This window comes from Neobittarella massiliensis (ex Bilen et al. 2018) (assembly GCF_900289145.1).
In the GTDB taxonomy this organism is placed as follows: domain Bacteria; phylum Bacillota; class Clostridia; order Oscillospirales; family Ruminococcaceae; genus Neobittarella; species Neobittarella massiliensis.
Genome location: NZ_OKQO01000006.1, coordinates 57,672 through 114,800, shown reverse-complemented (window position 1 = coordinate 114,800; position 57,129 = coordinate 57,672). Strand labels below are relative to the sequence as shown.

The following is a 57,129-nucleotide window of genomic DNA, read 5'->3' as shown; positions in this document are numbered from 1 at the left end:
GATCTCCGTTGAGAATCAGGTCGGCATAGGCAACGGGATCATTGTAAATCAGGTAGTCCAGTTCAGACTGCTGGAAACGGCTATTCGCAACTTCGTCCTCTACAGCGGTGCAATTAATGGAAATCATGCTGTCGTCAGAATATCTTAGTTCAACGCAGCCTGTGTCCATGTTAAATTCACAGGAAAGTAATGTTTTCATAATGCTATCCTCCAATATAGGCTCTGTTAACAAGAAAAACTCCCGCCTAATTCCTGTTAGGAATCAGACGGGAGTTTCGTATGCACCCGAAAACCGTCAGCTAACAGTTGATAAGTGATTTCGTTCCTTATCACTGTTAAGCCAAGGTCTGCCTGCTTTTTTATTTGTCTGCCGGTAAGACTTGCCGCCAGAGACGACAAGTGCCATAATAGGGCTGTACGGAAAGGATGCGGCAGCTCCCAAATGGGGAGATACCGCCAGTTTGCGCTAAAGGGGGAGCTGTACTGTGGAAAAAAGGCCGTTTATTTTAGACATAGACACCGGGACCGACGACGCTATGGCCATTATTGCGGCAGTCAAGGCTGCCGAGTTGGACCTGCGAGCCATTACCGTGACCCACGGCAACCAACCACTGCCCAACACACTGGAAAATACACTGCGGGTGGTGCAGTTTTTGGGGGCTGATGTGCCGGTCTTTGCCGGTTGCCCCGACCCGATGGTGCGCACCCTGACTGCCGGGCGGGAGATGAATGTGCGGCGACAGCCCTATGAGCAGGTGATCGACGGGCAGGTAGTCAACATGCACGAGGACTATCTGCCGCTGCCGCCGGCAAAAATCGCGCCCCAGCCGGAGCATGCGGTGGCGTTTTTGCTGCGCACCCTGCGGGTGGCCAGCACACCCATTACAGTGGTGGCGGTGGGGCCGCTGACGAACATCGCCATGGCTTTGCGTCTGGACCCGGGCATCGCTCGAAATATCCGTGAGCTCATCGTCATGGGAGGCGGTATACGGGCGGTAAACAGCACCAGCGACTCGGAATTCAACTTTTTTGCCGACCCGGAGGCGGCACAGATCGTGCTAAAAGCGGGGGCCAGGGTCACTATTTTGCCGCTGGACGCCACCACCTCGGCGCTGTTTGACCGGCGGGACGCCCAGTGCCTGCGGGATATCGGCACGCCGGAGGCCGAATTTTTTGGCCGCCTGATCGCCGACTTTATCGACCGCATGGCGCTGCTGGGCATCAGCAACACCAGCGACCCCGGTGACCACAGCGCCGCCATCCACGACGCGCTGTGCGTGCTGTATATGCTGGACCCCCGCATCGTCACCGACCTGCGGCGGGAGGCCTGTGATGTGGACTTTAGCGGCGGGTTCGCCGACGGGCAGCTGATCGTGGATACCCGCAGCTACATGCCCCGCGACGACGAGACCTACGTGGCCTACGGCATTGACAAGGGGCGGGTCATGCGACTGCTGTGCGATCTGTTGGGGCGCTGAGCGCCGGGACAGGCAAGGGGCGGGCATAATCGATATATTTAATATTTGTATTATTTTAAATTAAAAATACTTTTAGTTGTAATCACAAATGTGAACAAATTGTAAAAAGAGAGCCAAAAGAGGCGATAGTCGCCCGATCTGGCTCTCTTTTATGCTTTGGGGGAAAATTTACTCGATGATGCTCTTGCCGGTCATTTCGGCGGGCTGGGGCAGACCCAGGATCTTTAACATAGTGGGGGCGATGTCGGCCAGGCAGCCGCCCTGACGCAGTTTGACATCGCCGCAGCCGACCACCACGAACGGTACCGGGTTGGTGGTGTGGGCGGTGAAGGGCGAGCCGTCGGGCTCGTACATCTTGTCGGCGTTGCCGTGGTCGGCGGTGATGAGTACCGCGCCGCCTTTGGCCAGGATGGCATCGACCATTTTGCCCACGCCGTCATCGACGGCCTCGACAGCTTTGACGGCGGCGTCGAACACGCCGGTGTGGCCGACCATGTCGCAGTTGGCGTAGTTTAAGATGATGACGTCGTACTTGTCGGAGGCGATGCGGGCCAGCACCTCCTCGGTGACCTGGGGCTCGCTCATCTCGGGCTGCAGATCGTAGGTGGCGACTTTGGGGGAGGCGATGAGCGCGCGGTCCTCTCCCTCATAGGTCTTTTCGACGCCGCCGTTAAAGAAGAAGGTGACGTGGGCGTACTTCTCGGTCTCGGCAATGCGCAGCTGTTTGAGGCCATTTTTAGAGATGTACTCGCCAAAGGTGTTCTGCAGCGACTGGGGTTTAAAGGCCACCTGTACGCCGGGCATGGTGGCGTCGTACTGGGTCATGCAGACATAGTACAGCGGGAGCAGACCCTTTTGGCGGGCAAAGCCGTCGAAGTCGGGATCGACAAAGGTGCGGGTGATCTCGCGGGCGCGGTCGGGGCGGAAGTTAAAGAAGATGACCGAATCATTTGCCTGCATGCCGGCATAGCCGTCACAGACGGCGGGGACGACGAACTCGTCGGTTACATCATCCTGATAGGAGTCGGGCATGACCGACAGGGCGGTCTTCTGTACGCCTTCGCCGTCGGCGATGGCGCGGTAGGCCTTCTCGACCCGCTCCCAGCGGTTGTCGCGGTCCATGGCGTAGTAGCGGCCCATGATGGTGCCGATGCGGCCCACGCCGATCTCTTTTAATTTTTCATCCAGCTGCTTGACGAAGTCGGCGCCGGAGGAGGGGGGCACGTCGCGGCCGTCCATAAAGCAGTGGACGAACACATCTTTGACCCCTTTTTTCTTGGCCAGCTCGATGATGGCGTAGAGGTGCTGGTTGTGGCTGTGGACGCCGCCGTTAGACAGCAGGCCCATGACATGCAGGGCAGTGCCGTTTTGCAGGCAGTTGTCCATAGCGCCCAGCAGCGCTTCGTTTTTAAAGAAGTCGCCGTCGGCGATAGATTTGGTGATGCGGGTGAGCTCCTGATACACGATGCGGCCGGCGCCGATGTTGGTGTGGCCGACCTCGCTGTTGCCCATCTGGCCGTCGGGCAGGCCCACGTCCATACCCGAGGCACCGATATGTACCATGGGGTAATTATTCAAAATGCGGTCGAGATTGGGGGTGTTGGCGGCCTCGATGGCGTTGCCGTAATCGCTCTGGTTATAGCCAAAACCATCCATGATGATGAGGGCGAGAGGCTTTTTCATGGCGTTTCTCCTATCTGTGTGGTGACGGGCCCCCGCGCGGGGGCGGTGTGGTGAAAAAAGGGCCGTACCGACGAGAGATACAGCCCTTTTTTGCTATTTTACGGGTGCTGAGGGCGGCTGTAGGCGCCTATTGTTGCACCGCTTATTTTGAGGCGGCAGCGACGATCTGGGCGAAGGCGTCGGCCTTTAAGGATGCGCCGCCGATAAGGCCGCCGTCGACATCGGGCTGGGCCAGCAGCTCGTCGGCGTTGCCGGCGTTCATGGAACCGCCGTACTGGACCACCAGTTTGTCGGCGGCCTCTTTGCCGTAAAGGCTGGCCACGGTGGCGCGGATCACGCCGCAGACCTCGCCCGCCTGCTCGGCGGTGGCGGTCTTACCGGTGCCGATGGCCCACACCGGCTCGTAGGCGATGATGACGTTTTGCAGCTGCTCGGCGGTGACATCGAGCAGGGCGATCTTGGTCTGCAGGGCCACCAGTTCGGCGGTGACGCCCTGCTCGCGGTCCTCCAAGTGCTCGCCCACGCAGACGATGGGTTTTAAGCCGGCGGCCAGAGCTGCTTTGGTGCGCAGGTTGACGGTGACATCGGTCTCGCCGAAGTACTGGCGGCGCTCGGAGTGGCCCAGCACCACGTACTCGACGCCCATCTCGGCGAGCATGTCGGCCGAGACTTCGCCGGTGTAGGCGCCGGACTTCTCGAAGTGGCAGTTCTGGGCGCCGACTTTGATATCTGTGCCGGCGGTAGCGGCCAGAGCGGTCTCGAGGTCGGTAAATGGCACGCAGGTGATGACGGTGCAGGCGGCATCTTTGACTAGCGGGGCCAGATCGCTGAGCAGCGCCTTGGCGGCGGTGCGGTCGTTATTCATCTTCCAGTTGCCGGCGATGACCGGGGTGCGCAGATCTCTATTCATGGGGAAAATCCTTTCTGCCGGGACTGAGCGTGCCCGGCGGCAAAAAAGAGGGCTGCTCGCAGCTTGGCGGGAACGGCCCGGCCCACAGGCGGCAGCGCCCCTGGGGCCGGGGCCGCACCCACCCGCACACGCAGGCAGCCCTCTAACTTATTTTTTATAGCGCCGACAGCAGCACTGCCGTTGCCTGTATTTTAGGCGGTACGGGGCCAGAGGCCCGCCGCCGGGAAAGCAGTTTTTCTCTTAGCTGTTGGCGATGCAGGCGATACCCGGCAGCTCTTTGCCCTCCAGGTACTCCAGCGAGGCGCCGCCGCCGGTGGAGATGTGGGTCATCTTGTCGGCAAAGCCCAGCTGCATGACAGCAGCGGCAGAATCGCCGCCGCCGATGACGGTGGTGGCGTCGGTCTCGGCCAGCGCTTTGGCTACGGCCTTGGTGCCCGCGGCCAGTACCGGGTTCTCGAACACGCCCATGGGGCCGTTCCAGACAACGGTCTTGGCGGACTTGACCGCATCGGCAAACAGCTGCATGGTCTTGGGACCGATATCCAGGCCCATCTTGTCGGCCGGGATCTTGTCGGCATCGGACTCGACCAGCTCGACCGGGGCGTCGATGGGATCGGGGAAGGCGGGCAGCACGGCGGTGTCGACCGGCAGCAGCAGATCGACGCCTTTCTCCTCGGCCAGTTTCATCATGTTTTTGCAGTAGTCGATCTTCTCGCTGTCGACCAGAGAAGTGCCGGTCTCGTAGCCCTTGGCGGCCAGGAAGGTGTAGGCCATGCCGCCGCCGATGATGAGGGTGTCGACTTTGCTGAGCAGGTTCTCGATAACGGTGAGCTTATCGGCCACTTTGGCGCCGCCCAGGATAGCCACGAAGGGGCGTACCGGATCGTTGACGGCGTTGCCCAGGTACTCGATCTCTTTGCCCATGAGGTAGCCCACGGCGGTATCTTTGATGTAGTCGGTGACGCCGGCGGTGGAGCAGTGGGCGCGGTGAGCCGAGCCGAAAGCGTCGTTTACGTACACCTCGGCCAGGCTGGCCAGCTCCTCGCTGAAGGCGGGGATGTTTTTGGTCTCTTCTTTGCGGAAACGGGTGTTTTGCAGTAGCACCACGTCACCGTCTTTCATGGCGGCGACAGCGGCTTTGGCCTTTTCGCCCACCACATTGTCGTCGTCGGCAAAGACGACCGGCTGGCCCAGCAGCTCAGACAGGCGCACAGCGACAGGAGCCAGGCTGAATTTGGCCTCCGGCCCGTTTTTGGGTTTGCCCAGGTGGCTGCAGAGAATGACTTTGCCGCCGTCGGCGATGAGTTTTTTGATGGTGGGCAGTGCCGCCACGATGCGGTTGTCGTTGGTGATGACACCGTCTTTCAGCGGTACGTTAAAGTCTACCCGGACCAGTACGTGTTTGCCTTTTACCTGGATATCATCCACGGTCTTTTTGCCTAGAGTGCTCATGTCTGTACTCCTTTTCCTCGCTTTAAAAAATGTGTTTTATAAAACTAGGTATGTGCGCGCCGATGGCCGGTGCGCCGGGGCCTGTCCCCAAAGGAGAGGCAGGCTTTGGCCGCCAGTTGTTAAAAGTCTGGCAATCCTCAATCATTTTACACGATTTCCCTCTAGTTTTCAAGGCCAAACCGGCCTTGTGGCGGGCAAAATATGCGCGGGACGCCGTTTAAAACGGCGGTGGCGGCCCCGCTAACGGCGGCGGTGGCCCTTGACCATGACGCCGATGATCTGCGGGCCGGCATTGATGGCGATGCAGGCGCCGGCGCGGTACTCGCCCACCGGGGGATAGCCCAGCGCCTTTTGCATGGCCCCGGTGAGCTGGGCGCGGCGGTCGAAATAGCGGGCGCAGAGGGTGGCGTAGGGGCTGCGCTCACACATCTGTTTTTGGGCCCAGCCGGCCAGGGCGGGCACCACCTTGGCGTCGCCCCGGACCTTGTCGACCACCTCGACCCGGCCGTCCATGATGCGGATGATGGGCCGCAACCCCAAAATATCGCCCACAAAGGCGGCGGTACAGCTGACGCGGCCGGACTTTTTGACAAAGTCGAGCGAGTAGACCGAAAAGTAGATCTCGAGAGAGCCAAACCAATCGAGCAGGTAGTCGCGCACGGCGGCGTAGCCCACCCCTTTTTGCAGCATGCGGGCGGCCTCGGTCAGCGGGAAGCCGTAGCCCACCGAGTAGGTGCCCGAATCGATGATGTCGATATGCATTTGGCTCTGGGGGCGCTGCTGGGCAAACAGCTCTTTGGCGTGGTTGGCGGCCTGGATCATGTTGGAGCCCTGGGCGTTGATGGTGACGTGCAGCAGGTGGGTGTAGCCCTGCTCGTCGGCCTGCAGGTACTGCTGCAAAAACTGGTGGTAGTTGATGTGGCTGGTGGTGGGGATCTTTTTGCAGCGCTCTAAGATATCGTAGAACTCGTCGAGGGTGAAGTCGCCGTCGTGGTGGGGGGCCCCATCCACCTCGATGGGGATGGGCATCACCCGGATGCCCAGGTCGCGGGCCACATCCAGCGGGATGTCACAGGCCGAGTCGGTCAAAAGCAGTATCTTCTCCATGTGATGGCTCCTTTTTTTATCAGGTCGTGGGCTGATCCCAGTCGTACTGTGTGAGCCGGCCGGCCGACTGCAGGCGGGGGTAGCCCCACTGGCGCAGCACCTCGTACACGCCCACGGCGACGGTATTTGACAGGTTGAGGCTGCGGGCGGGGGCGAACATGGGCAGCCGCACACAGCTGGCCGGGTTTTTTACCAGCAGATCCTCGGGCAGGCCGGCATCTTCGCGGCCGAACACCAGGTGGCTGCCGTCGGGGTACTGCACGTCGGAGTGGACCCGGCGGCCCTTGGTGGTAAAGTAAAAATACGGGCCGCTGTTTTTTGCAAAAAAGTCACTGAGGCCGGTATAGGTGGTGATATCCAGCAGGTGCCAGTAGTCGAGCCCGGCGCGCTTGAGCTTTTTGTCGTCGATGGAAAAACCCAGCGGGCCCACCAGATGCAGCCGGGTGTTGGTGGCCGCACAGGTGCGGGCGATGTTGCCGGTATTTTGGGGGATCTGCGGCTCGACCAGCACGATGTTGAGTGTGGACATGGCACTTCCTTTCTGCCGGAGCTTGTCCCCCTATTTTACCAGGGTAAGCCGCCGGGCACGCGAATACAGTCTTATTTTCGGGGGTGGTCAGCGCTCTTTGCGGGCCTGCAGCCGGTCGAACACGCCGGCCTTTTTTAGGATGGGCCGCATGACGCCGAACAGCAGCAGCGACACCACCACCGCGATGAGGCCGTTGGTGAGCGATACCGAGAGCTTGGTGGCGGCCACGGTGAGCACCGTTTTAAACGGCTGCCGGTAAAACCACAGCCCCTCGGCGACGTTTTTGCCCACGTAGAGCACCACGTAGCTCAGCGAGCCCAGCACCGCCCCGGCGATGCGGCGGGGGCGGCTGTCGAGTTTTTTGTGGGCGATGGCCCCGCAGACGAAAGCCATGCAGAACTTAAAGGCAAAGGTGAACGGCGCGCCGGCGATGTAGGCGGGGTCGAACAGGTCAAAAAAGCCGGAGCCGAGGCCGGCAGCCAGACCGCCCTTGACCGGGCCCAGCACCAGGCCCGAGAGCAGGCACATCACGTTGCCCAGATGCAGCATGGTCTTACCCATGGGGGTGGGGATATCGATGCGCAAAAAGGTGGCCACAAAGCACATGGCGGCCATGAGTCCCACCAGCGTGATGCTGTAGACGGTATTGTTTTTCTCGCGGTTCACGAGACATCACTCCTCTTTTTTAGCGTGTATTTTTAGGCGGCGCAAAGCGCCGGAACGGGCGGGAGCTCTGCCGCTACAGCGGCGACACCCGCTGCTGCAGCTCTGGGGCAAACAGCCAGGGCAGCGCCTTTTCGAGCTGGACTCCCCAGCGGCGGTCGGTGCCCGCCTTTTGGGTGAGCGCGATGGCCCGCTCGACGAACTGGGCGGCAAAGCTGGCCGCCTGGGGCAGCGCGTCGCCGCCCAGCAGCCGCCCGGTGAGGGCGGAGGTGAAGATGTCGCCGGTGCCGGGGTAGCCCACCGGCAGGTACTCGGCCCGCACCCGGCTATACGCGCCGCCGCTGTACACCAGATTATAGCGCCCGTCGGGCATGTGACAGCCGGTGATGACGACCGACTTGCAGCCCAGGCCGGCCAGGCCCACCAGCCACCGGCGGGCGCCGGCGGCATCGAATACCCGGCGGCGGGTGTGGTCCTCGCCCAGTAAAATGGCGGCCTCGGTCTCGTTGGGGGTGATGACGTCGGCCTCGGCGATGAGCGGCCGCATTTGAGCCATGAGTTGGCCGGTACAGGTGCGGTAGGCCTTTTGATCGTCGCCCATGACCGGGTCGATGACCTTGAGCGCCTGCGGAAAGGCCTGACAGTATGCCCGGCAGGCCGAGACCTGACCGGCGCTGGAAAAAAAGCCGGAGTACACGGCGGTAAAGTCGAGGCCCAGCTGCCGGTAGTGCTGCAGCGTGGGCAGCAGCATGTCCGACAGGTCGCGCAGCACCGGATCGCCCAGGCCGCCGGTGTGGCTGGAGAGCACCGCGGTGGGCACCTGCACCACCTGCGCACCCATACAGGAGAGCACCGGCAGGATGACCGCCAGCGAGCAGCGCCCAAAGCCGGACAGGTCGTGCAGCGCCAGCACCCGCGGCGCGGCGGCGAGATCTTGTTGCTGTTGCAAGTGAAATGGCCCCCCTCCCAATAAATATGTGTGTGCGGGCGACTGCATCGGCAACCGCCCGCACGGCCGCCGCCAGCGACAGCCAGAAAGGGCCGACCGCACCCGGGCGGCAGCCCTGTTTTTCTGTTATTATAGCACAAAACGCCGTGTCAAAAAATCGATGTGCGTAAAAAACTGAAAAAAATCCCTGTTTGGCGCGGCGGTGTATTCGCGGCGCTGGCGGCCATACTAATACCGTAAACTGGAGTTTAAAGGAGGTGCACCCGATGAAGAGAACCGGCAGTGCAAAAAATGTGGCCATGGGTATGGCCATCGGCGCGGCGGCAGCCGCCGTGGGCGTGGGGCTGATGAACACCAACAAGCGCCAGCTGAAAAAGACCGCCAACAAGGCCATGAAGACCATGGGAAGCCTGGTAAACGACGTATCTTCGATGATGCGCTAGAATGCCAAAGGCCGGCCGCAGCGGCGGCAAAAAAAGGGGCGCAGTACAGCGCCCCTTTTTTTGTTATACATTTATTACCGGGGGCCGGGGCAGTGTTTGAGCATTACAGACATGCCGCATCCCTACATGACGATGCCGCCGTCGACGTGGAGGATGGTGCCGGTGGTAAAAGAGGCGTCGTCGGACGCCAAATACACATAGGCGCCGGCCAGCTCGTCGGGGGTGGCCATGCGGCCCAGCGGCGTGAGAGACTGAAGGGCGGCCAGCATGCGGTCGTCTACCGACTGGGCGACCATGTCGGTGCCCACCACCCCGGGGGCGACGGCGTTGACACGGATACCGTAGGGGCCGAGCTCTTTGGCGCAGGACTTGGTGAGACCGTTGACGCCGAATTTGGAAGAGGAGTAGGCCGTTTGCATTTTGCCGCCGTAGGTGCCGACCATAGAGCTGGTGTTGATGATGCTGCCGCCGCCCTGCCGTCTCATGATGCCGGCCACCGCCCGTATGCAGCGGAAGGGGCCGGAGAGGTTGATGCGCAGCACGGCGTCGAAGTCCTCGTCGGTCATATCGAAGATCTGCTTGGTGGAGGTGACGCCGGCGTTGTTGACCAGGATATCGACCCGGCCCCAGCGCTCCATTACGGCGGCGGCCATCGCTTCTACCTGGCTGCTGCTGGACACGTCGACCCCCAGCGGCAGCAGCTCCGCTTGCGGGTACTGGGCACACAGCTTTTGCGCCGCTTTTTTGGCCGACGCGGCCCGACTGCCGCAGAGGGCGACTTTGGCCCCTTCGCTTACAAAGGCGGCGGCGACGGCGTAGCCGATGCCCCGCGAGCCACCGGTGACGATGGCGACTTTATCCTGTAGTTTCATCAAAATCCCCCTGTTTATGGCGGCCACGGTGCGGCCGCCACATCGTTTTTTGCGCTCGTTATAGCCTACACCGGCAGGGGCGGCAATATGCACCGGCGCCGATACAGACCGCAGATGTACCACCGGCCGCCCGGAGAGGGCCGGGGAAAAAATAAGCTGTTTTTATTATATACCATTTTTGTGTAGTTTTGGCAACCACTTTTCCCTCGGCGGCAGGGGCGTGGGGAAAAGCCAAAAGAGAGCGCCCGGCCCGCATGAGCGGGCCGGGCGCTTATCGGGAAACAGATCGCAGTGGTCAGATCGCGCGGACGCGCACCACCCCGTCGATCGCAGCTATCTGCTGCAGGACCGGCTGGGGCACGGCGGCGTTGACGTCGATCATGGTGTAGGCGTACTCACCGCGGGATTTGTTGAGCAGGTTCTCGACGTTGAGGCCGGCGTCGCTGACGGCGGCGGCGATACTGCTGATCATGGCGGGGATATTTTGGTGGATGACACAGAGCCGGGCCGTACCGGAGCGCACCATCGTGGCGGCGGGCAGGTTGACCGAGTTTTTGATGTTGCCGTTTTCGAGGTAGTCGCGCAGCTCCTCGACGGCCATGACCGCACAGTTATCCTCGCTCTCGGGGGTGGAGGCCCCCAGGTGGGGGATGGCCACTACACCGGGGTGGCCCAGCAGGCAATCCTGCGGGAAATCGGTCACGTAGCAGCCCAGGTGGCCGCTGTCCAGCGCCGAGAGCACCGCCTGGCTGTCGACCAGCTCACCGCGGGCAAAGTTTAAGATGCGGGCCCCCGGCTTCATGCTGGCGATGACCTGCGCGTCGATCATGGCGGCGGTGTCTTTGGTGTAGGGCACGTGCAGGGTGATGTAGTCGCAGGTGGTGTAGATCTCGGCCAGGTCTTTGGCGTGGATGATGGCCCGCGACATCTTCCAGGCGGCGTCGACCGACATGTAGGGGTCGTAGCCCATGACCTCCATGCCCAGGTGGCGGGCGGTGTTGGCCACCCGGATGCCGATGGCACCCAGGCCGATGACCCCCAGCCGCTTGCCGGCGAGCTCGGGCCCGACAAACTGTTTTTTCCCCTTTTCGACCAGTTTGCCCACCTCGTCGCCGCGGCCCTTAAGGGTCTGCACCCACTGCAGGGCGGCCGGGACCTTGCGGGAGGAGAGCAGCAGGCCGCAGAGGACCATCTCTTTGACGCCGCCGGCGTTGGCGCCGGGGGTGTTGAACACCACGATGCCGTGCTGGCTGCAGGTGTCGACGGGGATGTTGTTGACCCCGGCGCCGGCCCGGCCGATGGCCAGCAGGCTGTCTTCGAGGTCATAGGTGTGCATATCGGCCGAGCGCACCAGGACGGCATCGGGCGCCGGCACGTCGGCGGCGACGGTGTAGCGGTCGGCCGGCAGGCGGCCGGTTCCCACCTCGCTGATGGGGTTGAGCGTTTTTATGTGAAACAAAGCAGTTCCTCCTTTAAGCGGCGGCCCAGCGGCCGCCGGGATGGACCCACCCTAGCGGTGGGCGGCCTCGAACCTGGCCATGAAGTCGACCAGCGCCTGCACGCCTTTTACCGGCATGGCATTGTAGATGGAGGCGCGCATGCCACCCACAGTGCGGTGGCCCTTTAAGTTGACCAGCCCCTGGGCGGTGGCCTCTTTGACGAACTGGGCGTCGAGATCTTTGTCGCCGGTGACGAACGGCACGTTCATCAGCGAGCGGCACTCACCCTGCACGGTGGCCGAGAACAGCTTGCTTTCGTCGAGATAATCGTAGAGCAGGGCCGCCTTTTGGGCGTTTATCTTTTGGATCTGCTCGATGCCGCCCATCTCGTTATTGAGCCAGTCCAGCACCAGCTTGCAGATGTAGATGGCATAGGTGGGCGGGGTGTTATACATGGAGCCGGCATCGGCGTGGGTCTTGTAATCGAGCATGATGGGGGTGATGTCGCGGGCGTGGCCGATGAGGTCTTTGCGGATGATGACCACGGTGAGGCCGGCGGGGCCCATGTTCTTTTGGGCGCCGGCGTAGATGAGGCCAAATTTAGAGACATCGATCGGCTCGGACAGGATGCTGGAGGACATATCGGCCACCAGCGGCACGCTGCCGCAGCTGGGCAGGGTGGGGAAGCGGGTGCCGTAAATGGTGTTGTTGTAGCAGATGTGCAGGTAGTCGGCCTGTGGATCGAGCTTTTGCGCGTCGATCTGGGGTATATAAGAAAAGACCCCGTCTTCAGACGAGGCTACGACGTTGCACCGGCCGTATTTGGCCGCCTGCTGATAGGCCTTTTTGGCCCACTGGCCGGTGAGCACAAAATCCGCCCGGCCAGAACCGTTCATGAGATTGAGCGGTATCATGGCAAACTGGGTGGACGCGCCCCCCTGCAAAAACAGCACTTCGTAGTCCTCGGGTATATGGAGCGTATCGACCAGTGACTGACGACAACTGTCGATGATCGCCTGATAATCTGATGAGCGGTGGGACATCTCCATTACAGACTGGCCTGATGAGCCGTACTCCATCATTTCCGAAGCGGCTTTTTGCAGGACCCATTCGGGCAGTACCGACGGGCCGGCGCTAAAATTGTATACTCTTGCCATTTTTGTCCCTCCCGATAAAAATTTTCTTCCCTGGCGGGTGCGCTGACGGCCTGGACGGGCCGCGCCGGCTGGGGCCGGGCACTGGCAATGTGCCGGCACCGGCGGAAGTTGTAACCTATTCTAGGCCAAGCGGGGCCGTTCGTCAAGCGCAGCGGGTAAGACGGTGTCGACAGCTATGTGCACCAGTGACGAAAAACTGTTTTTGTGTCAAACACAGTTTTCTTTTTTGTGCGCAGGGCAAAAAAAGTGGCGGCCCGGCGTTGTTGAAGATACCAAAATCCTCGCCAAATAGTCGTGTAGTTTTGGCGGCCCGGCAGGGGGCGCAGGTGGGGCAGGTGGGGCAGAGGAGCAGGAGGCCAGCCGGGAGCTGCCGGCTGAGCGGTGGGCTGCCACTTGGGACGCCGGAGAGACCGCGCGGGTGGAGCCGGGAGCCGGGGGATAAAAAGAGCGGGCGGCGCACCCGCTTTAAAACAGGTGTGCCGCCCGCGGATAGGACCGCTCTGACCGGTGGGGCGCTACTGGTAGACGACCTTGAAATCCTCGAACACGACCGGCATATCCCAGGAGAAAGTATAGCCCTCGGCCCGGCCGTCCTCGGTAAAAAAGCGGATGTGGCCCTGCCGCCAGGACTCCAGATCGTCGTCCTCCCCTTCGCGGCGGCAGATATCGAAGGTGATGTCGCGAAACGGCAGAATGGTGACGGCGGTGGTCTCGACGATGCAGCGGGGCGTGCCGGCCCAATCGGTGATGACCGAGCAGTCGCCGACCTCTGGCAGCGGCAGCTGATGGGCAGTAAAGAAGTGCGCGCTGGAGGAGGTGGCCCTTTTTTGGCCTGCCAGCACCAGCTGCAGCAGCTTGCTGGCCCACTTTTCGCTGTTGTCGAAGTGATAGCAGTCGCAGTAGCGCAGGTCGGCCGGGCGGCCGGTCTGCTGTAAAAAGCCGCGCCAGTAGGCGTCGATGATCTCTTTCTGTTGCTGTTGCATATGCTTACCCCCGCTATGAGCGGATAGGGGCGGTGTTCTGCCCGGTGAATAGGGGCGGGGCATGAGAGCCAGCGTTAGCGCTAGAGCTCGCGCTCGCCGGAAAATGCCCAGCGGCCGGCACCGCCGCCGAACAGGTAACCGCAAAAAGCGCACTTGGCGGCGGTCTCGCTCTCCATAGGGGCGCCGCATTGGGGGCAGTTGCCCTGAGAGGAGACCGGGCCGGTGTGGTCGGTATAATCGCAGCTGTATTTGACCTGCCGGATGCTGGGGCCCTGCGGGCCGGCGGTGCGGTACTGGGCCGACAGCTGGAAGGTGATGGTTTTTTTAAGGCGCTCGCGCCGGTAGGCACTGATGGCGCACTGATGTACCTGCACCCCATCTTTGCCGGACAAGAAACGACCCGTTAGATGGGCGGCCGCGGCGGCGAGCGCAGCATCGACATCGAAGCCGGGGAAGTCTTTTTGGATCTGGGGCAGGTAGAGGGCGGTGCAGTTGGACACCGAGCGGGGGCCGACCTCCTCGGGCTGAACGGCGGTGGCGGCACTGCCGGCCAGGTGCACCACCGCCCGGTAGACCCCGCCGGCAAACGAGCGCTGCAGACGGCGCACCGCCCAGTATATACCCGCCGATACGGCGGCGATGACCGCTATCACCAGCAGCGGCCCCATCAGCTGTTTCATGGTCGCATCCTCCTCTTGGCCCCTGCGCGCGGGGGCGGGCTGTATGGCCCGATTGTACCACGGATGGCGGCGGCAGGGCAAGCAGATCGGGCCCGGGCGGCAAAAAATGGGCAGAGCGGCGAAAAAACGGGCTCTTTTCGCTGCAATATGGAGAAAAGAAGGAACGGCGGCCAGCTGTCCTTTTCCCCCGCGGAGTTTTGTGCTACAGTACCGGTAAGGCATTGTTTTAGGAGGAGAGGGGCGAGGTAGTGGACTTTTGGCTGCTGTTGCTGGCCGGGTGTTTTTTGTCGCTGATGCAGAGCCTAAACGGCGAACTGAGCGGGTACCTGGGCATATTTGAAGTGACGTTTATCGTACACAGCATCGGGGCGGTGCTGCTGATCTTGTACTTAAAGCTGGTGAAGCGGCAGAAGATACGGCTGCGGGGCATCCCCCCCTACCTGTACGCCGCCGGCTTTTTGGGGGTGGCGCTGGTGAGCACCAACGCCTACTGTACGCCGCGCATCGGCGTGGCCACGGCGGTGGCGCTGTCGGTGACCGGACAGATGGTACTGTCGGCTATCATCGACCATTTTGGCCTGCTGGGCATGAAAAAGACCGCCTTTAAGCCGCGGCGGCTGCCGGCCTTTTGCCTGATGGCGGCCGGGCTGGTGCTGCTGGTGTGCTTTTGAGCGGGAGAGGGGCGTGAGCGAAGATGATACTGGCTTACTTTTTGGCACTGGCGGGCGGCTGCATCGGCATTTTGTCGAAGCTGGTAAATGTGCAGGTGGCCCAGCGGCTGGGGACCGAGAACGGCACCCTGATCAACTACCTGATCGCCAGCGCTTTGGCGCTGGTGCTGGCGCTGTGTACCGGGGCCACGGCGCTGTTTTCGCCCGCGGTGCTGGGCAGTGTGCCGCCGGTGTACTACCTGGGCGGGGTATTTGGGTTGCTGTCGCTTTTGCTGACGGTGGTATCGATGCCCAAGGTGCCGGTGATCTCGTCTACGGTGCTGATGCTGGCCGGCCAGCTGGGCACCGGGCTGCTCATCGACTGGCTGCTGCTGGGTAAATTTTCGCTGCCGCGCACGGCGGGTATTTTACTGGTGGCGGCCGGGCTGGTGCTGGACAAATTTTTGGCGCGGCCCGACGGCACCGAGACAGAGGGCCAGCCGGACACAGAACAAGCTGAGGTGACGGCTGTAGAGCGGTGACGACCGGTATGCGCAGAGGCAAAGATAGCGCCAAACCGGGCCTGACCGTCTGGGCGGATACGTCGCACGGGGCATGCGCACACTGCATACTGTACACTGCAAATATAAAAATAAGAGAAGGCAGGTCGTCGATGGCGACCTGCCTTCTTTTGGATCTCTGATATAAGGGCCGTGCTGACGGTGGGGCTGGGCTCCGAGAGCCGTTCTTGCACTTTTCGCACTGCCCGTCTAGGCGCAGTACGCTACCGTCTAAAGTCGGCTAAAATGGGCGGTTGTGCGAAAAGCCTACACCGTAAAGCGATCAGGCCGCGAGGGGCTGGGCCCCGAGAGCCGTTCTTGCGCTTTTCGCACTGCCCGTCTAGGCGCAGTACCTAACCGTCTAAAGTCGGCTAAAATGGGCGGTTGTGCGAAAAGCCTACACCGTAAAACGATCAGGCCGCAAGAACGGCGCCGCCGCCAAGCGGCGCGAGGGGCTGCGCCCCGAGATCCGTCCTTGTACTTTTCGCACTACTGATCTAGGCGCAGTATCTACCCGTTTAAAGCTAACTAAGATGGGTTGTTGTGCGAAAAGCCTACATCTTGACCGCGGTATCGAGTGCCAGCGTGATCATGGTGTTGAGACTGGTCTCGCGCTCCTGGGCGGTGAGCTCCTCGCCGGGGACACCATCGGTGACCGACAGCATCATCAGCGCGCGGCAGCCCTCGCGGGCGGCGCAGGTGTAGAGGGCGGCGCCCTCCATCTCGACGGCCATGATGCCGTACTCTTTCCAGTTGGCGGCTTTGGGGTCGGGGTAGGAATAGAAGGCGTCGGAGGACAGGACGTTGCCCACGCGGATGCTGATGCCGTCTTCTTTGGCGGCGTTATAGGCGGTGCGCAGCAGCTCGAAATCGGCCACCGGGCAGTAGGAGCCGGGGAAGATGAGGTTGTTCATCTGGCTGTCGGTGGAGGTGCCCATGGCCAGCACCACGTCACGCAGGTGCATGCCGTCTGCCAAGCCGCCGCAGGTGCCGATGCGGATGAGATTTTTGACCCCGAACTCGCGCATGAGCTCGGTGGCGTAGATGGAGATAGAGGGCATACCCATGCCGGTGCCCATGACCGAGACTTTTTTGCCTTTGTAGGTGCCGGTGAAACCGAGCATGCCCCGGACCTCGTTAAAGCAGACGGGGTCCTCTAAGAAATTCTCGGCGATATATTTTGCCCGCAGCGGATCGCCGGGCAACAGGATGCTCTCGGCGATATCGCCGGGCTTTGCACCAATATGTACACTCATAACCGGTATCCTCCTTTACTAAAACTCGATGGCGGTATCCAGCGCGATCTGGATCATGTTGTTGAGGCCCTGCTCCTTCTCTTCGTACGAGAGGATGGTATCGATGTAGGGGCCGTCGCTGACCGACAGCATGGTCAGCGCGCGGGCGCCGTAACGGGCGGCGATGGTGTACAGGGCAGCGCCTTCCATCTCGCCGGCGATAACGCCGTACTGGGTCCAGACTTTGTCTTTTTCGGATTTGTCGCGGTAGAACGAGTCGATGGAGTTGATGAGGCCGGTCTTGACCGGGATGTTTCTCTCGCCGGCGATCTCGTAGGCGCGATTGAGCAGCTCGAAATCGGCGATGGGGGCGTACTCACCCGGGAAGATGCGGCGGTTCATGCCGCTGGTGGTGCAGGCGCCGGTGCCCAGCACGACGTCGAGCAGCTTCATGTCGGGCTGCAGGCCGCCGCAGGTGCCGATGCGGATCATGGTCTTGGTGCCGTAGTCGCGGGCCAGCTCGGTGAAGTAGATGGAGACCTGGGGCATGCCCATGCCGGTACCCATGACAGTGACGTCTTTTCCCTTATATTTGCCGGTGTAGGCGTAGGCGCCGCGTACTTTGTTGACGCACTCAGCGCCCTCTAAAAATTTCTCGGCGATGTATTTTGCACGCATGGGGTCGCCGGGCAGCAGGATGCGGCTGGCGATCTGACCTTCTTTGGCTCCGATATGAAAGCTCATGTGTAGTTCCTCCTTAAAATCACGTAGGTGGGGGCAGGCCCCTCTTTATACGACCGGCGGAGCGCTCCGCACGGACCTTTACAATAAATATGATCGGCGGCAGATCAGCCCTGGAAGTTGACCGCGGTATCGAGTGCCAGCGTGATCATGGTGTTGAGGCTGGTCTGGCGCTCCTCGGAGGTGAGTTTCTCCTCGCCGGGGACGCCGTCGGTGACCGAGACCATCATCAGCGCGCGGCAGCCCTCGCGGGCGGCGCAGGTGTAGAGGGCAGCACCTTCCATCTCGCCGACCAGCACGCCGTACTCCTTCCAGTTTTTACCCTTGGGATCGTCGTAGCCGTAGAAGGCGTCGCCGGACATGGCGTTGCCCACCCGCACGTTGATACCGGTCTCTTTGGCGGTTTTATAGGCGGTGCGCAGCAGCTGGAAATCGGCGACCGGGCAGTAGGAGCCGGGGAAGATGAGGTTGTTCATCTGGCTGTCGGTGCAGCAGCCCATGGCCAGCACCACATCGCGCAGGTGCAGATCGTCGGCGATGGTGCCGCAGGTGCCGATGCGGATGAGGTTTTTGACCCCGAACTCGCGCATGAGCTCGGTGGCGTAGATGGAGATGGACGGCATGCCCATGCCGGTGCCCATAGCCGAAACTTTTTTGCCTTTGTAGGTGCCGGTGAAGCCGAGCATGCCCCGGACCTCGTTAAAGCAGACGGCGTCCTCTAAGAAATTCTCGGCGATGTATTTGGCCCGCAGCGGGTCGCCGGGCAGCAGGATGCTCTCGGCGATATCGCCGGGTTTTGCGCCAATATGTACGCTCATTGTGTGTCCTCCTTTTATGTGTGACTGTGTTTACGGGACGTTGTTGGGGCCGCCGCTAAAAGGCGACAGCGGTGTCCAGAGCGATCTGGACCATGGTATCGAGGCTCTGCTCTTTTTGCTCGGCGGTGAGCTCGTCGCTGGAATAGTGGCTGTCGCAGACGCTGAGCATGGTCAGCGCGCGGGCGCCGTAGCGGGCGGCCACCGTGTAGAGGGCGGCGCCCTCCATCTCGCCGGCGACTACGCCGTAGCGCTGCCACACGTCGCTCTTATCGCCGTAGAAGGCGTCGAGCGAATTGATGAGGCCGGGCCGCACGGGAATATTTTTTTGGCCGGCGATCTCGTAGGCGGTGTTTAACAGCTCGAAATCGGCGATGGGGGCGAACTCGCCCGGGAAGATGCGGCGGTTCATGCCGCTCATGGTGCAGGCGCCGGTAGCCAGCACGATGTCCATCAATTTCATGTCGGGCTGCCAGGCGCCGCAGGTGCCGATACGCACCATCGTTTTGGTGCCGTAGTCGCGGGCCAGCTCGGTAAAATAGATGGTGGCCTGGGGCATGCCCATGCCGGTGCCCATGACGGTGATGTCTTTGCCCTGATAGGTGCCGGTATAGGCGTAGGCACCCCGGACTTTATTGACGCAGACGGCGCCGGTGAGGTACTGCTGGGCAATGTATTTGGCCCGCAGCGGGTCGCCGGGCAGCAAGATGCGGCTGGCTATCTGGCCCTGCTGCGCCCCAATGTGAAAGCTCATGGATCGTCCTCCTTTTTTCGGTGCGTGAGACTGCCTGCGGGCCACCGGGCACACAGCGCCCCAGGACCGGGCATATCTTGTCCACAATTGTACAGCATTCGGGGTCTTTTGTTAAGGGTGGCTTTGTAAATTTTCTCGAAACAGGCCGGTTTTGTGTATTCCGCTCAACAAATCGAGAAAAACTAGGCAATTTCACAGTATGTCCCGCAGAAAACCGTAAACATTTACAACTGTTTTTGCGCGGCCGCGCTGTGTTACAATAGAGATGGAAACTTTTAGTGGCCTGTGCCACGCAGAAAGGTGTGTACTGTGATGCAATATGATTTTAACAGCTGCCCCAGCCGCTATGGCACCAACTCTACCAAGTGGGACGGGATGGCCGGCGGCTTTGGCGCCGAGTGCAAGTACCCGCTGTGGATCGCCGATATGGATTTCGTGTCGCCGCCGGAAGTGGTGAAGGCGCTGCAGGAGCGGGTGGCCCACGGTGTGTTTGGCTACTCGATCACCCCGGACAGCTACTTAGAGGCCATTGTGGAGTGGGAGAAGACGCGGCACAACTTTGCCATTGAAAAGGACTGGATCCTGTTTTCGCCCGGGGTGGTGCCGGGGGTGTATTGGTCGGTGAACCTGTTCACCCAGCCCGGCGACAAGGTGATGGTGCTGACCCCGGTGTACAACCCGTTTTTTGCGGCCATTAAAAACCAGGGGCGCACGCTGGTAGAGTGCCCGCTGCAGCGGGATGAGCGCGGCCACTACGGGGTGGACCTGGACCTGTTTGCCAGGACCATCAGGGAAAACGACGTGAAGGTGTTTATCCTCTGCTCGCCCCACAACCCGGTGGGCCGGGTGTGGACCAAGGCGGAGATAGACAGCATGGTGGACATCTGTGTGGAAAACGGGGTGCTGATCGTATCTGACGAGATCCACCAGGATATCGTGTTCGAGGGGTACGAGCACCTGCCCACCGCCTCGACCAGCCAGAAGGCGCTGGAGAACACCATCACCATAACCGCCGCCACCAAGACCTTTAACCTGGCGGGGCTGCAGAACTCCATCCTCATCGTACCTGACAAGGTACGGCGGGGGAAGATACAGAAAAACGCCAGCGAGCAGCTGGACATCATGGGCGGCAACCTGTTGGGCTACGTGGCGGTGGAGGCCGCGTACCGCCACGGCGGCCAGTGGCTGGACGAGCTGATCGCCGTGATCGAGCAGAACTACCGGCTGCTGTGCGACTACATCGCCAAGATGCCCAAACTCAACGTGACCCCCATGGAGGCCACCTACTTGGCCTGGGTGGACATGAACGGGCTGGGCCTTGACGACGACGAGCTGGACGCATTCCTGAAAAAAGAGTGCCTGATAGCGGCCAACATGGGCCGGGTGTACGGGCCCAACGGCAAAGGCTTTGTGCGCTTTAACATCGGCTGCCAGCGCGATATGCTGACCGAGGCGCTGGAGAGCCTGCTGGCGGCGTACAACAAAAGATTTGCCTGAAGAGCGCTTTGAAAAGAGTTTATCTGTTTTAAATCAGTATAGTGCCCGAGCGGGCAAAAAGTGGGCGATGTTTGGCGACGGCTCGTCCCTTTTTGGGCGCGGTGGGCGACCGACATATGTGAAGTAATTGTAAATTTGTGAGATCTGGAGGTAATTATAATGGAAATCAAACCTGTATTCACTGAAAATGCACCCGCCCCTATCGGCCCCTACGTGCAGGCCAAGATGGCCGGGGACACCCTGTACATCTCGGGGCAGCTGGGCATCGATATGAAAAGCGGTGAGCTGGCCGACGGTGTAGAGGCCCAGGCGGAGTGTGCGATGGAGAACCTGGCGGCTATTTTGAAGTGCCAGGACCTCGGTTTTGACAACGTGGTAAAGACCACCATCTTTTTGGCCGACATGGGCGACTTTGCCGCGGTCAACGCGGTGTACGCCAAATATTTTGGCGAGGGGAAATACCCCGCCCGCTCCTGCATTCAGGTGGCGGCGCTGCCGAAGGGCGGCCTGGTAGAGGTCGAGGCGGTGGCGGTGCGCTAGCATCTGCACAAAATTTGGGGGGCGGCACCTTTGCCGCTGCCCCGTGCGCGAGAGCGGGCTTTTGCCGGTGGCGGCGAAGCCTGCTCTTTTTTGCATAGACGGCGGTAGCCGCCACCGGCAACGACCTGTTTTGAGGGGTAGAGCGGTAGAGGAGAGCGCGGTGCCGGCAGCTGCGGGCAGAGCATTCTGGAGGGCTCACGACCGCACCCGCATACGAACATGCGCATACAAGAATACGTGCATACGCGAACACACGAGTGCATGATCACGTGAGCACACGAGCACATGAGCACATGAGCACATGGACGGGCTTTGGCCATACATACCGCAGCGGCAGAAAAAGGAGCGGCCAGACCTTTTTGAGGGCGACGGAGATAGGCCGTTTACCAGAGAGGGGACAGTTATGAAAAAGTGGGCTGTGGCGATCACTTTGATGTTGGCGGCGGCGCTCGCTGGTTGCGGTGAAGAGCGGCCCCGACCCGCAGTGCACAGTGATGTGGACCGCATTGTAGTGGTGGCCGGTGAGACGGCGGAGGTGCCGGGGCTGATAGAGGCCCCAGATGCCCCGGACGGTTGGGAACTGGTGTGGGAGGTGGGGTGTACAGATATCGCCACTGCCGACCAAGACCGCAAAACGGTGACCGGCGTCACAGCCGGAGAGACCAACCTGCTGGTGCTGCTGAAAGACCAGCGGGGAGAGACGCAGGCCCGCAGCGACATCAGCGTGGTGGTGGCGGCGGATACGGCTGCGGCTGCGGTTGCAGGGCCCGATGCGCCCCGCCCCCATGACGGTGTGTTTTCTGAGGGGGAGATCGCCTCGATCACCGCTGGGGCGCTGCATTACGGGCAGGCGCTGGGCATGGCGCCGGACCGGTGGATGACGGTAAAAGACGACCGCCACACCGAGCCGCTGCGGCTGGCGGACTATCCGACTGCGGGCGCCGAGGCAGTGGTGGAGCTGCTGCGCGGGGATATTCGCCAGCTGTACGACCAGGGCTACAAAAAATTTTTTGTGATCGCCCAGCGCGACGAGGCCTTATCTGCCGATTGGCTGCTCTACGTGACCTACAGCAAATAAGCGACGGGGCCGGGCAGGCCAGCTGTGCCTGCCGTATCCGCTGCGCCTGCAGTGGATACGGCAGGGGGCGGCGGACAGATGATCGGCCCATACCGGGCGGCGATGCCAACGCCACTCAAGAGGAGGGAAGTACAGTGCGTAAACTGACAGCTATTTTATTGGGGGCCGCGATCTTGTTCACGGGCGCGGCACCGGTGCGCGCCGGTGGGACGGCGGTGCAGCGCACACCACCGGCTGCAGCGACCGCCTACCTGACCGATAGAGACGGCAACACACAGCGGATAGCCGGCCAGCTGGTGGAGGGGCCGACCGGCGGCGGGCAGGCTGGCGAACAGACCTACGCCTTTTTGTTAGAGCTGCGCGGCCCCGGTGAAGCGAGCTCGACCCAGAGCTTTGAGGACGACTACGGCGCCTCCCGGGTCTACCTGCACCTGACTTATAAAAACACCGGTTCCTCTTACCTGCTGACGTCGGTATCGGGCTATTATGAGCTGCAGGACAGCGGTGTGGAGGTGACCAGCACCGCCCTGCGCTACGCCTGCGCCGGCACCGATACAGTGCAGACCGGCGTACAGCGGCCCAGCGGCGCCTTTTGCTACGCCACTGCCTTTACCGAGGCGGTGGCCGGCCAGGGGTATGTGGGGGCGACCTGGACGCTCAACTACTATACAGACCCCGAGCACCACTGGTCGTACACCTGTGAGATGCGCCTTTTAGACACGATGTCGCCCCCGTGGTGACTGTATGAGCGCAGACCATAAAAACAAGCGGGCAGCTCACAGAGAGCTGCCCGCTTGTTTTTATGGTGCGCGCCGCGCACCGGTAAAGGGCTGTTTTTTATGCCGGCAGAGCGCGCCCCAGCCGGTATGCAGGACGCCGAGACCGGACTATTTTAACCGCTGCAGCTGGGTGTAGAACTTGAGCAGGGCGGCTTGGGTCTTGCCGTCGGGGATGGCGCCGTCGAGCACCTCCTGCACCGCCTGATCGAGCTCAATCTGCTCGATCTCTAAAAACTCGTCGGGATCGAGATCCTGGTCGCCAAACTGCAGCTGCTGGGCCAGGTATAGGTGGATGACCTCGTCGCAGTAGCCGGGGGTGGGGTAGAAAAGCCCCAGGTCGGTGAGGCTGCCGGCAGTGACGCCCAGCTCCTCGCGCAGCTCGCGGCGGGCGGCGGGGAGCGGGTCCTCCCCCTTTTCGAGTTTGCCGGCGGGCAGCTCGCGCACCACTTCGCGATAGGGATAGCGGAACTGATTGACCAGATAGACGTACCTGCCGTCGTAGGGGAGGATGCACACGCCGCCGAGATGGTGCACGACTTCGCGCCCGGCGGTGCGGCCGCCGGGCAGCTCGACCCGGTCGTCGCAGACGGTGATGATGCGGCCCTCGAACACGGTATTTTGCTGGATACATTTTTCAAACAGATCCAAAGGGGATGCCTCCTGTCGATATGGCTGACGCCCCGCCGCGGGCCGGGCCGGTATTCTACCGCCGGGACCGGCGCATATACTGTGGCGAGGTGAGAGTATGACCGATGTGTTTTATACAGACTATCCACAGTATACCACAATACTGGCCCGCTGCGCCAGGCTGGGACTGCACGCCGGCCGCCCCAGGGTGTTCTCGTTTGGGCAGAGCGTGCTGGGGCGGGAGCTGTTATGCGTGGGGATCGGCAACCTGGAGGACGCCACGTTGGTGGTGGGCGGAGTACACGCGCTGGAGATGCTGGGAGTGCTGAGCTGTTTTCGCTTTTGCGAGCAAGTGCTGGACGCCGCCGCGGCGGGGGAGGAGCTGTACGACACCGACATGGCCCAGGCGCTTGACCACCGCGGGCTGCTGGTGGTGCCCTGCCTGAACCCCGACGGGCTGGAGCTGGTGGTAAACGGCATTGGCACCGCCGGGCCGTTTGCCCCCTTTGTGTACAGCCACTGCGGCGGCGCGCCGGCGGACATGGGCGACCTGTCGCGCTGGCAGGCCAACGCCCACGGAGTGGACCTGAACCACAACTTTGACGCCGGATTTTTTATTGCCCAGCGGCAGTCGCGCTTTGCCGGAGTACACCGGCCCGGGCCCACCAAATTTGGCGGACCTTACCCCCACAGCGAGCCGGAGACGGCGGCCATTGTGGCGCTGTGTGAGCAGTACCGGCCGCGGCAGGTGGTGGCGCTGCACAGCCAGGGGGAGGAGATCTACTACCAGTACGGGCCCCACACCCCCCAGTACAGCCACCTGGTGGCGCGGATGCTGGCGGCGGTGAGCGGCTACGAGCTGGCGGTACAGGGCGGCACGGCCAGCCACGCGGGGCTGAAGGACTGGTTTATTCTGCACTACGGCAAGCCCGGTTACACGCTGGAGATCGGGCGGGGACAAAACCCGCTGCCCATCAGCGATTTTTACCCGGTATATGAAAAAGTGGGGCCGATGCTGGCGGTGCTGACCATCGCCTGAGCAGAGCGCGGCGTAAATTTGCAGTTTGTTCGCAATTGTGTGGTTTCGCCCCCTGTAAAATATGCTATAATACTATAAGGAACGCGCGGGCCGGCCGGTCTGCGCCTCATGAGCAGGAAAAAAGGTATTTTTACATATACGGGGGGAATTTTAAAATGGCTATGAACCGGGTACGCCTGACTATTTGCCAAAACGAGTACGTCATCGCCAGCAGCGAGGACGAGGGATATGTGCGCTCGCTGGGTGCCAAGCTGGACGAGGCGCTGCGGGGGATGATCGACCAGGACAGCCGCATGACGGTGACCACCGCCGCCATTTTGCAGGCGCTGGACTACATGGACGCCTGCAACAAGGCCCAGGAGAGCGCCGACAACATGCGCGCCCAGATAAAAGATTACCTGGAGGACGCGGCCAAGGCGCGCATCGAGTGCGAGTCGGCCAAGAGAGAGGTGGAGCGGCTGCAGCGGGAGATCGTGGCGCTGAAGACGCGGCTTGAGATCCAGTAGCGTGGCGCTGGAGATACTGGCCCCCGCCGGGGGACCCCAGCAACTGCGGGCGGCGGTGCGCAGCGGCGCCGACGCCGTGTATTTGGGCGCCACCAGCTTTTCGGCCCGCAGCGGCGCACAGAACTTTGCCCCCGACGCGCTGCCGGAGGTGGTGCGCTACTGCCACCAAAATGGGGTGCGGGTGCACCTGGCGCTGAACACGCTGCTGCGCCAGGACGAGTTGACGGCGGCCATGGCGGTGGTGGATACCGCCGTGGCGGCGGGGATAGATGCCCTGATCGCACAGGACCTGGGGCTGGCGCAGGCTGTACACCAGCGCCACCCGCAGTTGCCGCTGCACGGCTCGACACAGATGAGCATACACTCCCTGCAGGGGGTACGGATGTTACAGAGCCTGGGATTTACCCGGGCTATTTTGGCGCGCGAACTGACGCTTGCTGAGATCGGCGATATCTGCCGGCAGAGCCCCACCGAGATCGAGGTGTTCGTGCACGGGGCGCTGTGCATGTCGGTCTCGGGGCAGTGCCTGCTCAGTGCGGTGATCGGCGGCCGCTCGGGCAACCGGGGGCGCTGTGCCGGCACCTGCCGGCTGCCTTGGCAGGTGTGCGGGCGCGGCGGCCACGACCGCCACGACCTGAGCTTAAAAGACCTGTGCGCGCTGGACTACCTGCCGCAGCTGGCGGAGATGGGGGTGGCCTCGGTCAAGATCGAGGGGCGGTTAAAGCGGCCGGAATATGTGGCCAGCACCACCTATGCGGCCCACTGCGCCCGCGCTGGAAAGCCCTATGACCGGCAGCGGCTGCAGGACCTGTTTTCGCGCAGCGGCTTTACCGACGGCTTTTTGACCGGGCACACCGGGCAGGAGATGTTTGGCTGGCGCCGGGAGGACGATGCCCGCAACACCGCCCAGGCGCTGCAGCAGGCCATGCAGGAGGTGGTGCGCCCCGACGACATGCGGCCGGCGGCCGGCGGCGACAAACCGCTCTACATGCAGTTTTTGCTGGATGGCGAGGCGGCGGTGCTCACCGCCCGCAGCGGCGATAAAGAGGTGTGCTGCCGCAGTGAACGCCCCCAGCTGGCCACCGGGCGGCCCACTGCCGCCGAGGCGGTAAAAAAGGCGCTGGGCAAGACCGGCGGCACGCCGTTTGTGCTGCGGGACTGCCGAGTAGAGGTGGACGAACTGCACTTTTTGCCGGTCTCGGCTATCAACGGGCTGCGGCGGCAGGCGCTAAAGCAGCTGGGCGCGCTGTGCAGCGAGGACGCACCGGCTACAGCATCGTCAGCAGACCTGCCGCCGTTTGCGGCGCCGGCCATCCGCCGGCCAGTGCCCGCCGAACAGGGGCTGCGGGCGCGGTTTGAGACCGTGGCCCAGCTCGGCGGCTGCCGGGAGGTGCTGGGGGCACTGGAGCGCATCTACCTGCCGCTGGGGCAGCTCTGGGCGCACGCCGACGATCTGGCGCCGCTAAAGGACAAGCTGGTGTGCGAGATGCCGCGGATGCTGTTTGGCGGCGAGGCACAGGCACTAGAGCGGGCGCGGGCGCTTTGGGAGCGGGGCTTTACCCGCTTTGAGGCCAACAACTTAGCCCACATCGGGCCGCTTCGCGAGATGGGGGGCACAGTGCTGGGCGGTGCGCCGCTCAACACCTTTAGCGCCCAGACAGCGCTTTGCTACCGGCAGTTGGGAGTGGGCGAGATCACGCTGTCGCCAGAGCTGCGACAGCAGCAGCTGGGCGACTTTCCCCGGGAAATAGTCTGCGGGGCCATCGGCTACGGCTACCTGCCAGTGATGGTGCTGCGGGCCTGCCCGCTGCGGGGCAAAAAGGGCTGCGCCGGCTGTGACCGGCGCGGGGCGCTGACCGACCGCACCGGCAAGCGGTTTGCGGTTTTATGCCAGGGCGGCTACAGCTACCTGCTCAATGCCCTGCCTATCGACATGGGCGACCGCCGGCAGGCGCTGCGCGCCTGCGACTACACAGTACTGTATTTTACCGTTGAGGACCCGGCCGCGTGCCGGCGGGTGATCGACTGCTACAGCGCGGGGCAGCGCAGCGGGGAAGCGTTTACCCGCGGACTGTACCTGCGGGGGGTATTATAGATGAAGCTTATGATAAAATTGCTGCGCCAAGGCGCCAAAGCGCCAACCCGCGCCACCGCCGGCAGCGCCGGCTACGACCTGTACGCCTGCCTTGAAAAACCGCTCTGCATCGCGCCGGGCGAGGCGGTGGGCGTTCCCACCGGGTTTGCTATGGCCCTGCCCGACAGCGGCTGTGTGGGACTGGTATACGCCCGCAGCGGACTGGCCATCAAGCACGGACTGGTGCCGCAAAATTGCGTGGGCGTGATCGACAGCGACTACCGGGGAGAGGTGCTGGTGGCGCTGCGCAACCAGTCGGCCGCGGCCTACACGGTGGCCCCCGGCGAGCGCATCGCCCAGCTGGTGATCACGCCGGTGCTGCTGCCGGAGATAGTTCTGACCGACTGTCTGCCGGACACTGACCGCGGCGACGGCGGCTTTGGCTCGACGGGGAGGAAGTAGCGGGTATGGTGATCGAAAAAAAAGGCTTTGCGCCCATGTGTGACTTTGCGCCGCTCAATTTGTGCCTGGCCTCGGCGTCGCCGCGGCGGCGGGAGATACTGGGGCTCATCACCCGCGATTTTACCGTGTGTGTGAGCGGGGAGGATGAGGTGCTGCCCCACCAGATGCCGGCCGAGGAGATGGTGCAGTACCTGGCCCGGCAGAAGGCGCAGGCAGTGGCCAAGAGCCGGCCGGACTGCACCGTGCTGGGCAGCGACACGGTGGTGGGCCTTGACGGCCGCACCTACGGCAAGCCCCGCGACCAGGACCACGCCGCCGAGATGCTGCGCACCTTTTCGGGCACCGACCACCAGGTGCACACCGGGGTGTGCATTTTGCGCGGGCAGCGGGAGATCGTATTTTGCGAGACGGTGCAGATGCACATGCGGCCCATCACCGAAACTGAGCTGCAGGCCTACCTGGACACCGGATTGTGGGCCGACAAGGCCGGCGCCTACGGCATAAATGGGCCGGCGGCGGCCTTTTTTACCGGCATCGAGGGAGATTTTTACGCCGCTTTTGGCCTGCCGCTGTGCCGGGTGTACCAGGTGCTGACCGAGCTGCTGGCCGATGCGGGACACTGAACAAAAAACAGGCTGAATATTTAGAAATTCTTCATAAAAAGTAGTTGAGAAACGCCGCCACAGCGTTTATAATAAGGTATGTGAGTCAATAAATTGGACAGGCGCGTAAAAAGACGCGCTGTTGCGATATGCCGCACCGGCGAGCGCTGCTTTGCGCGGGGGGCGGTCTACCTTACTGTGAGCGAGGTATATCTGAAAGGGGATCATATATGTTTTCACGCGATGTAGGCATCGACCTGGGCACCGCCAACACCCTGTGCTTTATGCGGGGCAAAGGCATCATCATGCGCGAGCCCTCGGTGGTGGCCGTAGATAAAAAGACCGACACGGTGCGTTTTGTGGGCCAGGAGGCCAAAGACGTGATCGGCCGTACGCCCGGTTCTATCGTGGCGGTGCGCCCGCTGAAAGACGGCGTGATCGCCGATTTCGACATCACCACCAGTATGCTGCAGATCTTCATCAAGAAGATCTTTGGCGGCAAGATGTTCGCCCGGCCGCAGGTCATCATCTGCATCCCGTCGGGGGTGACTGCCGTTGAGCGGCGGGCGGTGAAAGAGGCGGCGCTGAAAGCCGGCGCCAAGCACGTGTCGGTGATCGAGGAGCCCATGGCGGCAGCTATCGGCGCCGGGCTGCCGGTGGCCGAGGCGGTGGGCAGCATGGTGGTGGACATCGGCGGCGGCACCAGCGAGGTGGCGGTCATCTCGCTGGGCGGCATCGTGGCGGCCAAGTCGGTGCGCGTGGGCGGCGACGAGTTCGACTCGTCCATCATCAACTACGTGAAAAAGACCTACAACCTGCTCATCGGCGAGCGCACGGCGGAGTCGATCAAGATCCAGATTGGCTCGGCGGCGCCGTACGAGGGGGAGGGCTCTATCGAGATAAAGGGCCGCGATCTGGCCGACGGTCTGCCCAAGAACATCTCGCTCTCGGCCAAAGAGGTGCGCGAGGCGCTGCGGCTGCCGCTGCAGGAGGTGGTGGACGCCATCAAGACCACCCTGGAGCGTACCCCGCCGGAGCTGTCGAGCGATATCATCGACCACGGCATCACTCTGACCGGCGGCGGCGCGCTGCTGCGCGGGCTGGACGAGCTCATTTCGGGCGAGACCGGCATGCCGGTCCACATCGCCGAAAATCCGCTGGACTGTGTGGCGGAGGGCACCGGCAAGGTGCTGGAGAACATCAATGTGCTAAAAGAGGTCCTCTCGGACGAGGATTAGGCGCCGGGCCCCGGACGGGGCGGGCGGCGGGCCCCTATCGGCGTGAGGGCTGGGGCGCGCGAACAGAGGACACGACTGAGCGGGTAAGCGGCTGCGGCAGGACCACTGCTGCCCATTGCCCGCTCCTTTTTATACCGGCGCGAGGCGCCGGCTGGCTGGGAGCATCTCTGGAATGAAAGACTTTTTTAAGACCACCCGCTTTAAGGTGATCATCTGCATCGTGGCGCTGCTGTTTGGGTTTATGATCCAGGCGGCCTATACCGGCACGCTGTCGTCACTGCCCTCGAAGATCATCGGCACGGTGACGGCGCCTTTTCAGGCGGTGGCCACCACGGTGTCGGGCTGGTTCGGCGGCTTTTTTGACCGGCTGACCCTGGCCGATGAGCTGCTGGACGAAAACCAGGAGCTGAAAAAAGAGATACAGGAGCTGCGGGGCCAGCTGACCGACCTGGACCGCTACAAAGAGGAGAACGCCAACTACGCCCAGCAGCTGCAGATCCAGCAGGCGCACCCCGAATACAAAATGGTGACTGCCAGCGTGATCGGCCGTGACGCCAGTGCCCGTTTTTACGCCTTTACCATCGACAAGGGCACTAGCGACGGCATCAAAAACCAGGACCCGGTGATCACTTCGGACGGGCTGGTGGGGCTGGTGATGGAGGCCGGGCCCAACTACTCGACGGTGATGACGATACTGGACCCCGCCTTTAAGCTGGGGGTATACACCAGCCAGTCGCGGGATACCGGTGTGGTATCGGGCGACACTGCGCTCTCGAAAGAGGGGCAGACCAAGCTCAGGTACCTGTCGCGCACCTCGACGGCGGCCGAGGGAGACATGGTGTTGACCTCGGGCATGGGGGACATCGCTCCCAAAGACCTGCTCATCGGCACCATCAAATCGGTAAAGCCGGAGAAAAACGGCATCACCAAATACGCGGTACTGGAGCCGGTGGTGGATGTTTCGAGCGTGTCGACGGTGATGGTGCTCATCGAGCACTGACCCCGGTGGGGCGGAAAGGGCGGATAGCTGTTGCAAAAGATACCGGTTCGAGTGCATTTGCGGTGGGTGTTTTACGCGCTGCTGCTGCTTTTGCTTTATACCATGCAGACCACCCCGGGGCTGTTTGGCATTGCCGGGGTGCGGCCGGCACTGGTGGCGCCGGCCGCGCTGGCCATCGCCATTTATGAAAATGAGCTGGCCGGTGCCATATACGGGGCGGTGGCCGGGCTGATGTGGGACCTGTCGGCGATGCGGCTGTCGGGCTTTAACGGGGTGATCCTCTGCGTGCTGTGTGTGGCCTGCTCGTTTTTCTTTATTTTTTGGGTGCGCAAGACGGTGCTCAACGCCAGCTTGGTCTGCGCGCTGGCGCTGCTGGTACAGTGCGGGCTGGACTACCTGTTCAACTTCTTTTTCTTTTATAAGGACAGCCTGTATATCCTCACCCGGCAGCTTTTGCCGGGGACGCTGTACACCGCGCTGTGCTGCCCGCTGATACTGCTGGCGGTGCTGGGCATCCGCCGCGCCTGCCTGCGCGGTGAAGGGACCTGAACACGCCCGGCCCGACCACTTAAAACATCTGAGAGAAGGAGGGCTCTATGCTCAAAAAATTCTTTTCCAACCGGCTGAGTTACCTGGGGCTCATCCTCCTTTTGGTGGGGGGACTGTTTGGCTCGGTGTTGTTTGACCTGCAGGTGGTGCAGGGGGACAGCTACCGGGAGCAGGCTGACGCCAGCGCGGTGTACACCATGGACGTCTCGGCGGCCCGAGGCGAGATCGTAGACCGCAACGGGGTGGCGCTGGCCACCAACCGGGTGGGCTATAACGTGCAGTTCAACAAGCTGTTTTTGCCCAGCGAGGACCTGAACGAGACCATTTTGAAGCTGTGCGGCATTATGACTGCCAAGGGGCAGACCTGGAACGACACGCTGCCCATCAGCAAGTCGGAGCCGTACGGGTTTTTGACCTCGGCGGAGGAGGCGGCCAACGCCGGCAGCACCGAGAATGTGGACGTGCGCACCGAAAAAGAGCTGGCGGCAGACATTGAGAGCCTTAAAAAGACCAACGACTTAAATGTTTACGCCACCGCCGAAAACGTGATGGACAAGCTCATCGAGAAATACGAGCTGAAGGAATACAGCCGCCAGGATGCGCGGACCATAGCCGGCGTGCGCTACGAAATGGAGCTGCGGGGTTATTTTTCGAACACCCCCTACACCTATGCCAGCGACATCTCTATCGAGGCGGTGACCGCCATCGAGGAGGCCAGCATGCAGATGCCGGGGGTGGGCATCGTGGAGGAGGCCATTCGCGAGTACCCCAACGGCACCCTGCTGCCCCACCTGCTGGGGCACATCGGCTCGATAAGCAAAGAGGAGTACGAGGAGCTGGCCAAAAAGGGCTATAAGCTCAACGATGTGGTGGGCAAAGACGGGGTGGAGAAGGCCTATGAGAGCACCCTGAAAGGCACGGCCGGCCAGGTGCAGGTGGTGAAGGACAAGTCGGGCAATGTGCTGAGCCAGACCGAGACCAAAGCGCCCCAGCCCGGCGGCACGGTACAGCTGACCATCGACGCCAACTTACAGGGAAAGACCCAGGAGATACTGGAGCGCTACATTAAAAATATCGCCGCCACCAAAGGGGTGGGGGTGGGTGCCGACGCCAACGCCGGCGCGGCGGTGGTGCTCAACACCAAGACCGGCGAGGTGCTGGCCATGGCCAACTACCCCACCTACGACATCAACAACTTTTTTAAAGATTATAACGCCTTGTACAAGGACCCGCTCAACCCCATGTTCAACCGGGCGCTGGACGGCACCTACACCCCCGGCTCGGTATTCAAGCCCTGCGTGGGGCTGGCGGCGCTGAGTGCGGGTACGATCAACCCCTCTACCAGCGTGACCTGTAACCATGTATATACCTACTTTGACGGGTACAGCCCCGAGTGCTTGGGCACGCACGGGCCCATCTCGCTGAAGCGGGCGCTGGCGGTATCCTGTAACATCTACTTTTACGAGGTGGGCCGCCAGGTGGGCATTCAGAAGATATTTGACACCGCCCACCAGCTGGGGCTGGGCGAGGACGGCGAGTCACTGGGCTTTGAGCTGGGCGGCGGCACCGGATCGAAGATCTCGCACCCGGACAACTACTCGCGCGAGTGGGTGCCCGGCGATATCGTGCAGGCGGCGATCGGTCAGGGCGAGACCATCGTGACCCCGCTGCAGTTGGCCACCTATGCGGCCACCATGTCCAACAACGGCACCCGCTACAAGTCGCACCTGATCAAAGGCGTTTTGGACCACAACACCGGCGCGACCATTTATGAGACCAAGCCCACCGTGGCCGCCCAGGTAGAGGGCATCAGCGACGAGGACTACGCCGCCGTGCGTGAGGGTATGGTGGCGGTGTCGCGGGAGGGCTCGGGCCGGCCGGGCTTTCAGAACTACCCCATCGATGTGGCCTCTAAGACCGGTACCCCGCAGGTGCCAAACGGCAGCCCCAACGCGGTGTACATCGCCTACGGGCCGGCGGAAAACTCGGAGATCGCGGTGGCAGTGGTCATTGAGCACGGCGGCGACAGCTACTACCTGTCGCCGATGGTGGCCGAGATCATGAACGCCTACTTTTACCCCGACGGGCAGGCTGCCCAGTGACCCAGGCGTATTGAGCGCACAAAACCCGCCCCGCCGACACCGGTGGAGCGGGCTTTGTGTTTGGTGGGCGTGCAGCGGCGCTTTTAGGGGCAAGTGGCAGAAATAGCGAAATGTGTGCTTTACTGGCACCATAAATCCGGCTCACTTTATCGATATGGCACATTTGGGGCATCGATTTGTCTATTCTGTGTTTGACGTGGCATAATTTCATGTGTTACAATGTTAATCAGATAGTTGTTTCTCGGCGGCGGGTATGACCTGTGTGCCCGTCACATACAGCCCTGCTGCTTTTTTGAAAGGTCGGTGAAAGTGTGGGCGACATAGCGCTCATCACCTCTGGCAAAGGCGGCGTGGGCAAGACGACGGTCGGTTTTTTTACCGGCGTGGCGCTGGCGGCGCTGGGCCGAAAAGTGCTGGCTATCGAGCTGGACACCGGGCTGCGGGGGCTGGACATTATGGCCGGTATATCGCAGCAGACCGTTTTTCACCTGGGGGACGTGACCGAGGGGCGCATAAGCGCTGACCGCGCCGTGGTGCCCTGCAGTTTTTGCCCCAACTTACACATTTTGCCGGCACCGTTTACCCCCGGCAGCCCGATCGTGCCGCAGAAGCTTTTTGAGCTGTGCCGTGCGGCCAGCCGCTTTTACGACTACACGCTGCTGGACGCCCCGGCCGGGGTGGGGGAGGGCTTTCGAGTGGGGGCCTACGCGGCGGACCGCGCGATCATCGTCACCACGCCGGATATTATTGCCGCCCGGGACGCGGGCGTAGTGGGCCAGCTTTTGGACGATTTCCCCAACATAGCCAGCCGCCGGCTGGTGATCAACCGGGTGGAGCCGCGGGACATTGCCAAGAGCTCGGTGCGGGACCTGGACGAGGTGATCGATCTGGCCGGGGCCCAGCTCCTGGGGGTGGTGCCCATGGACCACACCGTACACCTGTCGGCCACCACCGGCGCGTCGCTGCCCGCTAAGGGGCTGCCGGCACGGGTATTTGCAAACATTGCCGCCCGCCTGGAGGGCGCCTATATTCCTTTGGACGTACAATAGATTGGAGGGTCATATCTTGAATATCGCCATCATTGCCAACGACTCCAAAAAAGAACTGATGGTACAGTTCTGCATCGCGTACTGCGGAATCTTGAGCCGCCACGAACTCTGTTCCACCGGCACTACCGGGCATTTGGTCGCCGAGGCCACCGGTCTTGCCATTCAAAAGTTTTTATCGGGCGCACAGGGCGGCCAGCAGCAGATATCGGCCCGCATCGCCAACAACGAGATCGACCTGGTGCTGTTTTTCAGAGATTCCATCAGCCCCAATGTGTCGAAGGCGGGAGACAACAACATGCTGCGGCTCTGCGACGTGCACAACATTCCGGTAGCGACCAACATGGCCACCGCCGAGGTGCTGATCCACGGTCTGGACCGCGGCGACTTGGATTGGCGCAACATCGTCAACCCCAAAAATGCCGGCGCGGCACAGTAGCCCGCCCGCGTTTTAAGGCCTGTATCGTGCATATATTGCTGTTAAAATGGCTTTGACAGAGGAGCAGTAACCGCCTGCCCGCCCGTACAGAGAGCGCCCCACCTGGTGCGAGGGGCGCGGGCAGCGGCGGTGAAGGACACCGCTGTAGCCGGTGGCTAAAAACCACCCGTGCCCCGCGTTAAGGGAAACTGAGTGGGGGGCCGCAGGCCCTCAACAAGGGTGGCACCGCGGAATGTGAAGACTCCGTCCCTTTTTGTGTGGGGATGGGGTCTTTTTTGTCGACTGCGGGAATCAGAGATGAGCGGTGACGGCAAGGGGCGGTGGCACCAGCGGAGCTTTTATAAGGGCTGTGCACGCTTTGCACCGCACAGAGCTTGCCGGACGGCAGTGGTTTGGCACCGCACAGAGCTAAATACCGGCGGCATGTTGCGGCCGTGTTTTACATAAGAGATACCGGCGGCTGTGCCGCGCAGGCAGAAGTGCCGCGCGCACAGCCCCAGAAAATGAGAGAAATGAGGAGCGACCATGGCAAAACTGATCACCACCGCCCCGCGGGGCACCCAGGACGTTTTACCCGAAGAGAGTTACAAGTGGCAGTATATCGAGCAGGCGCTGACGGCGCTGTCGCAGAAATTTGGCTTTCACGAGGTGCGCACCCCGGTGTTTGAGCACACCCAGCTGTTTGACCGCGGGGTGGGGGACACCACCGATATCGTGCAAAAAGAGATGTACACCTTCGAGGATAAGGGCGGCCGCTCGATCACGCTGCGGCCGGAGGGCACTGCCAGCGTGGTGCGCTGCTCGCTGGAGCACGGGCTATTGGGGCGGTCGCTGCCGCTGAAGATGAGCTACCTTATCGACTGCTTTCGCTACGAAAAGCCCCAGGCCGGCCGATACCGCCAGTTCCGCCAGTTTGGCGCGGAGGTATTTGGCTCGCAGCACCCGGCCTGCGACGCCGAGCTGATCGCCTTTGTGAGCCAGATATTCGAGACGCTGGGCGTGGGTGATATCGGGGTGGAGATCAACTCGATCGGCTGCCCCAAGTGCCGGCCGATGTACCACGACAAGCTGCGCGCCTACTTTAACCAGCACATAGACCAGCTGTGCCCCACCTGCCGCGAGCGGTTGGAGAAAAACCCGCTGCGTATTTTGGACTGCAAAAACGACAGCTGCAAAGAGGTGGCCGCCGGGGCGCCCAAGGGCATCGACAACCTGTGCGAGGAGTGCCACGACCACTTTGAGGGGGTAAAGACCCGGCTGGACGCCATGGGGATCAGTTACACGGTGAACCCGCAGATCGTGCGGGGGCTGGACTATTATACCAAGACGGTGTTTGAGTTCGTGTCGCAAAATATCGGCGCACAGGGCACCGTGTGCGGCGGCGGCCGCTATGACGGGCTGGTGCAGACGCTGGGCGGCGCGCCCACCCCGGCCATCGGCTTTGCCATCGGCCTGCAGCGGCTGATGCTGGTGATGGAGCACGCCGGCGCCTTTATGGGCCGAGATACGGTGTGCGACCTGTATATCGCCTCGATCGGCGAGGCAGCTTCGGTGAAGAGCCAGCAGATCGCCATGGACCTGCGGCGGCAGGGCTTTTTCTGCGAGAGCGACGTACAGGGCCGCAGCCTGAAGGCGCAGATGAAATACGCCGACAAGCTGGGCGCCCGCTACACGCTGGTGCTGGGCGACGACGAGATCGCCGCCGGGCGGGGCAAGGTGAAAAATATGGAGACCGGCGAGGAGACCGAGACCGATTTTAGCGCGCTCGGCGGCCTGCTGGGGAAGAGATAACAGCCAGGATAAAGAGGAGAGACGTTTTATGGAGACCATTCACGGATTTGCGCGCACCAGCTACTGCGGCGAGGTGACTAGCGCCCAGCTGGGCCAGACGGTGGGCGTGTGCGGTTTTGTTCAGAAACAGAGAGACCTGGGCAACCTGATCTTTATCGACCTGCGGGACCGCACCGGTATCGTACAGCTGGCCTTTGACGACAGCACCGACCGCACCATTTTTGACAAGGCCTTTACCGCCCGCGCCGAGTACGTGCTGGCGGTGCGCGGCACCGTGCGGGAGCGGGAATCGAAAAACCCCGACCTGAAAAACGGCGATATCGAGCTGTATGTGACCGAGCTGCGGGTACTTTCGAAGGCCAAGACGCCGCCGTTTGAGATCAGCGACAAGGTGCAGGTAAACGACGAGCTGCGGCTGCGCTACCGCTATTTGGACCTGCGGCGCTCGGAGCTGCAGCAGACCATTTTGCTGCGCCACAGGATCGTAAAGGCGGCCAGGGACTACTACGACCGCCACCGCTTTGTGGAGATCGAGACGCCGATACTGATAAAGTCGACCCCTGAAGGGGCCCGCGACTACCTGGTGCCCAGCCGGGTAAATAAGGGCAAATTTTACGCGCTGCCCCAGTCGCCCCAGATGTACAAGCAGCTGCTGATGTTGGCCGGATTTGACCGCTACATGCAGATCGCCAAGTGCTTTCGCGACGAGGATCTGCGGGCTGACCGGCAGCCCGAGTTTACCCAGATAGACCTGGAGATGTCGTTTGTGGAAGAGGACGACGTGATGGCGGTAAACGAGGGCTTTATCAAGTACCTGTTTAAAGAGGTGCTGGATATCGACGTGCCCACCCCGTTTGCACGCCTGCCCTACCGGGAGGCTATGGCCCGCTATGGCAGCGACAAGCCGGACACCCGCTTTGGCATGGAGCTGTGCGACCTGTCGGCAGTACTTAAAGACAGCACCTTCCAGGTGTTTTCGGGGGCGCTGGCCACCGGCACAGTGGTGGGTATCAACGCCAAGGGCCTCTACAGTGAGCTGAGCCGCAAAAAGATCGACAAGCTGGTGGATTTTGTAAAGACCTACCGCGCCAAGGGGCTGGCCTACAGCCGGCTGGCGCCGGACGGGACGGTGGCCTCGAGCTTTGAGAAGTTTTTGACCGAAAAAGAGGTGGCGGACCTGCACGCGGCGCTGGGCGCCGAGCCGGGCGACGTGCTGCTGATCGTGGCCGACGGCGACACGGCCACCGCCCAGACCGCCTTGGGCGCACTGCGCTGTGAGGTGGCCGGCCAGTACGGTCTGATCGACGAGAGCGCCTACAACTTTTTGTGGGTGACCGAGTTCCCGCTGTTTGAGTACAGCGAGGAGGAGGGGCGCTACACCGCCATGCACCACCCGTTCACCGCCCCGTTTTACGAGGATGTGGCGCTGATCGAGCAGGACCCGGGCAGAGCCCGTGCCAGAGCGTACGACATGGTGCTCAACGGCTGCGAGCTGGGCGGCGGCTCGATCCGTATCAGCGACCCGGATATACAGGAGCGGATGTTTGAGGCGCTGGGCTTTACCCCCGAGCAGGCCAAAGAGCGCTTTGGCTTTTTGCTGGAGGCGTTCCAGTACGGGGTACCGCCCCACGGCGGTATGGCCTACGGGCTGGACCGGCTGGTGATGCTGATGCTGCACCGCAGCTCGATCCGCGACGTGATCGCTTTCCCCAAGGTGCAGAACGCCAGCGAGCTGATGAGCGGCTGCCCGGCCCAGGTGGACAAGGCGCAGCTGGACGAGCTGGCGATTGCCACGGTTTTAGACGAGGCGTGAGCGGGCCTTTATGCCGCACCGGCCAATGCCGCTGCTAAAGGCCGGTAAGTGTATCGGCGCAAAGCTCGGTACCGCTCCGACAACATAAAGCTACAGAGAGCGGGGTACAGTTTGACTGTACCCCGCTCTTTTATTTTGGGCTGATGCTCGAGAGCCATATGGACTTGGCGGCGGCGCATTACAGCCGCTGCGGCCGAGGGGCCGGGTGCAGGCGCTGTCCTCCATCATGTCGGCAGCGGCTGATACGACACCTTTTTGTCGCGATATCTGCCGGCCGGCGAGAGCGCGTTTCTCTTACCGGGAACTGACTGTAATGGCCGACTTATATATGGACTACAGCTGCTTTGAGCCGGTATAGACCGATTTAACGCAGTTTTATACCGTGTGAAGGAGACTGTGAGCGACGGGACTCCTCACATTTGCAGGCTGGGCTCTGGGATAAACACTGGGTAGGGTAGCGGGACAAGTGCTGGGTGCAAACATGGGGCGACATAACAAACAGCGCACCCGTACAACAGCGCAACGGTGTAACGGCGGACCAGCGGGCTACAGCGCGGAGCTGCCGCCAATCGCCAATAGAAATACTGTGCCGGTGTTTAATGAGCTTCTAAGCGCTTACCGCCAGGGGCTGCCGGTCACAGGAAATATTTTACCGCTCAAAGCAGTTTGGCCGTGAACGTATGAAGGGATATCGCTTTAAGCGAGCACAAGCACTCAGCGACCGGGGCGAGTATTCCTGTGGCCGGACGCTCTCCGCGGCAGCTGCGCCGGTACCGATACCGACTCGCTCAAAAGTATTTTGGCTCTGGCGCCGGAGCCTATCGGGGGCGGGGTATTGGGTGCAACCTGCTCGCCGCCAACGGACACCGGGCCGCAGAAGGTGTGCTCAGTGGGGGTGGCCGGAATTGAGAAATGACCGTGCCGCCGCGCATGGGGCTGCGCCCACTGTGGGTACAGCCCGCACTAACGGCAAAAGCTTTACCAAATACCTGTGACCTGTGTACAAATTAAAAGATCCGGCCGGGCGCCATGCGCCTGCCGGGTCTTTTTTGACGTTGTTGGGTACATGTCTGCGGTAAGCGGTACAGGAGGGCGCACTTTATGCGGTAGTACCGCGCTACAGGAACAGCTGACGCAGCAGGTCGAGGGCGTCGCTGTCGGTATAGCCGCCGGGGGTACGGGCAAAATTTTTGACGTTTTGCAAGCGGGGGCGGTAGCCCTCGATCTGCTGGGGGTCCATCTTTACCTGTACCGGGCAGAGTTTTTGCAGCGTGGCGCTGAGCGCCGCGAGCGACGGGGCGCCGACCACTTCTAAAAATCGGTCGAACAGGCCGCGCTCGTACCGCCGTGCCCGCTGCAAAAAGGCGGGCAGGAACACGCCAGTAGCGCTGCCGTGGGGGATGGCGTACCCCTCGGTGAGCAGGTAGCCCAAGGGATGGGGAAAACAGGTGCCGCAGCGGCCCAGTGAGAAACCGGCCAAGGTGCAGCCGGCACTGATGTCGTCGCGGAGCGTGGTGTCGATCTGCTCGGGCTCGATAAAGGGGGAGAGACCGGCCAAAGTGGTGAGCGACGGCCACAGCAGTGCGGACCCCTGTAAGGCAAACATGCGGGAGATGGTGTCGGCATTTTGGGCAAAGTAGCTCTCGGCACAGTGAGAAAAGGCATCGACGGCGGTGGAGACGGTGGCCCGATAGGGCAGAGAGTAGGTGTATTTGGCATCGACCAGCGCCAGCGCGGGAAACATGTCGGCCCGGCCCACGCTCTTTTTGACGCCCAGTGCATCGATGGTGAGCACAGCGGTCTGGTCGAGCTCGCTGGAGGTGCCGGCGGTAGTGGGCACCAGCGCACAGGGCAGCGCCGGCAGCGGCCAGTCGAGATCGTAGATCTCCTCGCCGCCGAGATCGCTGTTGGCGGCGTACACCGCTACCGCTTTACCGGCATCCAAGGCGCTGCCACCGCCGATAGCGACGATAAACTCGGCCCCCAGCTCCCGCGCGGCACGGCCGGCGCGGTGGCAGGTGGATACCAGTGGGTTTTCCTCGATCTCGTCGAAGACCGTGTACTCGATACCCTGGAGCTGCAGGGCGGTCTGTACGTCGTCAAGTGCGCCGCTGGCGTGGGCACCGGTACGGCCGGTGACGATAAGGCAGCTGCCGCCCAGCTGGGCCAGCTTGTGCGAATAGGCCAGCACGCAGCCGCTCTCGCAGTGCAGTGGTACCGGCATGTAAAATTGCATCTCCTGCATAAGGGGACCTCCTTTTAAAGATCGCGCTGCAAAGGCGCACTGTTGGGCGTTTTTTCGCGGGCGGGGACAGCTAGCTGCTGTGGGACCGGGCCGGCGCCGACCAGCACATAGGCGTATAGCGCATACCGTCGGTACACTGCTCACTGCCGGTCGCCACAAAGCCGAGGCGGTGATAGGCTGCCAGCCCGCAGGGGGAGGCGTGGACGGTGAACCGGCGCAGGCCGGTCTGGCGGCAGACCACCCCAAACAGCTGCCGGCCGATACCATTTTGACACCGACCCACCGCGGTAAAAAACAGCGCGATATGGGCCCCGCGCAGGGCGAGCATGCCCACCAGCTGACCGCCGGCAAAGGCGCCGTACATCTGCAGCTGGGCGGTGGCGCTCTCGTCATCTAGAAAGGCGTGAAAGGTGGCTGTGCCCACCGAGCCGTAGTCGGCAGCGATGTAGGCGTCGAAGCCGCGGCGGGCCAGCAGCAGCGCCTGGTGGCGGGCCGCGCCAGCGGTGAGGTGCTCCACTTGCAGAGTCATGACCGTTCTCCTTTATAGCCAGGGACAAAGACTGTGTGCGCACCCCGTGGCGGCCGTAATACTGGGGCGCGCCGGATGGGGGGCATACTGCGTACTTCAGAGGTGCTTTTTGATCTGCCGCAACCAGGTGTTCATCACCGACCAGTGGGGAAAGATCTTGGCCAGCAGGTGCATATATTTCACATAGGCCCCACAGGCAGATATATACCGTCCCTCTGCACCACCGGGACGGGTCCGGCCAAGCCGGGGAAATGGATGGGGCGGCCGCCGCGTTCACGCTCGGGCAGATCGGTGCGCACCCAGCCGAGGCAGACGGTGGTAACGGTGGTAACGGCTCTGCGAGGCTCGGCCTGCAGCACACGGGAAATTACACGGCCAGAGGCCTTATCGGCGGCGTGGAGAAAAACAGATATGCGACCAGCTAAAACGAGGCCCGTGAGGCCCCTGTAAGGCTTATATTGACGATGCGGCTGCCTGCTGCATATGTGCTTGCATATAGGGCACACACATGCCGCACAGGGCCGCTGTGGCCGTGCAGCGGACGGCGATGCTGGGTTGGATCCTCGGCGGCGGTAAAGCTGATAAAGAGGGCTATGTTGCCGCCGCCGGCATGGTTGATGAGATATTTTACCACCGGCGACTGATCCTGCAGGCGCTGCCCCGGGGCGGGGAGCGCGGCGGGGCAAGATAAGTTGGCGGGAATGGGGGCGATACTGGGGCTGGGCTCTGTGCACAGCGGCGGCTGCCGCTGCGCGGTGCGGGCCACTGCCCAGATCTCGCCGTCGGGCTCGCGCAGCTGTTGCTCGATGAAACAGCGGCCGATGCCGCCGGTGGCACCGGTAACACCGGTGACCGGCGCGATAGTTGCGCCCATATCTCCCATCATTTCTTGCCGCCTGCACGGCTGGCACCCGACGCCCCGACATCTCGACACCCCGGCACAGTGGGGCCGAGCGCGGGCGGGGCGGGCGGATGGTGGGGATGGTGGGTGGGGCACAGTTTTTTTCACTATACCACAACGCCGATAAAATATCTATGCGCCGGACAGGGACGATTTGAACTGCGGGGGATTTGGGGGTATAATAGCAGGGCGCGGCCACCTGCCGCGACAAATACCGGAGAGAGGAAGACCTATGGAGCTGACCATCATTCAATTTATACAGCAGTTTGCCTCGCCGCTTTTAGATCGGGTGTTCACCGTGATCACCATGATGGGCGAGGAGCTGTTTTTGCTGGGCGTGGTGCTGATCGTCTATTACTGTTTTGACAAGCAGCTGGGCCTGTTTTTGTGCTTTAGCATGCTGACCACCGCCGCAGTCAACCAGGGCATAAAACAGCTGGTGCGGGCACCGCGGCCCATTGGCCAGCCGGGGGTGCGCTCGCTGCGGGTACATACGGCGGGGGGATACTCGTTCCCCAGCGGGCACACCCAGTCGGCCACGGCGATGTTCTACTCGCTGTACCGGTACCTGGGGCGCCGGTGGCTGGCCGCAGTTACGGTGGCGGTGGGCCTGCTGGTGGGGCTGTCGCGGCTGTACCTGGGGGTCCACTGGCCCAAAGACGTGCTGGCGGGCCTTATTTTGGCAGTGGTGCTGTCGGAGATCTGTTACCGGCTGTATAAAAACTGCAAGAACCCGCTGCCGCTGTTTTTGTTGGGTTTTGGCATTTTGCTGCTGGCCTTTTACCCGCTGGGCATGTCGGACAGCTACTTTAAGGCCATTGGCTGCATGGGCGGCCTGTGTGTGGGCTGCTGGTTTGAGCAGCTGTGCGTAAAGTTTAAGACCGCCGGGGTGGGGGTTTTCAAAAAGGTGCTGCGCTGCCTGTTGGGCGGCGGGTGTATGGCCCTGGTGCTGGTGGGAATGAAGTACCTGCTGCCCGCCACCCAGTTGGGCACGGCACTGCGCTACGGCATGACGGTATTTGCCGGTATCGGTGTGGCGCCGCTGCTGTTTAAATCGCTGCGCATTTAGTTTGGCGGGCGAAGTTTTCCACCTGCTTTTACCATCTGGTGGAAAACCCTGACTTTGCACAGGGCAAAAGGCAGGCGGCAGAGCGGGATACCGACAAGCACCGGCGGCGGGGAGAACGGCTGCGGGCTGGCACCTTGGCGGTGGCCCGGCGTTCAGCAGGGGCCGCAGAGACAAAATACCCGCACAGATACCGCTGTGGGCAGGGGCGTTTTTACCGCCGATGCCGCTTATTTTTCACCGTTACAAAAAGGCCGGCTGCCCGATGGGGCAGCCGGCCTTTTAACTGTTTGGTTCTGTTTCGTTTGACGGCCGATCGCTTACTGGGCTTTAACAGCCTGCGGGTCGTCTTTCTCGTCGTCGTCTTTGCGGCGCTTGATGCACAGCACCGAGATGATGAGCTGCACGGCGGCGATGAGTACCATCAGCAGCGTCCAGCGGTCGGTGAAGACCATGGGATCTCTCATATTTTCGGTGAGCAGGAACACCGCGATGGCACCGATACCGGGCACCAAGCTGAGCAGGCGCCAGATACCTTTGCGCTTGAGCGTATTGCTGTCTTCTTCGCGGTCCTGTGCGGCCTGCGACTCGTCTTCGCTCTGACGGTGGCTCTTGCCCAGGACGTAGCCGACGATGAGCAGCACCGACACCAGCGCCGTGGCGATGGCCAGCAGCAGATTGAGCAGCGCCCACTGGGCGTTTAGCTCTGCCAGCGGGGCCTCGGGGTCTTGGATCTGTACCTCAGGGGACTGGGGCTCGACCGGTGTGGCGGGCGTCTCGGGAGAGACCGGGGTCTCGGGCACGTTGGGAGCCACAGGGGAATCCGGCACTGCCGGGGCTGCCGGCACCAGCACTACCGGCGCCGCAGGGGCGTTGTCGGTGGGTTGCGCCGGCGGGGTGGGATCGACCGGCAGGACCGGTGCGACGGGGATGAGCACCCGCTCGTAGAGCACGGTGATGACGCTGCCGTCGGCGACCTGCTGGGGCAGGTGAGCCGGATCGGTACGGCTGAAAGTGGCGTCGGCGTAAGTCTTTTGCTCGACCGGCTGCACATCCAGCAGCTCGTCGCTAAACAGCCACACCTGCTTTTCTACCGTTGCGGTGTCGCGGGGCTGCTGTTCGCCGGCGACCCGGTACTCCACGGTGTAGGAGATGGTTTTTTGTTGGCTGTAATCGGGGGCATAGAAGACGCGGATGGTACCGCCGCCCTCGATCTCGGCCGGCAGATCTGCCGGATCGGTATGGCTATAGGCATAGCCGGTATAGGTATTGGGGACGATGGGGTCGACCGGCAGCGCGCTGGCCTGGACCCACACCGTTTTCTCTACCTGCTGTACATCGCGGGGCTGGCTCTCGCCGTCTACCCAGTGCTCGACGGTGTAGGACAGCGCTTTTTGCTGGCTGTCGTCGCGGCCGTAGTACACCCGCAGCACACCGCCGTCGGCGATCGACACGGGGAGCTGGCCGTCGGCGCTGTCGTAGTGGCTGAAGGTGTAGCCGCTGTAGCTCTTGAGTGATACCGGGCCGGTGGGGATCATCTGCTCGGTAAGGGGGATCTGTGCCTCTACGGTATCGCGGTCGCGGAAGTTCTGTTCCCCCTCGACCCAGTGCTCCACCGTGTAGCTGCCGGTGCGGGTGGGGTAGGTGTCGACAAAGCGGATGTGATCGATGTTGGTGATACCTTCACCAGTGGCCGGGTAGAGCATGGTGCGCTGCTCGGCAGTGGGGTAATCGGTATACTTATTGCCGTAGATGCCGTCGGTATTTTTGATATAGCTCTGTCGGGTGGCCCCGGTGACGGCAAAGGCGTGGTAGGTGCGCTGACCGGCCCGCACATAGCCGAGGGCTGTCTCGGGCAGTGTGATCTGCCGGATGAGCTGACCCTGCTCGTCGATCAGGGCGATCTGGGTGTCGGTGTCGGCGGTCAGGGCGTTGCTGGCGGCCACAAAGGTCTCGCCGTCAAAGCCGTCAAAACGGCCGTTGAGCACGCCGCTGACGCCGGATAGGTCGGTGTTTTTGGTATCGACGGCCCAGCGCTTGCCGGTGGACAGAGCCACGATGTCGGCGCCGTTTTCGATAGAGATATCGGTGCCGCCGCTGGAGTAGGAGCCGCCGCCGATGGCCGCTGCGCCGTCGCCAGCCAGCGCGTAGAGCGTGGCGCCGCTGCCGATATGGACACTGCCGCTGCTGACCTGGTTGCCGCCGCCCACTGCAGCGCCGCCGGAGGAGGCGACTGCGGTGATGGTGCCGCACTGCAGGTCGATACTGCCGATGGCGGTATTGCCCATGCTGTAGCCGCTGCCGATGGCTGCGCCGTTTGAGCTGGTGACGGTGGCGTTTACGGTGCCGCTGTAGACGGTGATGGCACCGCCGCCCATACCCTGACCGCCGCCGATAGCCGCGGCGCCGCCGTCGGCAAAGGCGCTGACGGTGGGGGTGGTATCGGCCGAGCCGATGGTGATGACGCCGCCGCTGCCGTAAGAGCTGCCGCGCCCGCCGCTGCCGATACCGGCTGCCCCTTCGCCGCCGGTGGCCTTTATGACACCACCGGTTATGGTGATGATATTTTCACTGCCCATTTGATTGTAACCGCTGCCGATACCGGCCCCGCGGCTGCCGCCGGTGGCGGTGATATCGCCGCCGCTGATGGTGACGGTAGCGGTGCGCTGGTAGGCGCCGCCGATACCGGCGCCCTGACTGCCGCTCTCGGCCACGATGGTACCGCCGGTGATGGTGACGGTGGCCCCCTGACGGGTAGCGCTGTTAAAACCGTTGTTGCCGCCGCCGATGCCCGCGCCGCCACCGCTGGAGTAGGCGTTCACCGAGCCGCCGTTTATAGTGACGGTACCGCCGTGACCGCCGGCGCCACCGCCGATACCGGCACCGCTGCCGCCTTGGCCCTGGATGTAGGCGCCGCTTTTTGCGGTGACAGTGCCGCTCTCGATGGTGATGGAGCCGGCCGGCTGGCGGTCGCCGCCGCCGATACCGGCGGCGTTGGTGCCACCGGTGGCCTGCAGACTGCCGGTGCCGCCAATGACCAGGCTGTTTTTCTCGCTGACTGCCACTGCGGCTTGCCGGTCGCCGCCGGCGACAGTATTTTGGCCCTGTAAAGTGAGCGTGGCGCTGCCCTCTACGCTGATGGCGGCGGTGCTCTGGGCCTGGATGCTGGCACCGGACAGAGTGGCCCGGGCGCCGCTTCCCTTTAAGGTGATCGTATTGGCGGTGCTGCCTGAAGAGGCGATGACCGGGTCGCGCTGGACCTCGCTCTTTTGGCCCTGGGTGACTGTTTGCCGGTCGCCGCTCATTTCGACGGTGATGCTGCCGGCAGACAGGTCCCACGCGCCGGCGGGCACGGCGCCGGTATCGGCGGCCATAGCCGCGGTGGGGAGCGCCCACATCATGGCCGCGCACACCAGCGCACTGACAGCGCGCCTGAGACCGGTGGTTATGCCGCTCGATCGCTTACCTTGTTTCATATGTCTTACCCCTCTCTGGTGGCTCTTATGGATAGGGCCGCGACAGCGGCCAGCTATTTGTCTTTGTGCACAGTATAGCAGCTGCCGGTCACACAACACATCACAGTTTACAAATATTATGAAAAAACATTACCGCCTATTGCGACTGTCTGGATATATTTAGACCAGTTTGAGCACAGGCAAAAGAGCCCCTGCCACCGAATAGGATGGACAGGGGCTCTCTATACTAAAAGTGCCGGATCATTTACCCAGCAGGCCGGTGCGCTTTTTGCCGGAGACGGCGCGCTTTTTGCCAAAATTGATCTTGAGGGTGAGGATCTTATCGCTGGAAAACAGCTTGACGGCCAGCACCATGCAGATGATAAAGAACACCAGCTGGTAGCCGATGCCGACAAAAAACAGCATCTGGTTGCCAAACAGCGTGTTGGGGATGGCCATAAAGGTGTGGGTGAACGGGATGGCGTAGACCAGCAGTTTGGCGGCGGTGGGCAGCATGTTGACATCGGCAAACAGGCAGATGAAGTAGGGGATCATGACCATGGCCATGACCGGCATGACCACCGTTTGCGCGGCCTTGATATCCTCGGCCAGCGAGCCCAGCAGGATGGAGATGGTGAGGGCTATGAGTATGGTCAAAAACAGCTGCACGCCGATGAGCACGTACTGGGGCACCGTGATCTGCAGACCCAGGCTGGAGAGCAGGCGGCCCTTGAGGTCGCTGCTGTCCATCTGATTCATGAAACCGCCGTAACCGAACATGAACACCGAGGCGTTGACCAGCGAGACCAGACCGGCGGCGATCATTTTAGAAAACAGGATGCTGGTGCGCTGGATGGGGGCCGAGAGCAGTGTCTCGAGGGTCTTGTCGTTTTTCTCGTTGACGATGGCCGAGATGATCATCTGCGAGGCAAAGACGATGAGCAAAAATACCACGATGGGGATGAGCATGCTCTGGCTGGAGAGGAAACTGTAGACCTCGGCCGAGTCGATCTGGGCGGTGTGGCCGGATACCTGGGTATACTTTTCGGTCTGGACCGGGTCGCGGGCCAGCTCGGCGTTTTTGACCCCCTGCATGGCCAGCAGCTGATCGCTGGTGATGCGGGAGATGGCCTCGACCGCCGCAGAGTCCATAGAGCCCAGGCTGGCGGTGATGGCGCCGCTGGTGACCAGGTCGTAGACCTTGATCTTTTGCGGCTGGGCGTTATCGGCCATGAGGCCCTGGGTAAAGCCCTGGGGGATGACCATGGCGCTGGAGCGGCCGTGCTTGCCGGCAAAGGCGATGGGGTCGCTCTCGGTCTTTTCGCCCTGATAGACGGTAAAGCCGCTCTGTTTGAGCGCGTCGATGACCGAGCGGGTATAGGGGGTGTCGTCCTGGTCGATGAGCGCGATCTTGCCGGCGTTCTCGGCCGCTGTCTCGGTGACGCTGTTCATGAAGTTGCCCAGCAGGAAAAACGCCGCGGCACAGATGACAAAGGAGAACAGGGTCTGCAGGGTGAGCATTTCTTTGAGCTCTTTTTTGAGCAGTACTGCAAATTTTTTCATGCGCCGGCCACCGCCTTTTCAAATACTTCTTCCAGATTGTGGGTATTGTAGCGCTCCTTGAGCTCGCGGCAGGTGCCGGTGACATGCAGGATGCCTTTGTCGATGATGCCGACCCGGTCGGACAGATACTCGATCTCGAGCATGTTGTGGGAGGAGAGCAGAAAGCTCATCCCCTCAGCGGCCAGGTCTTTGATCATGCGGCGGATCTCCAGCGCGTTGAGGATGTCGAGACCGGAGGTGGGCTCGTCTAAAATAGCCAGGTCGGGGCGGGTCATCACTGCGCGGGAGAGCAGCAGTTTGCGGATCATGCCGCGGGAGTAGCTGCCGATCTTGTCGTGCAGGCGGTCGCCCAGGCCGCATTTCTGCACCGCGTAATCGACGCATTCCTGCGCCTTTTGCCCGTCGCGCACGAACAGGTCGGCCATGAATTTGAGGTAGCCGATGCCGGTCATGGTCTTGTAGGCGCCGGCCTCATCGGGCAGGTAGGTGATGCATTGGCGCACCCGCTCGGGGTGCTCGACCACGCTGTTGCCGCTGACCAGGGCGTCGCCGCCGGTGGGGCCCAGCAGGGTGGCGATCATGCGGATGGTGGTGGTCTTACCGGCACCGTTCGGGCCGATAAGGGCAAAGATCTCGCCCCGGTCGACCTCGAAACTGATGCCTTTGACCGCCTCTTTTTTGCCGTACGACTTTTTTAAGTCGCATACTTGCAGTGTTTTTTCCATATCTTCCTCCCGGGCTGCCGGCGTGCCGAAAAGCCCTCTGTCACAGGTAAAGCTGCCCCCGGCGCCACAGCTGGCGCGGGCAGTGTACACCAATTAGTATAAGGGACGGGAGGAGCGGGCGCAACTAGAAAGCTGCTCCCCACGCTGAAAATATCTTGTAGAAAATGTCAAATACCGGACTGTTTTGCCCCCCTTTTGGACCGGTGCATTGCACTGTTTGGGCTGGCGCGGTATAATAAGACTGTTTTTGAGGACCTGTGTGCGGGCAATACCCGTGCAGAAATGCCCCGCGTCAATTTGGCGCGGCGGCTTTTACAGAGAGGTGGAGACCGAGATGAGAGAGCAGAGACACCGCCGGGCTGCAGCCCGGATACTGGCCCTGTGCCTGTGTGCGGGCATGGCGCTGGCCGCCTTTGCCGGCTGCGGCAAAAAGGACGACAAAAAAACCGCCAAGTCGCAGTCCAGCAGCGCACCGGCAAAGACCATGTACATAAACCCGCTGACCGGCACCGAGACCGAGGACAGCTATGTGACCCAAAATCGCCCGGTAGCGGTGATGATCAACAACATCAAAGCTGCGCTGCCCCAGTACGGTATCGGCAGTGCCGATATTTTGTACGAGGTGGTGGCCGAGGGCGGTATCACCCGCATGCTGGCGCTGTACACCGACTACCGCGCAGTGCCCAAGATCGGCTCGGTGCGCTCGGCGCGGCCGTACTACATAGCGCTGGCCCAGGGGCACGGCGCCACCCTGATCCACTACGGCACCAGCTGGCAGGCCGATGACCTGCTCTACGAAAACGGCATCGAGACGGTGGACGGTATGGCATTGTCGGAGACGGCATTTTTCTTTGACGAGGAGCGCTGGGAATCGGGCTATAACCGGGAACACTGCTCGTTTACCGGGTCGGACTACATCACCGCCGGGCTACAGGCCAAGGATATATCGCTGGCCGGCACGCCCCGGACCGCCTTTCACTTTTACGGTGCAAAGGAAAATGTGTCCCCATTTTCGTACGGGAAAGCGGCCGAGGTGACCTTTAGCTTTTCGGGCTACGCCGACGACCGGCTGGTGTACGACACCCAGACCGACACCTACCAGAAATACGAGTACGGCCAGCCGCAGGTGGACCAGGCCAGCGGCGCGACGCTCGCCTTTACCAACGCCTTTATTCTGTTTGACAACATCTATGTCATCAGCGACGAGGGCCACATGGGCTGCGACCTGGAGGCGGGCACCGGCTACTACTTTACCGGCGGCGCCTACAAGCCCATCAGCTGGAAAAAGGGCGGCCTGGACGATGCGCTGACCCTGTACGAGGAGGACGGCAGCGAGCTGAAGGTGCGGCCGGGGCAGAGCTATATCGCCATCGTGGGGGAGAACATGCGCGACGCGCTGCAGGTGACGCCGGGCCAGCAGGCCCAGGGCGACACGTCCAGCACCAGTCAGCAGTAGCCGGCAGCAACCGGCAGCAACCGGCGGGCACAGCGCGCCAAAGGCGACATAACTGCAATAAAATTGGGGCATACTACCGTCATCATGCGAAAAGGCGGTGACAGTATGCCCCATTTGATCTGTGTGGAAAACGTCAGTAAGATCTACCCGTTCGGGCCGCAGGAGGTGCGCGCGCTAGACCGGGTGAGCCTGTATGTGGATGCGGGGGAGTTCGTCTCGATCGTGGGCAGCTCTGGATCAGGAAAGTCTACTTTAATGAACATCTTGGGCTGTTTGGATGTGCCCACCAGCGGCCACTACTATTTGGAGGGCCAAGACGTGGCCCTGCTGCGCGACGGCCAGCTGTCGCATCTGCGGGGGGACAAGATCGGCTTTATCTTTCAGAGCTTTAACCTGATCCCCACCCTGGACGCGGTGGAGAACGTGGAGCTGCCCCTGACTTACCAGCGCATGCCCAAGGAGCAGCGGCACCAGCGGGCGCTGTGGGCGCTGGAGCAGGTGGGGCTGTCGGACCGGGCGGCGCACCGGCCCAGCCAGCTCTCGGGCGGGCAGCAGCAGCGGGTGGCGATCGCCCGGGCGATTGCCTCGTCGCCCTCGATCATACTGGCCGACGAGCCCACCGGCAACCTGGACCCCCAGTCGGGGGAGGTGGTGATGGAGATCTTGCACCGGCTGCACCGGCAGGGGAAGACCATCGTGCTCATTACCCACAACATGGAGATAGCCGACGAGACCGACCGCATCATCACCATTCAGGGTGGACACCTGGCGCAGCAGCAGTCAGCCAGCTGACAGGCGCACCGTTAGGTGGTGCCGCACCCGCAGCGCAGCCGGAAAAAGGCGTGGGGAGAACGCGTTCTCCCCACGCCTTTTTGGCGCCCAGGTACAGGTGGCACCAGCACCAAACCTGTAGCTCAAGGGCAGGCCTGCAGCTTGCTGTGCAGGCACTGTATAGATGATGCTTTTGGATGGTATAGCGAGATATCCTGCGCCGCTCAGGATCTTGCAGGGACCTTATTTGTAAAACACCTCTACAGCGGTATTTTCGGCCGGTAGACGGGGATACTTCTCAATCGAGGAAATAGATATCCACTGCGCGCACACCGTGGTAGCAGCTCTCTTGATAGCTGCCGTAGAGCAGATCCAGATCGACTCGGCCCTCGGTCATGGCGGTACCGGTCTCACCGGCTATGGCGCAGCCGTAGACGAATTGGCCGTCGGCCGAGCGGATGTACATGCGGGTACCATAAGGGATCTTGCGCGGGTCGACAGCTACGATACCGGGCACAGGGGCGCGGCCAGAGGCGGTCCCCTGACCCGGCCGCACGCTGTAGCCGGTGGTCTTGGCCCCCCGCTGCACGCGGCTGTAGTTGCGGGGCACGCCGTTTTCATCCAGCTGCAGATCGTCAAAATCCAGCTCGGACACGGCGGCGCCGGGCTGGCCTACCAGCTGTATCTGCGGGGTGGGCTGATACAGCAGCTGGGGCGTGCCGGTGGTGCGCTGCGTCTCTTGCCCGTCGACATAGCGGATATCGGTGACCGTTTGCTGGGCGCCGTCACTGCCGTATTGCCGCACCAGGACCTGACCCTGGGGCAACACCGAGGTATAGACATTTTGTACCGGAGCGGGCAGCACCGTGGTCTCGACCTGCTGGCGCTCCTCGACCCGCTGCAGCTGCAGGCTATCGCCCTGATGCAGCACAGTATCCAGCGGCAGCGAGAGCATATCCTGCCCGCCCAGTGTGATACCGCAAGCGGCCAGCGCCTGGCGGGCAGTGGTGCCGGCCTCCAGTGTGGCGGTGAGCTGGCTGCCGTCGCAGGTGATGGGGATCTGGATGGCCCGCTGGATGAGCAGCTGTGCGCAGCCGCTCTTGCGGGTGACCTGCAGGTTATCTTTTTCCCTAAGGGTGATCCCCTGCCGCTCGAGCAGCTGTTTATTTTGGTGGTAGGCGCCGGGCTGCTGGCTGCTCAGTACCGCCCGGCTGCCGCCTTCCTCGCTGATATATACGACCTGGGACCGCTGCGCGGTATGGCTGCCCACCACCAGTACGGCCATGAGCATGCTGGCGCAGACCAGCACCCGGCTGTCGGTAAAGAGGTCGTGCAACCTGGATGATCGATCTGTATGCATAGGTCTCCCTTCTTGTTGTACCGCAGATTTGTAACCGTTTTGTAATATTTTATGGCAATACCTAAAATATATGCACGGATAAAAGCCGCGGTGCCTGTCCAGCCATCACTATACCAGCACCCAAATAAAAAACTGCGCAAACGGTGTCAACTGTTCGCGGCGGCAGCCGGTGCGCAAAAATAGCCCGGGCCATACGGCCCGGGCTATTTTTGCGGCCGGTCGCAGCTCCGACGGGGGAGAAGCCACCGGGACGACAGCCAGCAGCTACAGGTACTGCTTGGCGTAGTTGGCCCAGATCGAGACCAGCATCATCATCAGCGACTGGGATTCCAGCGTGAGCTGGTCGGCCATTTTGAGGGTGGGCAATAAAAAGAGACGGGTGGCGTACTGGGCCAGCTTTGACCGCCTGTTGCAGGTGACCAGCACGATCTCGCAGCCCAGTTTTTGAGCGGCATCGATAAAGTCGGCCATGCCGGGGCCGGCCAGCTCGCCGGTGGTGCTAAAGACGATAATGAGGTCGTCGCCGCTGAGAGAGGCGTCGACCCAGGGGGCCAGCGAGCCGGTGAGCGGCAGTACCCGTTTGCCCAGAGCGGTAAAGTCGTAATAGAACTTCATGGCCGGCAGGGAGGAGGCCAGTGAGCCCAGACACTTGATAAACGGCGCCTTTTGGATGCAGCCGATCAGATCGATGATCTGTTGCGGTGGTATTTGGGACAGAGCGCGCACCCCGGCGGCGTACTGGCTGGTCTGCTCGGACAGCAGCGACAGCTGCTCGTGCGGCTTTTGCGTGTGGGCCGTTTTGATGAGATCGAAGCGGAACTCGCTGTAACCGCTGTAGCCCAGCTTTTTGCAAAAGCGCTGCACCGCCGAGATAGACGCACCGGCCAGCTGAGCGACGCGGGAGATGGTGAGTTCCTCCACCGCCTGGGGGTTGTGGTCGATAAAATCGGCGATCTGCCGGTCGTTTTTGGTAAATCTGGTGTGGTTGAGCTGGATGCGCTCGCGGTAATCCATGGCACGGCCTCTTTCTATAGTGATCAAAAAATAAAAAATTTATCGCTTTTAACTTTAATTTGCGCATTTATATTGACAAATTTATCATACCGTAGGAAAATGATGGTGTCAACCCGCACACTGCAGACTTTTAAGGAGGAAAACTATGTATCAGCGCGATCTGGCCGAAGTAAAGGATTTTATCCGCCTGCCCGCATTTGTGAAAAAGATCGTAGAGGAGGATTACACCTACGAAAAACTGGCCCAGCTCATCCCCGCAGAGGTGATGAAAAACGCCCGCCGGGTGATACTGACCGGCAACGGTGACTCCTACTGCGCATCGCTGGCGCTGCGCATCTTCTTTGAGAAGATGCTGCACATGTCGGATGTGGTGGCCGAGCGCTGCATCGACGTGGGCCGACACTTTTACTTTAACAGCGATGAGGACCTGAGCCAGACGCTGGTATTCGTGACCAGCGCCTCGGGTACCGGCGCCCGGGTGGCCGAGGCCATGCGCCGCTGCAGCAAAAAGGGGTGCAGCACCTTTGCCGTGACGGCCAGCGCCGACTCGCTGATCGCCAAAGACGCAAAATTCGTGTTGGCCGAGACCGGCGAAAAAGTATATGACTACCACTACAGCACCCAGTCGTTCACCTATGTCAACGCCATGGTCAACCTGTACCTGGTGGCCCTTTACGGCGGGGTGGTACGCGGGGTGATCACCCCTGAGCGGGAGAGAGAGCTGCGCACAGAGCTGGTGCGGTACGCCGAGAGCTTTGTTCCGGTGCTCGACGATATCGACACCCAGATGTATGAGCTGGCACTCAGCTGGGCGGACACGATCGGTTACGACTTTGTGGGGACCGGGGTGGACATTGCCGCCGCCTACTTTGGCGCCGCCAAATTTTTTGAGTATGCCGGTTCGATCAACATGTACAGCGACAGCGAGGACTGGAACCACATCAACTTTTTTATGCGCGACCGGGCGCTGCTCGGCACCTGTGTGGCGGCATCAAAGGGCAATGAGTCGCTGAGCCGTACCATCGAGACCATTGGCGGTATGGTGAAGAGCGACCGCCGCGTACTGGTGGTGACCGAGTGTGCGCCCGACCAGTTCCCCGCCGGGGTGACGGTGTGCCAGCTGCCGGACACCACAGTGCTGGAATTTAAGCCGCTGATGAACTTTATCCCCTTTACGCTGCTGGGCTTTCACATTGCGCGCATGCGTGATCTGGGCTTTTTTGTGAGCGATGGCGGATACGGTACCGGGCCGCTGTTTGCCGAGGAGGACATGAACAAGATCAAGACCAGCGAGATCGTATACATCGACTAAATATAGCCGCCCGGCAGCTGTCGGTGACAGACAGCCGCGCTCATGACTGGACCGGGCGTGCCAGGAGGTGCCACAGTATGGCCAGATACTTATCTTGTGGGAACATCATGTCGGACGTGGTGGAGTTTGCCGACGGCACCAGGGGGTCTTTTCACCTGGGCGGGCCCGCCATATTTGGGCTGGAGGGTATTCGCCTGTGGACCGACGACTGCGCTATGGTCTGCCATGCCGGCGAAGATTGGCAGGAGGGCTACGGCGACTGGCTCGGCCGCAACGGCATTGGGGGCAGCACCGTGGGCGTGCTGCCCGGTGAGGCCTCGCGGTGCCTGATCGGGCACCGCGCCGACGGCAGCTATAAGTGGGTGCCGCTGCAGGGGGAGGCACACATCCGCCAGTTTGACCTGACTGCCGACCTGATGCTGTCGGCCATTGGGCCGGAGACGAGCGGGGTGTACCTGTACATGTACCCCGGCGACCCATTTTTTAAAGAGCTGCACACCATGCGCCAAAAGAGCGATTTTCAGCTGATGTGGGAGTTGGGCGCTGACCGGATGCCCGCGCGGTTGGATCTACTGCGCGATCTGCAGCAGGTGGATATGTTTTCGCTCAACAGCCTGGAGGCAGCCCGCATCTTTGATATTCCCTGCCGGCGCGAGGAGGAGATCATCACCCGTTTACAGCAACTGCCGGTATCGTTTATCTTTTACCGGGTGGGCAAGCGGGGCGCCTACGGCATTACTGCCGATGAGGTGTGGTTTTGCCCCGCGGTGGACCCGGCAGGTCCCTCGGTCGACCCCTCGGGCTGCGGCAACTGCTCTACGGCGGCGGCCATGTACGGCTGGGTAGCCGGGTTGGGGCCGGCCGGGGCGGCGGTGACGGCCTGTATATCCTCGGGCTACAACGCGGCCCAATTTGGCGTGTGGCCCCAGTTTACCGCTCGGGACCGGCAGCGCGCCCAGGACCTATACCGGCAGATGATGGCACAGCAGGTCGTGCGCTGCCGGTGATCGGGCATCTGCAGGCCCTGTTGAATGGTTGGAGCATAGACCAGATAAAAGACCCCGGAGCAAGAGCTCCGGGGTCTTTTGGGCGTAAAATTTAGCGCTTGGAGAACTGGGGAGCGCGACGGGCGGCTTTGAGGCCGTACTGGCGTACAGTTTAGCGCCGGTTTTCCTTGATTTTATGGGCTTTTTGGCCTCTGCCCTCAAATGTTGCCCCAGTATTTAATCATAAAAATGGGGGCATTTTAGACACCAACAGATGGAGCAAATGCAGCATTTACAACACTCAGAAGTTCCTCCGGTTTATTATACTTCACCTGCGCGTAAATGTCCATAGTCGTCTTACTGTTTTCATGCCCGGCAAGATATTGAACAGTTTTTGGGTCAATGCCTGCATACAGCAGGTTAGTAATATAGGTGTGACGAAGTTGATGTGGGGTTACATCAAAGTCAATGGCATACACTAACTTCGGGTTATTTTTCTGATGACTGCCAGGGGTAGGCGTTACCGTACACTTCACGCACTGGCCATTTACATACTTATAATAGTTATGGGGTTTCGTAGAGCGAACGGTTACATATTTCCATACCCGCTGAAACTGCGAAGATGAAAGAGGATTTCCATTTCTGTCAGCAACCACATATTCCGATTCGGTTTTCTCTTTCACTTCCCGCAGGCAGTCTGTCAAACACTTTGGGATCGGAATATCTCTCCGAGCCGCCTTCGTTTTCAGCGTTGTGGAAATCACCGGCCTGTTATGTTCTGAGCGCCATGCCCTCCGTACAGAGATGTACGGCGTAGGAACATCCAGAAATACGCAGTCCCATTGCAGTCCCAGAATTTCTTCACGACGCAGGCCGGAATATAAAGCGATCATTATAAAGGTATAGGGCGGAAGCCCTCGGACAGTATCTAAAAGTAGCTTCACTTGCTCATCCGTCAAGGCATTTATCTTTTTCCCCGGTTTTCCCCCTTTGGCCGAGAGTCCCTCACAGGGATTATATTCAAGTAACTGGCTTCGCTCTGCCGAATAAAAGACACATTTCAGGAGCATATTTACCTTACTATACAATCCAGCAGATTTTGAAGCCAATGGAATCATCGCAAGCCGAATATCGTCTGCAGTCACATCCTCAAGATACATATCGCCTAAAGGTTTGACAATATAGTTGTTCATGGTCTGGGTATATCCTCTCAACGTGCCGGAAGATACCTTTGCCGACTGCATGAGCAACCACTTCTCGCAATACTCTGCCACCGTTGGATGTTTTCTGCGGAAAACCGCCTCCTCTACCTGGCGTCGAGCCTCCATCTCCTTTAACTGGAGTTCCTCGCAGGTTTCAGCATACAAGTCCACCCTTTTTCCATCGGCATCGGTGATCCGAGTCCTGTAATATTGAATCCCCCTCCGCATGGCAGTGCCATACCGGGGAACATTTTCTTGTTTT

General features: G+C 61.5%; 53 protein-coding genes and 1 other annotated feature (2 of these 54 running past the window's edge). Of the genes, 26 read left to right on the top strand and 27 right to left on the bottom strand.

The features are described from left to right. Positions 1-199: the 5' portion of a DUF6061 family protein gene (locus tag C6Y32_RS09600; RefSeq protein ID WP_009321749.1), read on the bottom strand. Its footprint begins 47 nt before the window's first position; 199 of the gene's 246 nt are visible here — the first part of the coding sequence; it begins with the start codon at positions 197-199; its stop codon lies beyond the left edge, outside the window. A gap of 286 nt (positions 200-485) precedes the next feature. On the opposite strand from C6Y32_RS09600, the gene C6Y32_RS09595 reads away from it, so the two are divergent. Then, on the top strand, positions 486-1,478 hold the full coding sequence (locus C6Y32_RS09595; RefSeq protein ID WP_105205052.1) for a nucleoside hydrolase: 993 nt from the start codon (positions 486-488) through the stop codon (positions 1,476-1,478). A 168-nt stretch (positions 1,479-1,646) separates the two neighbouring features. Here the strand turns inward: C6Y32_RS09595 and gpmI are convergent, their stop codons facing one another. The 7 genes from gpmI to C6Y32_RS09560 form a co-directional block, all read right to left on the bottom strand. After that, the gene (gpmI, locus tag C6Y32_RS09590; RefSeq protein ID WP_105205051.1) at positions 1,647-3,161 is read right to left on the bottom strand and encodes a 2,3-bisphosphoglycerate-independent phosphoglycerate mutase; all 1,515 of its coding nucleotides are present in this window, start codon (positions 3,159-3,161) and stop codon (positions 1,647-1,649) included. A 142-nt stretch (positions 3,162-3,303) separates the two neighbouring features. After that, complete coding sequence (tpiA, locus tag C6Y32_RS09585) at positions 3,304-4,071, bottom strand: triose-phosphate isomerase (RefSeq protein ID WP_105205050.1); 768 nt, start codon at positions 4,069-4,071, stop codon at positions 3,304-3,306. Positions 4,072-4,311: 240 nt separating this feature from the next. Next, on the bottom strand, positions 4,312-5,523 hold the full coding sequence (locus C6Y32_RS09580) for a phosphoglycerate kinase (protein WP_105205049.1): 1,212 nt from the start codon (positions 5,521-5,523) through the stop codon (positions 4,312-4,314). Between the two features lie 240 nt (positions 5,524-5,763). Continuing rightward, a complete protein-coding gene (locus C6Y32_RS09575; protein WP_105205048.1) occupies positions 5,764-6,630 on the bottom strand; it encodes a DegV family protein in 867 nt (288 codons plus the stop codon). Between the two features lie 19 nt (positions 6,631-6,649). Beyond that, positions 6,650-7,159, bottom strand: coding sequence for a tRNA (cytidine(34)-2'-O)-methyltransferase (locus tag C6Y32_RS09570; protein WP_105205047.1), 510 nt, complete (start codon positions 7,157-7,159; stop codon positions 6,650-6,652). An 87-nt stretch (positions 7,160-7,246) separates the two neighbouring features. Further along, the gene (locus C6Y32_RS09565) at positions 7,247-7,825 is read right to left on the bottom strand and encodes an ECF transporter S component (RefSeq protein ID WP_243562678.1); all 579 of its coding nucleotides are present in this window, start codon (positions 7,823-7,825) and stop codon (positions 7,247-7,249) included. Positions 7,826-7,898: 73 nt separating this feature from the next. Further along, entirely contained in the window at positions 7,899-8,771 is an 873-nt protein-coding gene (locus C6Y32_RS09560; RefSeq protein ID WP_243562670.1) for a pyridoxamine kinase, read from the bottom strand. Positions 8,772-9,037: 266 nt separating this feature from the next. On the opposite strand from C6Y32_RS09560, the gene C6Y32_RS15385 reads away from it, so the two are divergent. After that, complete coding sequence (locus C6Y32_RS15385; RefSeq protein ID WP_164998205.1) at positions 9,038-9,214, top strand: hypothetical protein; 177 nt, start codon at positions 9,038-9,040, stop codon at positions 9,212-9,214. 122 nt (positions 9,215-9,336) lie between these two features. On the opposite strand, the gene C6Y32_RS09555 is transcribed toward C6Y32_RS15385, so the two are convergent. From C6Y32_RS09555 to C6Y32_RS09535, 5 genes are all read right to left on the bottom strand, one after another. Next, a complete protein-coding gene (locus tag C6Y32_RS09555; RefSeq protein ID WP_105205045.1) occupies positions 9,337-10,086 on the bottom strand; it encodes an SDR family NAD(P)-dependent oxidoreductase in 750 nt (249 codons plus the stop codon). A gap of 295 nt (positions 10,087-10,381) precedes the next feature. Further along, positions 10,382-11,545: a phosphoglycerate dehydrogenase gene (locus tag C6Y32_RS09550; RefSeq protein ID WP_105205044.1), complete on the bottom strand. Its 1,164-nt coding sequence runs from the start codon at positions 11,543-11,545 to the stop codon at positions 10,382-10,384. Positions 11,546-11,596: 51 nt separating this feature from the next. Further along, the gene (serC, locus tag C6Y32_RS09545) at positions 11,597-12,682 is read right to left on the bottom strand and encodes a 3-phosphoserine/phosphohydroxythreonine transaminase (RefSeq protein ID WP_105205043.1); all 1,086 of its coding nucleotides are present in this window, start codon (positions 12,680-12,682) and stop codon (positions 11,597-11,599) included. 515 nt (positions 12,683-13,197) lie between these two features. After that, positions 13,198-13,665: an ASCH domain-containing protein gene (locus tag C6Y32_RS09540; RefSeq protein WP_105205042.1), complete on the bottom strand. Its 468-nt coding sequence runs from the start codon at positions 13,663-13,665 to the stop codon at positions 13,198-13,200. 80 nt (positions 13,666-13,745) lie between these two features. Further along, positions 13,746-14,345, bottom strand: a complete 600-nt coding sequence (locus tag C6Y32_RS09535) for a hypothetical protein (RefSeq protein ID WP_105205041.1) — start codon at positions 14,343-14,345, stop codon at positions 13,746-13,748. A gap of 248 nt (positions 14,346-14,593) precedes the next feature. Between C6Y32_RS09535 and C6Y32_RS09530 the strand changes: the two genes are divergently transcribed. Next, entirely contained in the window at positions 14,594-15,016 is a 423-nt protein-coding gene (locus C6Y32_RS09530) for a DMT family transporter (protein WP_105205040.1), read from the top strand. 23 nt (positions 15,017-15,039) lie between these two features. Beyond that, entirely contained in the window at positions 15,040-15,537 is a 498-nt protein-coding gene (locus tag C6Y32_RS09525; RefSeq protein ID WP_105205039.1) for a DMT family transporter, read from the top strand. A 572-nt stretch (positions 15,538-16,109) separates the two neighbouring features. Here C6Y32_RS09525 and deoD (C6Y32_RS09520) read toward each other — a convergent pair. From deoD (C6Y32_RS09520) to deoD (C6Y32_RS09505), 4 genes are all read right to left on the bottom strand, one after another. Beyond that, positions 16,110-16,811 carry a purine-nucleoside phosphorylase gene (deoD, locus tag C6Y32_RS09520; RefSeq protein WP_105205038.1) on the bottom strand — a complete coding sequence of 234 codons (702 nt, stop codon included), beginning with the start codon at positions 16,809-16,811 and terminating at the stop codon, positions 16,110-16,112. Positions 16,812-16,829: 18 nt separating this feature from the next. Continuing rightward, positions 16,830-17,534: a purine-nucleoside phosphorylase gene (gene deoD / locus C6Y32_RS09515; protein ID WP_105205037.1), complete on the bottom strand. Its 705-nt coding sequence runs from the start codon at positions 17,532-17,534 to the stop codon at positions 16,830-16,832. A gap of 104 nt (positions 17,535-17,638) precedes the next feature. Beyond that, positions 17,639-18,349, bottom strand: a complete 711-nt coding sequence (gene deoD / locus C6Y32_RS09510) for a purine-nucleoside phosphorylase (RefSeq protein ID WP_105205036.1) — start codon at positions 18,347-18,349, stop codon at positions 17,639-17,641. Positions 18,350-18,404: 55 nt separating this feature from the next. Next, complete coding sequence (deoD, locus tag C6Y32_RS09505) at positions 18,405-19,100, bottom strand: purine-nucleoside phosphorylase (RefSeq protein WP_105205035.1); 696 nt, start codon at positions 19,098-19,100, stop codon at positions 18,405-18,407. 312 nt (positions 19,101-19,412) lie between these two features. Between deoD (C6Y32_RS09505) and C6Y32_RS09500 the strand changes: the two genes are divergently transcribed. The 4 genes from C6Y32_RS09500 to C6Y32_RS09485 all read left to right on the top strand — a co-directional run bounded on the left by C6Y32_RS09500 (position 19,413) and on the right by C6Y32_RS09485 (position 22,955). Continuing rightward, positions 19,413-20,597 (top strand): MalY/PatB family protein, encoded by a 1,185-nt coding sequence (locus C6Y32_RS09500; RefSeq protein WP_105205034.1) that lies wholly within the window; start codon positions 19,413-19,415, stop codon positions 20,595-20,597. Positions 20,598-20,756: 159 nt separating this feature from the next. Further along, a complete protein-coding gene (locus tag C6Y32_RS09495; RefSeq protein ID WP_105205033.1) occupies positions 20,757-21,137 on the top strand; it encodes a RidA family protein in 381 nt (126 codons plus the stop codon). A gap of 403 nt (positions 21,138-21,540) precedes the next feature. Beyond that, complete coding sequence (locus tag C6Y32_RS09490; RefSeq protein ID WP_105205032.1) at positions 21,541-22,215, top strand: hypothetical protein; 675 nt, start codon at positions 21,541-21,543, stop codon at positions 22,213-22,215. Between the two features lie 134 nt (positions 22,216-22,349). Next, the gene (locus C6Y32_RS09485) at positions 22,350-22,955 is read left to right on the top strand and encodes a hypothetical protein (protein WP_105205031.1); all 606 of its coding nucleotides are present in this window, start codon (positions 22,350-22,352) and stop codon (positions 22,953-22,955) included. Between the two features lie 147 nt (positions 22,956-23,102). On the opposite strand, the gene C6Y32_RS09480 is transcribed toward C6Y32_RS09485, so the two are convergent. Next, positions 23,103-23,642: an NUDIX domain-containing protein gene (locus C6Y32_RS09480; protein ID WP_105205030.1), complete on the bottom strand. Its 540-nt coding sequence runs from the start codon at positions 23,640-23,642 to the stop codon at positions 23,103-23,105. 97 nt (positions 23,643-23,739) lie between these two features. On the opposite strand from C6Y32_RS09480, the gene C6Y32_RS09475 reads away from it, so the two are divergent. The 13 genes from C6Y32_RS09475 (at position 23,740) to aspS (ending at position 38,282) form a co-directional block, all read left to right on the top strand. Beyond that, positions 23,740-24,660, top strand: coding sequence for a M14 family zinc carboxypeptidase (locus C6Y32_RS09475; RefSeq protein ID WP_105205029.1), 921 nt, complete (start codon positions 23,740-23,742; stop codon positions 24,658-24,660). 155 nt (positions 24,661-24,815) lie between these two features. Next, positions 24,816-25,166, top strand: coding sequence for a cell division protein ZapA (locus tag C6Y32_RS09470; protein ID WP_105205028.1), 351 nt, complete (start codon positions 24,816-24,818; stop codon positions 25,164-25,166). Beyond that, positions 25,153-27,261, top strand: a complete 2,109-nt coding sequence (locus C6Y32_RS09465; RefSeq protein WP_129589427.1) for a peptidase U32 family protein — start codon at positions 25,153-25,155, stop codon at positions 27,259-27,261. Before C6Y32_RS09470 ends, C6Y32_RS09465 begins: the two co-directional genes overlap by 14 nt. Next, on the top strand, positions 27,262-27,702 hold the full coding sequence (gene dut, locus C6Y32_RS09460; protein WP_105205026.1) for a dUTP diphosphatase: 441 nt from the start codon (positions 27,262-27,264) through the stop codon (positions 27,700-27,702). It abuts the gene before it with no gap. Positions 27,703-27,707: 5 nt separating this feature from the next. Further along, positions 27,708-28,325 carry a Maf family protein gene (locus C6Y32_RS09455; protein ID WP_243562668.1) on the top strand — a complete coding sequence of 206 codons (618 nt, stop codon included), beginning with the start codon at positions 27,708-27,710 and terminating at the stop codon, positions 28,323-28,325. A 209-nt stretch (positions 28,326-28,534) separates the two neighbouring features. Then, positions 28,535-29,542: a rod shape-determining protein gene (mreB, locus tag C6Y32_RS09450; RefSeq protein ID WP_105205025.1), complete on the top strand. Its 1,008-nt coding sequence runs from the start codon at positions 28,535-28,537 to the stop codon at positions 29,540-29,542. A gap of 172 nt (positions 29,543-29,714) precedes the next feature. Next, positions 29,715-30,542: a rod shape-determining protein MreC gene (gene mreC, locus C6Y32_RS09445; protein WP_105205024.1), complete on the top strand. Its 828-nt coding sequence runs from the start codon at positions 29,715-29,717 to the stop codon at positions 30,540-30,542. 30 nt (positions 30,543-30,572) lie between these two features. Further along, a complete protein-coding gene (gene mreD / locus C6Y32_RS09440; protein ID WP_164998204.1) occupies positions 30,573-31,091 on the top strand; it encodes a rod shape-determining protein MreD in 519 nt (172 codons plus the stop codon). A gap of 47 nt (positions 31,092-31,138) precedes the next feature. Further along, positions 31,139-33,193 carry a penicillin-binding transpeptidase domain-containing protein gene (locus tag C6Y32_RS09435; protein ID WP_105205022.1) on the top strand — a complete coding sequence of 685 codons (2,055 nt, stop codon included), beginning with the start codon at positions 31,139-31,141 and terminating at the stop codon, positions 33,191-33,193. A 311-nt stretch (positions 33,194-33,504) separates the two neighbouring features. Beyond that, positions 33,505-34,242, top strand: coding sequence for a nucleotide-binding protein (locus tag C6Y32_RS09430; protein WP_105205021.1), 738 nt, complete (start codon positions 33,505-33,507; stop codon positions 34,240-34,242). 16 nt (positions 34,243-34,258) lie between these two features. Beyond that, a complete protein-coding gene (locus C6Y32_RS09425) occupies positions 34,259-34,678 on the top strand; it encodes a methylglyoxal synthase (RefSeq protein WP_105205020.1) in 420 nt (139 codons plus the stop codon). A 43-nt stretch (positions 34,679-34,721) separates the two neighbouring features. Further along, positions 34,722-34,932, top strand: a binding site (T-box leader). A gap of 271 nt (positions 34,933-35,203) precedes the next feature. Beyond that, positions 35,204-36,469 carry a histidine--tRNA ligase gene (gene hisS / locus C6Y32_RS09420; protein WP_243562666.1) on the top strand — a complete coding sequence of 422 codons (1,266 nt, stop codon included), beginning with the start codon at positions 35,204-35,206 and terminating at the stop codon, positions 36,467-36,469. 28 nt (positions 36,470-36,497) lie between these two features. After that, entirely contained in the window at positions 36,498-38,282 is a 1,785-nt protein-coding gene (gene aspS, locus C6Y32_RS09415) for an aspartate--tRNA ligase (protein WP_105205019.1), read from the top strand. A gap of 1,117 nt (positions 38,283-39,399) precedes the next feature. Here the strand turns inward: aspS and C6Y32_RS09410 are convergent. The 3 genes from C6Y32_RS09410 to C6Y32_RS09400 all read right to left on the bottom strand — a co-directional run bounded on the left by C6Y32_RS09410 (position 39,400) and on the right by C6Y32_RS09400 (position 41,942). Beyond that, a complete protein-coding gene (locus C6Y32_RS09410; RefSeq protein WP_105205018.1) occupies positions 39,400-40,527 on the bottom strand; it encodes an iron-containing alcohol dehydrogenase in 1,128 nt (375 codons plus the stop codon). 70 nt (positions 40,528-40,597) lie between these two features. After that, positions 40,598-41,056, bottom strand: coding sequence for a GNAT family N-acetyltransferase (locus C6Y32_RS09405; RefSeq protein ID WP_105205017.1), 459 nt, complete (start codon positions 41,054-41,056; stop codon positions 40,598-40,600). Positions 41,057-41,477: 421 nt separating this feature from the next. Then, entirely contained in the window at positions 41,478-41,942 is a 465-nt protein-coding gene (locus C6Y32_RS09400) for an SDR family oxidoreductase (RefSeq protein ID WP_105205016.1), read from the bottom strand. 247 nt (positions 41,943-42,189) lie between these two features. Between C6Y32_RS09400 and C6Y32_RS09395 the strand changes: the two genes are divergently transcribed. Next, a complete protein-coding gene (locus C6Y32_RS09395) occupies positions 42,190-43,026 on the top strand; it encodes a phosphatase PAP2 family protein (RefSeq protein WP_105205015.1) in 837 nt (278 codons plus the stop codon). A 317-nt stretch (positions 43,027-43,343) separates the two neighbouring features. Here the strand turns inward: C6Y32_RS09395 and C6Y32_RS09390 are convergent, their stop codons facing one another. The 3 genes from C6Y32_RS09390 to C6Y32_RS09380 form a co-directional block, all read right to left on the bottom strand. After that, positions 43,344-46,499, bottom strand: coding sequence for an FILTED domain-containing surface protein (locus tag C6Y32_RS09390; RefSeq protein ID WP_105205014.1), 3,156 nt, complete (start codon positions 46,497-46,499; stop codon positions 43,344-43,346). Positions 46,500-46,739: 240 nt separating this feature from the next. Further along, on the bottom strand, positions 46,740-48,041 hold the full coding sequence (locus C6Y32_RS09385; RefSeq protein ID WP_105205013.1) for an ABC transporter permease: 1,302 nt from the start codon (positions 48,039-48,041) through the stop codon (positions 46,740-46,742). Next, on the bottom strand, positions 48,038-48,766 hold the full coding sequence (locus C6Y32_RS09380) for an ABC transporter ATP-binding protein (protein ID WP_105205012.1): 729 nt from the start codon (positions 48,764-48,766) through the stop codon (positions 48,038-48,040). Before C6Y32_RS09380 ends, C6Y32_RS09385 begins: the two co-directional genes overlap by 4 nt. Positions 48,767-49,100: 334 nt before the next feature. On the opposite strand from C6Y32_RS09380, the gene C6Y32_RS09375 reads away from it, so the two are divergent. Beyond that, complete coding sequence (locus C6Y32_RS09375) at positions 49,101-50,222, top strand: DUF3048 domain-containing protein (RefSeq protein WP_105205011.1); 1,122 nt, start codon at positions 49,101-49,103, stop codon at positions 50,220-50,222. Between the two features lie 105 nt (positions 50,223-50,327). Then, positions 50,328-51,014 (top strand): ABC transporter ATP-binding protein, encoded by a 687-nt coding sequence (locus tag C6Y32_RS09370; protein ID WP_105205010.1) that lies wholly within the window; start codon positions 50,328-50,330, stop codon positions 51,012-51,014. A 277-nt stretch (positions 51,015-51,291) separates the two neighbouring features. Here the strand turns inward: C6Y32_RS09370 and C6Y32_RS09365 are convergent, their stop codons facing one another. Together C6Y32_RS09365 and C6Y32_RS09360 are read right to left on the bottom strand one after the other, a co-directional pair. Further along, the gene (locus tag C6Y32_RS09365; RefSeq protein ID WP_105205009.1) at positions 51,292-52,353 is read right to left on the bottom strand and encodes a 3D domain-containing protein; all 1,062 of its coding nucleotides are present in this window, start codon (positions 52,351-52,353) and stop codon (positions 51,292-51,294) included. A gap of 264 nt (positions 52,354-52,617) precedes the next feature. Continuing rightward, a complete protein-coding gene (locus C6Y32_RS09360) occupies positions 52,618-53,367 on the bottom strand; it encodes a MurR/RpiR family transcriptional regulator (protein WP_105205008.1) in 750 nt (249 codons plus the stop codon). 145 nt (positions 53,368-53,512) lie between these two features. Here C6Y32_RS09360 and C6Y32_RS09355 point away from each other — a divergent pair, with 145 nt between their 5' ends. Continuing rightward, the gene (locus C6Y32_RS09355) at positions 53,513-54,679 is read left to right on the top strand and encodes an SIS domain-containing protein (protein WP_105205007.1); all 1,167 of its coding nucleotides are present in this window, start codon (positions 53,513-53,515) and stop codon (positions 54,677-54,679) included. Positions 54,680-54,756: 77 nt separating this feature from the next. After that, positions 54,757-55,686, top strand: coding sequence for a carbohydrate kinase family protein (locus tag C6Y32_RS09350; RefSeq protein ID WP_105205006.1), 930 nt, complete (start codon positions 54,757-54,759; stop codon positions 55,684-55,686). Between the two features lie 239 nt (positions 55,687-55,925). On the opposite strand, the gene C6Y32_RS09345 is transcribed toward C6Y32_RS09350, so the two are convergent. Next, positions 55,926-57,129 carry the 3' portion of a tyrosine-type recombinase/integrase gene (locus C6Y32_RS09345; RefSeq protein WP_015535499.1) on the bottom strand. It continues 8 nt past the right edge of the window, so the window shows 1,204 of its 1,212 coding nt (coding positions 9-1,212); its start codon lies off the right edge, out of view — the gene reads right to left on this strand; its stop codon occupies positions 55,926-55,928.

What these genes read in the sequence shown, in the direction of transcription:
- deoD (WP_105205037.1), bottom strand. Translation starts at nt 17,534, where the DNA reads ATGAGCTTTCATATCGGAGCCAAAGAAGGTCAGATCGCCAGCCGCATC.
- hisS (WP_243562666.1), top strand. Translation starts at nt 35,204, where the DNA reads ATGGCAAAACTGATCACCACCGCCCCGCGGGGCACCCAGGACGTTTTA.
- C6Y32_RS15385 (WP_164998205.1), top strand. Translation starts at nt 9,038, where the DNA reads ATGAAGAGAACCGGCAGTGCAAAAAATGTGGCCATGGGTATGGCCATC.
- serC (WP_105205043.1), bottom strand. Translation starts at nt 12,682, where the DNA reads ATGGCAAGAGTATACAATTTTAGCGCCGGCCCGTCGGTACTGCCCGAA.
- C6Y32_RS09540 (WP_105205042.1), bottom strand. Translation starts at nt 13,665, where the DNA reads ATGCAACAGCAACAGAAAGAGATCATCGACGCCTACTGGCGCGGCTTT.
- C6Y32_RS09395 (WP_105205015.1), top strand. Translation starts at nt 42,190, where the DNA reads ATGGAGCTGACCATCATTCAATTTATACAGCAGTTTGCCTCGCCGCTT.
- tpiA (WP_105205050.1), bottom strand. Translation starts at nt 4,071, where the DNA reads ATGAATAGAGATCTGCGCACCCCGGTCATCGCCGGCAACTGGAAGATG.
- C6Y32_RS09380 (WP_105205012.1), bottom strand. Translation starts at nt 48,766, where the DNA reads ATGGAAAAAACACTGCAAGTATGCGACTTAAAAAAGTCGTACGGCAAA.
- C6Y32_RS09355 (WP_105205007.1), top strand. Translation starts at nt 53,513, where the DNA reads ATGTATCAGCGCGATCTGGCCGAAGTAAAGGATTTTATCCGCCTGCCC.
- mreC (WP_105205024.1), top strand. Translation starts at nt 29,715, where the DNA reads ATGAAAGACTTTTTTAAGACCACCCGCTTTAAGGTGATCATCTGCATC.
- C6Y32_RS09365 (WP_105205009.1), bottom strand. Translation starts at nt 52,353, where the DNA reads ATGCATACAGATCGATCATCCAGGTTGCACGACCTCTTTACCGACAGC.
- gpmI (WP_105205051.1), bottom strand. Translation starts at nt 3,161, where the DNA reads ATGAAAAAGCCTCTCGCCCTCATCATCATGGATGGTTTTGGCTATAAC.
- dut (WP_105205026.1), top strand. Translation starts at nt 27,262, where the DNA reads ATGAAGCTTATGATAAAATTGCTGCGCCAAGGCGCCAAAGCGCCAACC.
- C6Y32_RS09490 (WP_105205032.1), top strand. Translation starts at nt 21,541, where the DNA reads ATGAAAAAGTGGGCTGTGGCGATCACTTTGATGTTGGCGGCGGCGCTC.
- C6Y32_RS09410 (WP_105205018.1), bottom strand. Translation starts at nt 40,527, where the DNA reads ATGCAGGAGATGCAATTTTACATGCCGGTACCACTGCACTGCGAGAGC.
- C6Y32_RS09370 (WP_105205010.1), top strand. Translation starts at nt 50,328, where the DNA reads ATGCCCCATTTGATCTGTGTGGAAAACGTCAGTAAGATCTACCCGTTC.
- C6Y32_RS09390 (WP_105205014.1), bottom strand. Translation starts at nt 46,499, where the DNA reads ATGAAACAAGGTAAGCGATCGAGCGGCATAACCACCGGTCTCAGGCGC.
- C6Y32_RS09375 (WP_105205011.1), top strand. Translation starts at nt 49,101, where the DNA reads ATGAGAGAGCAGAGACACCGCCGGGCTGCAGCCCGGATACTGGCCCTG.
- aspS (WP_105205019.1), top strand. Translation starts at nt 36,498, where the DNA reads ATGGAGACCATTCACGGATTTGCGCGCACCAGCTACTGCGGCGAGGTG.
- C6Y32_RS09470 (WP_105205028.1), top strand. Translation starts at nt 24,816, where the DNA reads ATGGCTATGAACCGGGTACGCCTGACTATTTGCCAAAACGAGTACGTC.
- C6Y32_RS09360 (WP_105205008.1), bottom strand. Translation starts at nt 53,367, where the DNA reads ATGGATTACCGCGAGCGCATCCAGCTCAACCACACCAGATTTACCAAA.
- C6Y32_RS09455 (WP_243562668.1), top strand. Translation starts at nt 27,708, where the DNA reads ATGGTGATCGAAAAAAAAGGCTTTGCGCCCATGTGTGACTTTGCGCCG.
- C6Y32_RS09350 (WP_105205006.1), top strand. Translation starts at nt 54,757, where the DNA reads ATGGCCAGATACTTATCTTGTGGGAACATCATGTCGGACGTGGTGGAG.
- mreB (WP_105205025.1), top strand. Translation starts at nt 28,535, where the DNA reads ATGTTTTCACGCGATGTAGGCATCGACCTGGGCACCGCCAACACCCTG.
- C6Y32_RS09555 (WP_105205045.1), bottom strand. Translation starts at nt 10,086, where the DNA reads ATGAAACTACAGGATAAAGTCGCCATCGTCACCGGTGGCTCGCGGGGC.
- C6Y32_RS09570 (WP_105205047.1), bottom strand. Translation starts at nt 7,159, where the DNA reads ATGTCCACACTCAACATCGTGCTGGTCGAGCCGCAGATCCCCCAAAAT.
- C6Y32_RS09580 (WP_105205049.1), bottom strand. Translation starts at nt 5,523, where the DNA reads ATGAGCACTCTAGGCAAAAAGACCGTGGATGATATCCAGGTAAAAGGC.
- C6Y32_RS09475 (WP_105205029.1), top strand. Translation starts at nt 23,740, where the DNA reads ATGACCGATGTGTTTTATACAGACTATCCACAGTATACCACAATACTG.
- C6Y32_RS09400 (WP_105205016.1), bottom strand. Translation starts at nt 41,942, where the DNA reads ATGATGGGAGATATGGGCGCAACTATCGCGCCGGTCACCGGTGTTACC.
- deoD (WP_105205035.1), bottom strand. Translation starts at nt 19,100, where the DNA reads ATGAGCTTTCACATTGGGGCGCAGCAGGGCCAGATAGCCAGCCGCATC.
- C6Y32_RS09385 (WP_105205013.1), bottom strand. Translation starts at nt 48,041, where the DNA reads ATGAAAAAATTTGCAGTACTGCTCAAAAAAGAGCTCAAAGAAATGCTC.
- C6Y32_RS09500 (WP_105205034.1), top strand. Translation starts at nt 19,413, where the DNA reads ATGCAATATGATTTTAACAGCTGCCCCAGCCGCTATGGCACCAACTCT.
- C6Y32_RS09435 (WP_105205022.1), top strand. Translation starts at nt 31,139, where the DNA reads ATGCTCAAAAAATTCTTTTCCAACCGGCTGAGTTACCTGGGGCTCATC.
- C6Y32_RS09575 (WP_105205048.1), bottom strand. Translation starts at nt 6,630, where the DNA reads ATGGAGAAGATACTGCTTTTGACCGACTCGGCCTGTGACATCCCGCTG.
- deoD (WP_105205036.1), bottom strand. Translation starts at nt 18,349, where the DNA reads ATGAGCGTACATATTGGCGCAAAACCCGGCGATATCGCCGAGAGCATC.
- C6Y32_RS09405 (WP_105205017.1), bottom strand. Translation starts at nt 41,056, where the DNA reads ATGACTCTGCAAGTGGAGCACCTCACCGCTGGCGCGGCCCGCCACCAG.
- C6Y32_RS09525 (WP_105205039.1), top strand. Translation starts at nt 15,040, where the DNA reads ATGATACTGGCTTACTTTTTGGCACTGGCGGGCGGCTGCATCGGCATT.
- C6Y32_RS09535 (WP_105205041.1), bottom strand. Translation starts at nt 14,345, where the DNA reads ATGAAACAGCTGATGGGGCCGCTGCTGGTGATAGCGGTCATCGCCGCC.
- C6Y32_RS09495 (WP_105205033.1), top strand. Translation starts at nt 20,757, where the DNA reads ATGGAAATCAAACCTGTATTCACTGAAAATGCACCCGCCCCTATCGGC.
- deoD (WP_105205038.1), bottom strand. Translation starts at nt 16,811, where the DNA reads ATGAGTGTACATATTGGTGCAAAGCCCGGCGATATCGCCGAGAGCATC.